Source organism: Gordonia sp. (in: high G+C Gram-positive bacteria) (genome assembly GCF_047606305.1).
In the GTDB taxonomy this organism is placed as follows: domain Bacteria; phylum Actinomycetota; class Actinomycetes; order Mycobacteriales; family Mycobacteriaceae; genus Gordonia.
Genome location: NZ_JASGER010000032.1, coordinates 1 through 45,810 on the forward strand (window position 1 = coordinate 1; position 45,810 = coordinate 45,810).

The window sequence follows — 45,810 nt, forward strand, 5'->3', positions numbered from 1 at the left end:
CTGGCGGGCGGTTCGGCGAAGGGCATCGGCCCGGCCACGGGCCGACGTCAGCCGCTCCTCGGCGGTGCGCAGGGCCAGGCGGGCCTCCACCTCGGCGGCGCGCGCGGCTGCCACCGCCTGGGCCGCCGCATCGCGGCGACCGTCGTCGACGACCGCCGCTTCCCCGTCGGCGGTCGGCTCCTCCCGTGCGACGCGCAGGCGTTCGGACAGGGCGGCGAGCTGCTCGACGGTCTCGGCGTGCCCGTCCTCGGCCTGCTGGCGCTGGCGGGTGAGCCGGTCGGCCTCGTCCTGCGCGGCGCGGATGTCCTGGCCGAGGCGGGCGAGCTGTTCGTAGGCGGCGCCGAGCGACGAGTCGGACTCGTGCAGGGCGGCCAGCGCCTCTTCGGCGGCCTCGCGGCGGTCGACCTGCTCGGTGAGCGCACCGGACAGTGCGGCGCCGAGCTCCTCGGCCGATCGGGTGGCGGTGGCGAGTTCGGCGGTGGCGGCGTCGATCGCCGACTGCACCTCCAGGCTCGAGGTCCGTCGTGCCGAACCGCCCTCGACGGCCGCCGCGGTGATGCGGTCACCGTCGGCGGTGACGACGGTCAGCTGCGGGTGCTCGTCGACGAGCCGACTGCCGACGGTCGCCGCGCCGGAGACGTCGGTGCTGAGCACGACGACGTTGTCGAGGAGGGTGTCTATGGCACCGCGGATCGACGACGGGCAGGTCACCACGGCGCGGGCCCAGCGGGCGCCGGACGGCAGCGAGACGCCACCCGGCTGCGGCAGTGCGCGCAGCCCGCCGACCAGTAGTGCCGCACGACCGCCGTCGCCGGACTTGAGCGCTTCGAGTGCGCGAGCCGCGGCGAGCGAGTCGACGGTGGCTATCGCGTCCACCGTCGGGCCGAGGGCGCCGGCGACGGCCGACTCGTAGCCGGCGTCGACGGTGAGCAGATCCGACACCGGGGCGAGCAACCCCTCGGCGGCCCGCTCCAGCAACCAGGCGCCGCCGTCGTTGCGCTCCAGGCCGACGGCCAGCGCCTCGATGCGCGCGGTCAGCGACGCGATCTTCTGTTCCGCCTCGCGCTCCTGTGCACGCAGTGCGTCCACCCGCTCGTCGGCCGCGGTCGCGGCGGCGGTGCAGCGCTCGTGGTGCTCGTCGAGCCCCTGCTCGGCGGACTCCAGCTCGGCGACCGACTTGGAGACGACGTCCATCTCCGCCTGTGCCTTCTCGGCGCGCTCGGCGGCGGCCTCGATGGCGGCCGACAGGCGGGCGGTCTCGGCGTCGACCGAGTCGGCCCGCGTGGTCAGGTTGGCGACCTCGCCCTCCAAGCGCGCCAGGCCCTCGCGCCGGTCGGCCACCGCGGCGATGGCGGCGGCATGCGCCCGCTCGACGGCGTTGGCATGCTCCTCGGCCTCGGTCAGCCGTGCCTTCACCTCATCGAGGGCGGCGCCGGCCTGCTCGACCCGAGCCGCGAGCTCTTGCTCCTCCTGCGCCGCCCGCGCGGCCTGTTCGTCGAGTTCATCGGGATCGGGGCCGGTGGCCATCGTGGTCGGGGTCGCGAGGTGTTTGCTGCGTTCCTGCGCGACGCGGATGGTCGCGTCCACACGCTCGGCCAGAGCCGAGAGGCGGAACCAGCCGTGACTCGCCGATTGCGCGGCCGGCTCGATGTCGGCCAGCCGGGTCTCGTGACCGGTCAGCTCGGCGGTCGCGGCGTCCAGGGCGGCGGAGACCTCGGCCTGCTGGCGTCGGATGGTGTCTTCCAGGGCGGATTGCTCGGCCATCTCGCCGCGGCGGTGGACCAGATCATCGGCGGCCAGGCGCAGTCGCGCGTCGCGCAAATCGGCCTGGACCGTCGCGGCCCGACGGGCGACCTCCGCCTGCCGGCCGAGCGGCTTGAGCTGCCGGCGCAACTCGCCGGTGAGGTCGGTGAGCCGGGACAGGTTCGCCTGCATCGAATCCAGCTTGCGGACAGCCTTCTCTTTGCGCTTGCGGTGTTTGAGGACGCCGGCGGCCTCCTCGATGAACGCGCGCCGGTCCTCGGGTTTGGACTCGAGGATGGCCGCCAACCGACCCTGGCCGACGATGACGTGCATTTCGCGACCGATCCCCGAGTCGCTCAGGAGTTCCTGCACGTCCATCAGGCGGCAGGACTCGCCGTTGATCTCGTACTCGCCGGCACCGTCGCGGAACATGCGCCGCGTGATCGACACCTCGGAGTAGTCGATCGGGAGGGCGCCGTCGGAGTTGTCGATGGTGAGTGTCACCTCGGCACGGCCCAGCGGCGGTCGGCCCGAGGTGCCGGCGAAGATGACGTCTTCCATCTTGCCGCCGCGCAGGGTCTTGGCTCCCTGCTCGCCCATCACCCACGAGAGCGCGTCGACGACGTTCGACTTCCCCGACCCGTTCGGCCCCACCACACAGGTGATGCCGGGCTCAAATCGCAGCGTCGTGGCCGACGCGAACGACTTGAACCCTTTGAGGGTCAGGGATTTGAGATGCACGACGGTACAGACTACCCACTCAACGCTCGACGAATCCGCGCAGATCACCACGCGGCGCCTCGAACCGCTCGACGACGGTGTCGACCCGTCCGGGCGTCTGGGGCCCGCGCAGGAATGCCAGCAGTTCCTCGGCGGCCGCGCGCGGCCCCTCGGCCACCACGTGGACGCGACCGTCGACGAGGTTCGCGGCGTAGCCGACCAATCCCAGCGCCAGGGCCCGCGACCGCGTGGCCCAGCGGAAGCCGACGCCCTGCACGTGTCCGTGGACGAAGGCGCTCAGTCGGGTATCGGCGGGCTCGACCATGTCAGTCGGTGTCGATGGCCAGGTTGACCGTGGTGCCGGCCTTGAGTGTCCGCCCGACGGTGCAGCTGCGGTCGATGGCCCGCTGGGCCACGACGAGCAGTCGCTGTGCGGCTTCGGCGTCCAGCTCGGAGATGTCGAGTTCGAGCACTTCGTCGAGCTGCGGGTAGGTCTCCGTCTCCCGATCGGCGGTGCCGGACACGCGCACCGTCGCGTCGTAGGCGTCGCCGAGGCGGCGGGCCAGGGTGACGTCGGAGGCCATGCCCGTGCAGGCGGCCAGCGCGATCTTCAGCAGCTCGCCCGGGGTGAAGACGCCCTCGACGTCCTCGGAGCCGATCTGCACGCTCGCGCCGCGCGAGCTGTGCCCGGTGTATCGCCGCGGGCCGGTCCGCTGTACCCAGAGTTCTGTCATGCCCCTATTCAACACGGCGAGTGCCGCCGGTCTTCCCGCCTGGTCGACGGCCCAGGGCCGCACGCCCGGCGGGACTCATCCGTCCCTGTGCCTCGAGTCGATCGGCGATCGCCTCGTTGCGCGCCGAGGTGGTTCCCCGGGTGCGGCGCGGCGTGAACTTCTGCAGGTAGGTGTCGTAGTCGCCGGCCCGGCGCGTGCTCTCACTCCAGCCGTAGGCGATCCCCGCCTCGAGCAGGTCGGCAAAGGTGATCGACGGACGGTCGACGCCCGACTTGGCCAGCACGACCCACAGGCCCGGATGGGTCTGATGGTGTTGGTCGAGCCAGCGCCACAACTCCCCCGCCGTGGCGAAGGACCGCCGCTCGAGTTCTGCCGTCATATCCCCATTGTCACCGGGGCCTCTGACACTGCGCGCGCTCTGGACGGGGAGTTCTCCCCATTGTCAACGAGAGAACCGGACCCTAGCGTCGTCATCGAAAACGACGAACGACGTTGGCAATCGCACCGAGGGGCAACGGGCGGCGACAACGCAGGGGAAACGGTGACGAAAACGGCTGCGGCGGGATGGTATTCGAGCCGCTCGGGAGAACCGGGCTGGTACTCGTGGTGGGACGGACATGCCTGGACCGGCGACCGGCGACAGGGTTGGTCAGAACAGGAACGCACCCGGGCGATGGCCGAGGCGGTGCAGCGCGAGATCGTGCGCGGGGCAAAGGTCCGCTGGATCACCCCCTACCTGGTCGAGGTCGACCATCGCCCCGATAGTGCGCGACGGAAGGAGACCTTTCTCCGGTGGCTGCCCGGGCTGGGGAATCTCTGGGGGTGGCTGCTCATTCGAAGCGTTCGAAGTAACGCGCGGTTCATGCTGTTCATCAACGAGGTGGGCGAGTTTGGCCGCTCGTCCTGACCGACCCGCTACCAAGCTGGCTCCGCCAGCCGTCTCGGCGGACGCTGACATGACGGACAGTAGAACGAGCTCCGGTTCATAAACGCCTCCCGGCGCATCGTCGAACCGCACCGCCGACAGGGGCGTCCCTCACGGCCGTAGGCGTTGAGTTCGCGGGCGAAGTAGCCCACCTACCACGGTTTCTAACGTTCATATCCGACATAGTCCGAGTATGACCGGGCAAAGATCGCCGATGACCACGCCCAGTTCGAAGCCCGAGAGGCTGATCTCGACCGGCGCGACCAGTAGACCGCGCCGCAGCCGCAGAGCTACGACAACGGACGGCCACGATGCGCGAGGCGTTCGCGGACTGGGCGCTGGGAAGCACGCGAAGCACGCGCGCCTGGGTCAGGGTCAGCCGGCCGGGAGGCATGAGGCCTGGCGAGACCGTACGACCGCCGCGCAGACGAAGCTCACCATGTCGCAGATCCACGAAGCCGCTGTGCACGCGCCTCAGCTCGACCGAGGTCACGGCTCCGGAGAGTGAGCAGCTCCAGCACTGTCGGGGGTGCTAGATAACCTGGAATAGACTTCACAAGTTGAACACGCCTAGCTCTATTCAGGAGGAAGAGCATTGCCCAAGTGGCTCTTTATTACGTCGCTAATCGCGCTGCCGCTCCTTTTCGGCGCGATTCACCCGATCCTGTTCCTTCTCGCTCTCGCTGGGGTGCTGATCGCGAACCCGATCATCTGGAAGTACCGGAAGAACAAGTACTTCAACAGTGAGGAGTTCCAACGGCTCCGCGCTCAGATCGCATCGGTCGTCGCCGAGCACAACGAGGTCGTGAACTACGTAGCGGAGATTCGCGGCCAGGGTGCATTCGAGCTGGGCGCGTCGTCGACCGGCCAGTACGCGCACCTCGCGAACTTCGAGAACACCTCGAACTGGAACTACCAGCGTGACCGCAATGTCGCCGAGTACGCGCCCCACGTTCATAACGCATCGCTTCAGGTCGTACGTAATGCGAGCATGGATCCGATCAAGTACTTGATGAAGTACTTCGGGATCAAAGCAAACCAGGAGACACTGGCCGACGTGCAGCGGGTGGCCGAGGACATTTCGCGGCTGGAGGAGGCCGTCGGCAATGTTCAGCGCCGCGAGGCCGAGATCGTCGCGATGATCAACCCGCCCGCGTTCATCCTCCAGCGGTACGCGGACGAGTTCTGGACCGTCGTTGGCGTGCATCTCTCGCCGATCACGGTGCCGTACCCGAAGTACAAATTCCAGTACGTCTCCGCCGGCGGCAACAGCGGACAGACCGTGAACATCGATCTGAACACCCCGACGCTCGACGCGCTCTCTGAGACGCTCGTTCAGAAGATCCGCTGGGCGAAGTCGGCTGCCGGTCAGCGTGCGCTAATGACCGCCAGGCTGCGCGGCTGGATCAAGGACCGCGACCACCACACCTGCCAGAACCCCGGTTGTGGCGTCTCGGTCGCGGTAGAGCCGAATCTGCTCCTCGAAGTCGATCACATCATCCCCGTCTCCAAAGGTGGCCTTAGCGAGCCCGAGAACCTCCAGACGCTGTGCTGGCGTTGCAACCGCGCCAAGGGTGCGAAGATGGCCGCCTAACATCTTGTCCACGCACACGAGCGCCTGATAGGAGGGGAACACCTCGACCATCAGGCGCCTGGCGTCGATGAACTCCGCTGACAACGCGGGCAAAAGTGACTGGAGCGATTCATGAACTGCTCGCGTGCAATCGGTGCTCCACACCGATTGCACGGCTCCCCAGCCCGGCCATAAACGTCAAGAGATCGGGAAAAATACCCAGACCCGCCGTTGACCATTGATATGGGCGTGCTGATCGACAGGAACCTCGACGATGGTCGGGGTCTATCGGTTGTGCTGAACTGCCAGCTCGCGACCGGTATCGGTCAGCACGTGCCCGCACTCGCACCGCAGGGCAGCCCGAACCTGCGCGCCGCAGTTGGCGTGGGTAACGGTGAGCGGCGGCCCGGCCGGCCCCGCGAGGTGCTTGTCGCCCCATTGCATGAGGGCGGTCAGGACCGGCTGCAGTTCGCGGCCGGCCAGGGTGAGCTGGTACTCGTGTCGCGTTCGTGAACCGGGCTCGCGGTACTCCACCTTCTCCAAGACGCCCGCCTCGGTGAGGCTGCACAACCGCGCGCCGAGAATGGCTCGCGATGCGCCAGTATTCTCCCGGATCGCGTCGAACCGCCGCACCCCTAGTGCAACTTCTCGAAGAACGAGCAGGGACCACTGCTCGCCTACCACCGCCAGCGCCGCTGCAACTGAGCATTCTCGTGCCATACGCACACGGTATCTGAGTTCAGATTCCGAATCCAGCATGTTAGCCTTCATCCATGACCAAAGCCCCAGCAAGACTCGATGTAACGCGGACCAAGACTGTTTCTTGGGCCGATCCGAAGGCGACGGCCACCCTCGGTCGCGACGTCTCCGGCCTGGAGTTCTTGACGCGGTGGACGCAGGGCGAACAGGCGAACCCGCCGATCGGTGAACTGATCGGCTTCCATTTGACGTCCGTCGAGGAGGGCGCCGTCGAATTCACCTGTGTGCCAGACGAATCGGTCTACAACCCAATCGGGATGGTGCATGGTGGACTGGCCTGCACGTTGCTCGACTCCGCTGCCGGATGTGCCGTTCACTCGACGCTGCCCGCCGGTGTCGGCTACAGCTCCATTGAGATCAAGGTCAGCTTCATGCGACCGATCCACGCAGATACCGGTCCGATCATCGCCCGCGGCTGGGTCACCAAGCCGGGCAAGCGAGTCTGTTTCGCTGACGCCGAGCTCCGCGACGCCGACGGCAAACTGCTCGCCACCGCGAGCAGCTCGTGCCTCGTCGCTCCGGTGTGAGCTTGGCCGGACGGGGACAGGAACCGCGGAAGTCAGTCGGTCTCGCCAAAGACTTGCTGCACTACACGCATCGCGGACAGCGCGGCGGGCGCACCGCAGTACCCGGCGGTCTGGATAATCGCCTCGACGATCTCGTCACGGGCGAGCCCGTTGGTAAGCGCTCCGCGGACGTGACCAACCAATTCTTCGTGAGCGCGTAGGGCGGTGAGCATGCCGAGGTTGAGTAGGCTTCGGTCGCGGCGACTGATACCCGGACGGTTCCACACGCCGTCCCACACGTGTTCGGTGATGTACCGCTGCAACTCCTCAGATGCCGTGCCCGTGGTTCGAGTGAGGGCACGGTCGACGAATTCGTCGCCCATCACCTGACGTCGGGTCGCCATCCCATTGCCGTAGGCGTTGTCGTCGGTCATGCGGACTCCGTATTCAACTGGATCGATGGCCCGTGACCGGGAACGATCGTGCAAGCAGGGTGGTTCTCGAGGAGTTTCGCGCTGTCGAGCGTTTGGGCTTCGTCGTGATTGAACACCGCCGGCAAGATTTGTGGCCCGGAACACCGACTGAGCGGGTGTCCGGTGACGAGGGCATCACCGGTGAACAGGACGCCCTCGTCCGGCAGAAGATACGCGGTGTGGCCGGTGGTGTGCCCGGGCGTCGGTATCGGTGTCAGTCCCGCCGGAAGGACGACGTCATCTGCGCTGACGACGGACGGAATCGTGATGTCCATGTGACCGCGAACGGCCATCAACGTTTGAGCAACCCATCGCCGACCTCGGGCGGTAGTTATTTGCCGGAGCATCTCCCTCGGCGTGATCTGCTGCAGGTACTCGCGCCGGGCGTGCGGTACCTCGGCCCCGCCCGTGTACACCGGCATCCCGATCTTCTCGACGAGAGTGGGGATCGCTCCGATGTGGTCGAGATGGGCGTGGGTAACGAGGACCGCGGATACTTCGTCGAGCGTATGTCCGACCTCGCGCACCGACTTCAGAACGTCGTCGGTGTCGCCGGGGTATCCAGCGTCGATGAGCGTCACACTGGAGCCGCTGCTGACCAGCGCCCAATTGACATTGGTTCCGGTCACCACGTGCACCGAGTCGGACACCTGGTTGATCTTCATACTTCGCCTCCGATGAGATGTTCAATGACCCCGACGCCGTCGATCTCCAGGCGCAGCGTCTCGCCCGGAGCGAGCCAGCGACCCAACTCCATCCCGGATCCACCGGGCAACGTCCCCGTCGAGAAGAGCTCTCCCGGGAAGAGTTGCTCTCCCTGCGAGCAGTGCGCGATCGCTTCGCCGAGCGAATAACGCATGCCCTGGGTTCCGGTCTCCGCGACGACCTTGCGGTCGATCGTGACGGTCGCCGTCAAGCGATCGAGATCGTCGGCCAGGTTCGGCCCGATGATTGCGGTCGACGACATCGATGTGGCGAAGTGCTTAGACCGCTGCGGGCCGAAACCGGACCGCATCTCGGCGAGCTGAACGTCCCTGGCGGAGAGATCGTTGATGACGACGACCGCTCCGATGGCTGCCGCGGCCTCGTCCGCCGAAGCGTCCCGCAAGGGTTGGGCCAAGACGACACCGAGCTCGAGTTCGAAGTCGAGGGCTGTGGTGTACGCCGGCGCGCACACCGGCCGACCGGACGGGATGATGGTGAGGGCGTTGGACATGTAGTAAATCGGCTGGCTGTACCACAACTCGTTTGGACGGAACTGCGGGAAGCTCTCGCCATTCGCCCGCTCGAAGGCGATGGCCTCCTGATAGACCTGAGGCATGAATCGTCGAACCATCCCCCGGGCGGCGTCGATCGCGTGCTTCTCGAACAGCATGAAGTCGCGAAAGGAAGCGGGGCACATGGGAAGCACTGCAGTACCGTCGGGCATGCTCGCGTAACGCTCCAGCTCAAAGTCGGGTCGGAACGGTGACTGCCAGTCGAGCTGCTCGGTTGCCTGCCAGCGCTCGCCAGCGCGGATCTGCGCGTCGATGCTCTGCCCGGCGCGGTTCAGCACTCGCCGTATTGTCTGTCGGGTCACGCGCGCACCGCGCGGTTCTCGTCGGCGGTGAGCAGGTGATCGCGGAGGAAGTCCTGCGCCAAACGCATCCATTCCTCTGCGTGCCCCATGGCGCAGTGGTCGTCATCGGCATACAGCACAAGCTGGCCGTAGGGCGCCCCGTTAGCGAGGTCGATCGAGTCCTGGGTGCTGACGAGTGTGTCGTCCGCCCCATTGATCGCGAGCAGCGGAATCTGAATCCGCGAGTAGTAGTCGCCGATCGACATCGCCATGAGCTTCAGCATCGTGCCCACCACGGTCTTTGCACCGACTGCGTTCTGGAGCGTCGAAACCATGATCTCCGGCAAGCCGACTGACGCGAGTGGCCCGAAGGTTCGGTTCGTCGGCGCACCGTTCGCGACGACTGCCGTCAATCGTCCGTCGACTGCCGCCATCCGGGCAGCCCAGTAGGCGCCGAAGCTGAGGCCGAGCATCCCGATGCGCTCGCCATCGACGCGAGGTTCGTCAGCCAGGTAGTCGATGACCTTCAAGTAGACGCGTTCGGCGGCCGGCGAAAGAGGTTCGCGATAGGCGTAGGTACCCGGCATCTCCATGACGAACATCGCCAAGCCTTCTGACCGGAACTTCAGCAGCGGCAGGGATACTTCTGCCAGTGTGCCTTCGAGCCCGTTGGTCACGAGGACGACCGGCGGCTTCGTCACGCCGTCCGGGATCATCAGGTAGCCGCGTGCTCGGTCGCCCTCGCCGAGCGGGATGTCTACCCGCTCGATCGTGACCCCCATCGCGGGTGCCAAGGCCAACTGCACGACTTCTCCGAGTTTGTGCGACCGCTCGTACGCGCGAAGCCGAAGCGGACTCCAGCCCGGCCATGCGGCGACGAATTCGTAGACCATCGCTTTGATCAGTCCGTCGAGCGCGATCGCCGCGTCCGTGTGGGCGGGATTCGCTCGGCAGAAGCGGTCGACAGCAGTCGGATCGGCCACGATCCCGCGCTCGGACAGAATCTCGCACGCGGGAGCAAGAAGCTCGCCCAGTGCATGCAGATCGACCTCGTGGTCTTCGAGAAGCTCACTCGTGCTGGGGCCGCCCAGTGCGTTGAGGGCAGCGTCTGCGGTCGCCACATGCCGATCGGCAAAGGCCTCCCAGTAGCGGGTCCACTGGCCGTCTTCGAATGATCGGCAACCCTCAAGCTGTTCGCGGAACTCGTCGTACTCGATACCGCCGAGATGCGTGAACCGGTCCGCAGACAGTTCTGGGAGGAACTGCACCGGTCCGTGCTTGCGTGTCGCCCTTTCCGTCGTGTGAGTGAGGGCGCGAGCGCTCACCATGAGGCGTTGGGCGAGATCAGACATGGACATTTGGTGGTTCTCCAAGCGGTGAATATTGCGGAAGTCTCTGCTTTTAGCGAGCGTAGCGACCCTCTTTCGCAAAAGCAATGATTTCTGCATTAGCATTGTCGATATGACCCATGCCGAGACGACACAGCGCCCCGGGGGGCGTTCCGCCCGGGTGCGCGAGGCCGTCCATCAGGCGGTGCTGGACGTGGTGATCGACGAAGGTGTGGACAAGGTGGGCATTCCAGAGATCAGCCGACGCGCCGGTGTCCGTAATAGTTCGATCTATCGACGCTGGGGAACCCGAGAGAACCTACTGATCGACGCCCTTCTCAGCGCCAGCGAACGCGAACTCCCGGTGCCCGACACGGGATCCCTCCACGGAGACCTGAGCACGTTCGCAAGCAACCTGATCGCGTACCTGGACACTCCACTGGGCGACGGGCTCGCCCGAACACTCGCATCGATCTCGGACTCAGAAGAGACCCGCTCGGCGCGGGAGGCGTTCTGGACCGGCCGACTCCAGGCGGTCCTACCGATGATCACACGAGCGATCGAACGCGGCGAGCTGCCTCCCGACACCGACGGGCGCACCCTGATCGAACTGGTCATCGCGCCGATCCACTTCCGACACCTGCTCACCAGGGAACACGTAGACCACGCGTTTGCTAGCAGTCTCGCGGCCACAGCCATTCAGGCAGTCCGAACCGCGCCCTCGGTCTCACCGCCGAGGTGACCGACGGCGCGGACGCTGACATGACGGACAGTAGAACGAGCTCCGGTTCATGAACGCTTCCCGGCGCATCGTCGAACCGCACCGCCGACAGGGACGTCCCTCACGGCCGTAGGCGTTGAGTTCGCGGGCGAAGTAGCCGGACTCGCCGTTGACGTTGACGTACAACTCGTCGAACGAGGTTCCCCCGACCGCCAGGGCCGCGTCCATCACGTCGCGGACATGCCCGAGGAGTTCCACCAGCTTCACCGTCGAGATCGAATCGGTGAGGCGCGTCCCGCGCAGACGGGCGCGCCACAGCGCCTCGTCGGCGTAGATGTTGCCGATGCCCGAGATCAGCGACTGGTCCAGCAGCGCCCGCTTGACCTCGGTGTGCTTGCGGCGCATCGCGGCCACGACCGCGCGCGCGTCGTAGGCGTCGTCGTAGGGATCGGGGGCGATGTGGGCGACGACCGACGGCACCGTCCGACCCGGGGCGAAGGGATCTGGCACCAGGTCGTCGACCTGCCATCCACCGAAGGTGCGCTGGTCGACGAACCAGAACTCACGGTCGCCCTGGCGGGTGCGGATGCGCAGGTGCTTGGTCTGGCCCTGATCGCCGTCGTCGACGATCCGCAGCTGCCCACTCATCCCCAGGTGGATGACGAGAGCCTGGTCGACGACCCCGTCGGCGTCGGCCAGGTCGAGCCACAGGTATTTGCCGCGTCGGCGCGCGGCGACGGGAGTGGTGCCGCGCAGCCGCCCGACCAGCTCGGCGCCGCCGCCGGCCTGCCGCCGCACGGCCCGGTCGTGGAGCACGTCGACGTCGGTGAACGCACGACCCACGACGTGCTTCTGGACGCCGAGGCGCACCGTCTCGACCTCGGGGAGCTCGGGCACGCTAGGTCCCGTTCGCGCCGGCGCGCCCGTCGAGCGTGCGCCAGGCCTCCTGGGCGGCCACCTGCTCGGCCTCTTTCTTCGACCGACCGACGCCGGTACCCAGTTCCTCACCGCCGACGACGGCCGTCGCGGTGAACTCCTTGTCGTGGTCGGGGCCGGTCGAGCTGATCAGGTACGACGGCGGGCCCAGCGACCGGGCCGCCGACAGCTCTTGCAGGGAGGTCTTCCAGTCCAGGCCCGCGCCCTTGCTGCCCGAATCGGCGACGGCATCGCTGAAGAGCCGCAGGATCACCTGTTTGGCGGGTTCGAAGCCGTGCTGCAGGTACACCGCGCCGAGCAGCGCCTCGGTGCCGTCCGCGAGGATGCTGTCCTTGTCGCGTCCGCCGGTCATCTCCTCACCGCGGCCCAGGTACAGGTGCCGGCCGAGGCCGCCTTCGCCGAGGGTGCGGGCCAATCGGGCCAACGCCTGTCCACTGACGACGCTGGCCCGGATCTTGGCCAGTTCCCCCTCGGGGCGGTCGGGGTAGTCGCGGTAGAGCTTCTCGGTGATGACGATGCCCAGGATTGAGTCGCCGAGGAATTCCAGGCGCTCGTTCGTCGGCAGTCCGCCGTTCTCGTAGGCGTAGGAGCGGTGCGTGAGGGCCAGCGTCAGCAGGTCGTCGTCGATGGTGGTGCCGAGCGCGGCGAGCAGCGCCTGCGGGTCGCGGTCAGCCATTGCCCTCGTCGCGCATCGCCTCGAGTTTGCCGGTCAGGCCCGCCCAGCGCGGATCGATCTTCTGGTGGGAGTGGCCGGGCTCGGCGACGGCCAGCACGACGCCGCAGTCGGCACACAGACCCGGGCAGTCCTCGCGGCACAGCGGTGACATCGGCAGCTCCAGGCCGACGGCGTCGATCAACGCCTGCTCGAGGTCGATCCGGTCGTCCTCGATGCGATAGACCTCTTCGTCGGAGGTCGTCTTCTCGGTCTCGCTGTCCGGGTACGCGAACAGCTCGGTGAGGAAGACGGTGACGGTGCCTTCGATCGGTTCGAGACAGCGGGCACACTGCCCCTTCGTCTCGCCGCACGCGGTACCGGTCACGAGGACACCTTCGGACACGGCCTCCAGCCGGAGGTCGAGGTCCATCTCGGTGCCCGCCTCGATCGCGATCATCTCGGTGCCGATCCGGATCGGGCTGACCACGGTGCGGTGCACCTCGGCCATGCTGCCCGGCCGACGCCCCAGCGATCGGACGTCTAATACGAACGGTGCGTCAACTGCTTGGGCCACACCGCAACGATACGCCCTACCGGGTGCTCAGCCCGCCAGCGACGAGGCGTGATCCTCGTCCACCGCGCGCGGGTATTCCACGTAGTCGTGGGTGCCGGCGCCGGCGCGGAGCTGCTGGCGACCCCGACCGACCGAGCGGAGCGTCCCGGTGAGGACCTCCTCGAAGTCGGCGAGCTTCTTGTCGACGTAGATGTCGCAGTCACCGCGCAGACGGTCGGCCTCGGCGTGGGCGGCATCGATGATCCGCTGGGCCTCGGACTTGGCGGCGGCGACGACCTCGTCGTCGGCGACGAGGCGCTGCTGCTCGGCGATGCCGTCGGCGACCGAGCGCTCGTAGTGCGCGTTGGCGTTCTCGATGATGCGCTGGGCCTCCGAGCGGGCGCGGCCGGTCATCGACTCGTGCTCGCGGGCGGCGCTGGCGGCGAGGCGGTGTGCCTCCTCGGTGGCGTCCTCGAGCATCGTGCGACTGTGGTTCGACGCGTCCTCGGCCATGCGGTCGGCCGCCGCGCGCGCCTCGGCGACGAGACGGTCGGCCTCTGCCTGCGCCGCCGCCACCATCGCCTCGGCGTCGGTCTTGGCCTGGGCCAGCGTCGCGTCGGCGTTCTGCCGCGCGGTGCCCACGAGTGCGTCGCGCTGGTCGAGCACGTCCTGCGCGTCGTCCAGCTCGCCCGGGATGGAGTCTTTGATGTCGTCGAGGAGTTCGAGGACGTCGCCGCGCGGGACCATGCAGCCCGCCGTCATCGGCACGGCGCGCGCCTCTTCGACGATGGCGACCAGTTCATCGAGGGCTTCGAATACTCGGTACACAGCTACACCTCAGTCTCGGTAATGGGTTATGTGACCATTGTGCCGAATGTTACTGGTGTGATTAGGGAGGTGTTTGGGGTCGGCGTGTCGCCGGGGCGTCCGACCTAGACGGTCATCTCCCCGTCGATCTTCGCCCGGACCGCGCGGTGGACCTCCGGCGGCAGGAACGGCGAGACGTCGCCGCCGAGCTTGGCGACCTCCTTGACCAAGGAACTCGACACGTGCGCGTAGCGCGGATCGGTCCACAGGAAGAAGGTCTCGACGTCGGCGAGTTCGCGGTTCATCTGGGCCATCGGCACCTCGTATTCGAAGTCGCTGCTCGACCGCAGCCCCTTGACCATCGTGGTGACGCCCTCGTTGCGCATGTAGTCCACCAGGAGACCGCGCCACCGGTCGACCCGCACGTTGGGCAGATCCGCGCACGTGGCGGCGATCAGCTTGATGCGCTCGTCGACCGAGAACATGCCCTGCTTGTTCGGGTTGACCACGACGGTGACGATGACCTCGTCGAAGCGGGCGGCCGCGCGCTCGACGACGAAGTGGTGGCCGAGGGTGAACGGGTCGAAGGACCCGGGGCACAGTGCGATGGTCATGGGCGCGAATCTACCGTGTCGACGCCGCCGGCACCGCAGACGTGCAGGGCCAGTTCGCCGTACATGGAATCGGCCCAGCTGAACCAGTCCCGCGTAAAGCGTCGGTCGTCGTCGACGTGGAAGCTCTCGTGGACGCGGCCGGTGCCCGCGGTGGTGCGGGCAACCGTGCGCAGCAGTGCGAGCGACTCGTCGACGTCGGGGGTCGTCAGTCCCGCCACCGACAGGGCGATCGGCCAGACGAACCCGGGCGGCGTGTGCGGGCTGCCGGGACCGGCGGCCAGCGACCCGGCGTAGAAGTAGGGGTTGCCCTCCGACAGGACGAAATCCCGGGTGCGGCGGTAGTGCGGATCCGTGGGGGCCACCCCTGCCACCAGCGGCAACGACAGCAGGCTCGGCATGTTGGCGTCGTCGGCGAGGAGCACGTTGCCGAGTCCGTCGACCTCGTAGGCCCATACCTCGCCGTGATCGGGGTGGTCGACGACGGCGTGCTCGGCGACCGCGGCCCGCAGCCCGGCGGCGAGGTCGCGCGCCCGTGCGGCGAGTCCGTTGTCGCTCAGGCGCGGGGCGATCAGGTCCAGCGTGTGGGCGGCCATCAGGTTCGCCGGGACGAGGTAGCCGTGGACGCACGCGTCGTCGGACGGCCGGAATCCCGACCAGGTCATCCCGGTGACGGCGACCGGAGCGCCGAGCCCGTCGCGGGAGAGGGTGTCCTGCGGCGCCGTGTCCGGGCGCACGAACCGGTAGGTCGAGTCCTCCTCGTGGTCGAGCTCGACGGTCAACGTGTCGATCGCGGCGGCCGCGGCACGCGCGAAGGCGTCGTCGAAGTGCCCGGTGCGACCGGTCGCCCGGGCCAGCTGGTCGGCGAGCTGGAACGGGAAGCACAGCGAGTCGATCTCGTACTTGCGCTCCCAGAGCCACGGGTCATCGCCCAGGTCGCGAGGCTCGTGGCAGTTGCCGTTGCCCGCGGCGTTGAACGCGTTGGCGTACGGGTCGTGTCCGAGGTAGGCGAACTGTCGGGCGACGACCCCGGCGATCATCTCGGCCAACGCCTCCAGCCGCGATCCGTCGTCGGTGGCCAGCAGTCGCAGGTAGGGCCGCATCTGGGTGGCCGAGTCGCGCAGCCACATCGCCGGGATGTCGCCGGTGATGACGAACACCGATCCGTCGCCGAACCGGTGCAGGGTGCGCGCCAACGTCCGCCGCATTCCCGCCGCGAACAGCGCCGCGCAGTCGGCGTCGGCGACGTCGGCCACGCGGTCCGTCCACTCCCGCAGAATCGGCGGCGGCAGCAGTTCGTCGGGATCGGGCCGGGTACCGGGCACCGTCGGATCGATGATCACGACCGCTCCGCCCACTGGACGCGGGTGTCGCCGTAGACCTTCTCCAGCACCGGTGTCAGCCCGTCGGGCCAGCGCGTCGGCGCCGCGCGCTTGCCCCGCTCGAGGACCAGGTACCCATCGCCGAGCACGGGGGCGACCTGGCCGAGGATCTCGGCGAGGTCGTCGTCGGGAAGGCCGTAGGGCGGGTCGCAGAAGATCATGTCGAACCGCTCGGATCCCACGGTGCGCAGGTAGCCGGCGACGTCGGAGCGGACCACACGCGCGCGCCCCGCCGCGCCGCACGTCGCGATGTTGGCGCGCAGGCCCTCGACCGCCGCCCGATCGGCGTCGACGAAGGCGGCCGACGCGGCGCCGCGCGAGAGCGCCTCCAATCCCAGGGCCCCGGTGCCGGCGAACAGGTCCAGCACGGTCATGCCGTCGAGGTCGACGCGGGCCTCGAGCGCGGCGAAAAGCGCCTCGCGCACCCGATCGGAGGTCGGGCGCGTGGCGTCGGAGGCGACGACGAGCCGGCGCCCGCCCAAGTCCCCGGCGATGATCCGCGGCATCAGCGCAGCCCCGGCACTAGCGCAGGGCCAGGTCGTCGGCGTGGACGATCGGTCCGCGCAGGTCCGCGGGCAGGTCCGAGCTGGAGAGCCCGAGCATCCGCGACACCTCGTCGGAGTCGTATCCGGCCACGCCGCGGGCGCACAGCTCGCCGCGCTGGTCGACGAGTTCGATGACGTCGCCCGCCGAGAACGCACCGCTCATCTCGACGACGCCGGCGGCCAGCAGGGAACGCCGGCGGCGCACCGCGGCCACGGCGCCGTCGTCGAGGACGAGTCGGCCGTGTGCGTCGGCGGCGTGGCGCAGCCAGAACCGCCGTGCCGACATCCGCTCGGCGCGCGGGGCGAAGACCGTTCCCACCGACGCGTCGCGCAACGCGACGCCGGCGTCGTCGGCGGCCGCCAGCAACACCGGCACTCCCCCGTCGGCAGCCAGGCGCGCGGCGGTCAGCTTCGACGCCATGCCCCCGGTGCCCAGCGTGCCGCCGGCACCGGCGATGACGCCGTCCAGGTCGCCCGCGCCGGCGACCTCCGGGATGAAACGTGCGGGATTCTCCGACGAGGCCTTGCGCGGGTCGCCGTCGTACAGACCGTCGATGTCCGACAGCAGCACCAGTGCCTCGGCACCGGCGAGGTGGGCCACCAGGGCGGCGAGGCGGTCGTTGTCGCCGAACCGGATCTCGTCGGTCGCCACCGCGTCGTTCTCGTTGACCACGGCCACCGCTCCCAGGGCGCGCAGGCGGTCGAGCGTGCGCTGGGCGTTCGCGTGGTGCGATCGGCGCGAGATGTCGTGCGCGGTCAGCAAGACCTGGCCGACGACCCGGTCGAACCGCGCGAACGACGTGCCCCAGGCGTGGGCCAGCGCGAGTTGGCCGACGCTGGCCGCCGCTTGCTTGGTCGCCAGGTCGGCGGGGCGCTTGCGCAGGCCGAGCGGGGCGATGCCCGCTCCGATGGCCCCCGACGACACGACGATGACGTCGGTGCCGGCGCGCATCCGCTCTTCCAGTGCCTCGGCGAGCTTGTCCAGCCGGGCGGTGTCCAGGCCCTCGTCCAGGTCGGTGATCGCGGCCGATCCGATCTTGACGACGATGCTGCGCGCCCCGGCGATCGTGTCGCGGGTCGGCGACGACAGGGCCGGCGCGGTGCTCACGGCGAGTCCTCCCCGTCGTCCTCGCCGGTGTCCTGGGCCGCGACGTGGTCCCACTCCTCGTGGTGTTCGCGGCGCAGCTTGCGGGCGGCCTTGCGCTCGGCGGCGCCGATTCGGTCGGTGCGGTCGAGGCGGATGTCGGTGCCGCGGCCGGTGATCGGCACGTCGTCGCCGCTGGGCGTCGTCGGCTCCCAATCGAAGGTCACATCGCCGACGGTGACCGGGGCGCCCGGCTCGGCACCGAGTCGGTTGAGCTCGTCCTCGACGCCGAGGCGGTTCAACCGGTCGGCGAGGTAGCCGACGGCCTCGTCGTTGTCGAACTGCGTCTGCCGGATCCACCGCTCGGGGCGGTCGCCGCGCACGATGAACCCGCCCTCGATCGCCGGATCGGGCTCGACGGTGAACTCGGCCGCATCGACGGCCTTGGGCCGGATGACGGTGCGCCGCGCCTCTTCCTTCGGGTGGGCCTCGCGGTACTCGCGGACCATCTTGGCCAGGGCGAAGGCGAGCTCGCGGAGCCCCTCGTGGGTGACCGCGGAAACCCGGAACACCGGCCAGCCGAACGCCGCCAGGTCTGCCTCGACGATGTCGGCCAGGTCGGCGGCCTCCGGGATGTCGACCTTGTTCAAGATGATGATCCGGGGTCGCTGCGCCAGGTCGCCCAGGCCGTGGTCGGCGTCCAGCGCGGGCTGGTAGGCGGCCAGCTCGGCCTCGAGCGCCTCGATGTCGGAGACGGGGTCGCGCTCGTTCTCCAGGGTCGCGCAATCCACGACGTGGGCCAGAAGTGCGCACCGCTCGATGTGCCGCAGGAAGTCCAGGCCCAACCCGCGCCCCTCCGACGCGCCCGGGATGAGTCCGGGGACATCGGCGATGGTGAAGGAGTCGATCGCACTCGACCGCTCACCGGCGCGACCGGGCGCCGTCTGCACGACGCCGAGGTTCGGCGCGAGCGTGGTGAACGGGTAGTCGGCGATCTTCGGCTTGGCCGCCGACAACACCGAGACCAGCGAGGACTTTCCCGCCGAGGGGAAGCCGACCAACCCGACGTCGGCGACGGACTTGAGCTCGAGGACGAGGTCGCGCTCCTGTCCCGGCTCGCCGAGGAGGGCGAACCCGGGCGCCTTGCGCGCCTTGGAGGCGAGTGCCGCGTTGCCCAGACCGCCGCGACCGCCCTGCGCGGCGATGAAGGTCGTGCCCTCGCCGACCATGTCGGCGAGGATCCGACCGCGCGAATCGAGGATCACCGTGCCGTCGGGCACGGCCAATTCCAAGTCGTCGCCGTTGGCACCGTTGCGGTTGTCGCCCTGTCCGGGCTTGCCGTTGCCGCCGTGCGCATGGGGGCGGAAGTGGAAGTCGAGCAGCGTGTGGACCTGCGGGTCGACGACGAGGCGCACGTCTCCCCCGCGCCCGCCGTTGCCACCGTCGGGCCCGCCGAGTGGCTTGAACTTCTCACGGTGCACCGACGAGCACCCGTGGCCGCCGTTGCCGGCGGTCACGTGGATCGTCACGCGATCGATGAAGCGCGACATCGGTGCCTCCTAGGGCCGGAGAAAATGCGACAGGGCGGGCTGAGGGATCTCGGTGATCCCCGCCCGCCCTGTCACCAGAGCTTATGCGCCGCGGATCAGGCCGAGGCCGTATCCGGGACGATGTTGACGGTCTTGCGACCGCGCTTGGTGCCGAACTCCACCGCACCGGCCGCGAGGGCGAACAGGGTGTCGTCGCCACCGCGGCCGACGTTGACGCCCGGGTGGAAGTGGGTGCCGCGCTGGCGGACCAGGATCTCGCCGGCGTTGACCTTCTGGCCGCCGAAGCGCTTCACGCCGAGGCGCTGCGCGTTGGAATCACGACCGTTGCGCGAGCTGGACGCGCCCTTCTTGTGTGCCATTGTCTGTCGTCCTCCTGCGAAGTCTTACTTGATGCCGGTGACCTTGAGGACCGTCAGCTGCTGACGGTGCCCCTGGCGCTTGTGGTAGCCGGTCTTGTTCTTGAACTTGTGGATACGGATCTTCGGGCCCTTGACGTGCTCGACGACCTCGGCGTTCACCGCCACCTTGGCCAACTTGTCGGCCTCGGTGGTCAGCTTGGCGCCGTCGACGACGAGGGCGACCGGGAGCTTCACGGTGCTGCCGGGCTCGCCGTCGAGCTTCTCGACCTTCACCACGTCGCCTTCGGCGACCTTGTACTGCTTACCGCCGGTCTTGACGATCGCGTACGTAGCCATCGGGTTTTCCCTCAATCTTCGTTGTCACAAATAAAATGCCTGCCCGCGTTGCGCTGCAGGTAGGCGACTTTCCAAGGTTACGGGAGCGCCTCGTCGCGGGTCAAACCGACGCAGCGCCCCCGTGGCGTGAGCACGCTCACGCCTCGGGCTGCGGAGCCCCCGCCCGACGGGTCGCGGCACGGCGGCGCGGTCGGCGCACGACCGCCACCGCCTCCTCCTCCGACGTCCCACCGGTCGGGCCGGCCGTGGTCTTGGTCATGGTGGGCGCGTCATCGTGCTCGTCGGGCCCGATCACGATCGTGGTCCCCGACCCCGTCGACACCGGGGCGCGACGCACGCGTCGGTGACGCGGCTTCGATTCGGGCGTCGCCTCGGGCTCGGGTGCCGCCTCGACGGCCGCGATCGGCTCGGAGTCGATCGCCTCCGCCTCAGATTCGACGTCGGTCTCGACCGGCTCTTCGACCGCGATCTCCGGCACTGCCTCGACCTCGACGACCTCGACGGCGGTCACCGTGTCGGTCTCGACCGTCTCGATCTCGTCGTTCTCGTGGATGTGCGCGTGCATCGCCCGGAACAGCGGGTGCTCCTGGGCGGGTGCCTTGGGCTCGGCGGCCGGCTCGGACTCCGACTTGCCCTTCTTGCGGCGCGATCGCTTCGACCCGCCGCCCTGGCCGCCCTCGTCGGACGGGCGCACCTCGACCGGGTCGGCGTGCACGATGAGGCCGCGGCCCGAGCAGTGCGTGCAGGTGGTGGAGAACGCCTCCAGCAGCCCGGTGCCCAGGCGCTTGCGCGTCATCTGGACCAGGCCGAGGGAGGTCACCTCGGACACCTGGTGGCGCGTGCGGTCACGGGCCAGTGCCTCGGTGAGTCGACGCAGGACGAGGTCCCGGTTGGACTCGAGCACCATGTCGATGAAGTCGACGACGATCATGCCGCCGAGGTCGCGCAGCCGCATCTGGCGCACGATCTCCTCGGCCGCCTCGAGGTTGTTCCGGGTGACCGTCTCCTCGAGGTTGCCGCCGGAACCGGTGAACTTGCCGGTGTTGACGTCGATGACCGTCATCGCCTCGGTGTGCTCGATGATCAGCGTTCCGCCCGAGGGCAGCCAGACCTTGCGGTCGAGCGCCTTGGCCAGCTGCTCGTCGATGCGGTGCACGACGAAGGAATCGGGGGCATCGGGACCGGCCTTCTCGAACTGCTCGACGCGGTCCATCAGGTCGGGGGCCACATCGCTGATGTAGCGCTCGACCAGGCTCCAGGCGGTTGGACCCTCGACGACGAGCTTCTTGAAGTCCTCGTTGAACAGGTCGCGCACCACACGGACCAGCAGGTCGGGCTCCTCGTACAGCGCCTTGGGCGACACCGACTTGTTCTTGCCGGACTTCGCGGGCTTCGTCGCGGCCTCGGCGTCGGCCTCGATCTTCTTCCACTGTGCCTCGAGACGCTGGACGTCGGCCTCCAGGTCCTCGGCACTGATGCCCTCGGAGGCGGTGCGGATGATCACGCCGGCACCCTCGGGCACGATCTTGCCCAGGATGGACTTGAGGCGCTTGCGCTCGACGTCGGGCAGTTTGCGACTGATCCCGGTCGACGACCCACCGGGCACGTAGACCAGGTAGCGGCCGGCCAGCGAGACCTGCGTGGTGAGGCGGGCGCCCTTGTGCCCGACCGGGTCCTTGGAGACCTGGACCAGGACGTTGTCGCCGGGCTTGAGGGCCTGCTCGATCTTGCGCGAACCACCGTCGAGGCCGGCGGCCTCCCAGTTGACCTCTCCGGCGTAGAGCACACCGTTGCGGCCGCGACCGATGTCGACGAAGGCGGCCTCCATACCCGGCAGCACGTTCTGCACGCGGCCCAGGTAGATGTTGCCGACCATCGACGTCGAGTTCGCCGTGGTCACGAAGTGCTCGACGAGGACACCGTCCTCGAGCACGGCGACCTGCGTGTAGTCCTCGTGGTCCTTGTCCGCCTTGGCGTGGACCTTCTCGCGGACCACCATGACGCGGTCGACGGCCTCGCGGCGCGCCAGGAACTCCGACTCGCTGAGAATCGGCGGGCGCCGGCGACCCGCGTCGCGCCCGTCGCGACGGCGCTGGCGCTTGGCCTCGAGCCGCGTGGAGCCGGAGATGCCCTGCACCTCGTCGCGCGACCGCTTGCTGCGCGGTTCGCGCTCGTGGACCACGGTGTTCGGCGGATCGTCCGACGAGGCGTCCTCGCCGCCCTCGCCACCGCCCTTGCGACGCCGACGCCGCCGACGGCGCTTGGTGCTCGAGCCGACGCCCTCTTCGTCATCGCCGTTGTCGTCGTCCGTCTCGGTGTCCTCGGCGCCGTCCTGCGACTTGCCGCCGTCGGCGTCGTCGTCGGACTTCTTCTTCGCGGCCGTCTTCTTGGCCGCGGTCTTCTTGGCGGCCGGCTTCTCGTCGGTCTCGGCGGCGGCCTTGTCCTCGACGCTCGCCTCGTCGTCGCCATCGGCGCTGCCCTCGGCGGCGGCGTCACCGCGACCGCGGCCACGGCCACGGCGTCCGCGGCGGCGGCGACGGGCCCGATTCGGCTGGTCCTCGTCGTCGCCCTCGGCTCCGCCGGCCGCGTCGTCGACGTCCTCGGCCTCGCTCGCGCCGGACTCGGTCGCGGTGACCGGCTCCGGGGTCTGCGGCGGCAGGAACAGCGGGTTTCCGGCCTCGACCGGCGCGGTGTCGGCGATGGGTGCGTCAGTCGCCGCCGCGGCCGCGGAGAACAGACTGTCGTCAGCGGGCGCGGAGGCGGGTTCGACCGTTTCGGCGGCGGGGAGGCCACCAGCGCGCGCGAGCACCTGCTCGGCGGTCTCGCGGTCGACGGTCGCAGAAGCGCTGCGCACCTGCGACCCCAGCGCCTCGAGGTGGTCGAGCACCTCTCGGCTGGTCGCCCCCAGCAGTTTCGCCAGGGCGTGGACGCGCATCTTGTCGGGAAGGTTTGTTGCCGGGGTCGACGCGTTCGCGTCGGCCGGCGACCCGTTCTCGGTCACGTATTCTCCTTGCACCCCCGGGCGCGTCGAATTCGGGCGCGGCCACTCGGGGGCTCATGCGGTATGCGGTTGTGGGTCGCGCCGCGAGACGGCGGCGACCGCGTGGCTGGTCTTCCGGTGCGGATCGGCGTTCGACCGGGAACACCCGGTCAGAACGTGCGAAACGCTCCTGGTCGGTGAGCGTGGTCCACGAACCTCGACGCCGCGGCGGACATCTCCGGGGAGAAGTCCGGTGCCGTGGGGAGGGCCTGCTCGCGAAGGTCTCGCGGGCGGTGAACCGTCACCGTGTGCTGCGGTGCCGAGACGTGTGTGTCGGTCGCAACACATCCAGTATCCCACATCGCCGCGGGATAGGGAGAATCCCCGCGTCGACGGCGGGGCGCGGGCGGGTCAGGCCTGGGCGAGAGCGGGGAACCAGAGCGCGATCTCGCGGGCCGCGGACTCCGGCGAGTCCGAGCCGTGCACCAGGTTGTTCTGGGTCTCCAAGGCGAAGTCGCCGCGGATGGTGCCCGGGGTCGCCTTCTCCACCGGGTCGGTGCCACCGGCGATCTGCCGCCACGCCGCAATCGCGCGCGGCCCTTCGACGACGGCCGCGACCAGCGGGCCGGAGGTGATGAAGTCGAGCAGGTCGCCGTAGAACGGCTTGCCCTCGTGCTCGGCGTAGTGGCCGGCGGCCACCTCGCGATCGGCGGTCCGCAGGTCGAGGGCGACGAGGCTCAGCCCCTTGCCCTCGATGCGTCGGACGATTTCACCGACGAGGCCGCGGGCCACGCCGTCGGGCTTGATCAGTACCAGGGTGCGTTCGGTCACGCGACGATAGTAGCGGCCGCATCTCGGGGTTTTGTCCCCGGGCGGGCTTTGTCCACAACCTCTCCCCGATCGCTTCGCGGCGGGTTTCCCGACTCTTGTGGCGGGCGTAACCTTGCCCCATGGCCGAGATCACGAACACCGAGTACGAGCGGAAGTTCAACCAGATCGATGGGGACATCCATGCGATCTACGAGATCCTCACCGGTCACGGCAAGAAGCTCGACGAGCACACCCGGATTCTCGATGACCACACCGCCCGACTGACCGCAATCGAGTCCAAGGTCGACGGTCTCGACACCAAGGTCGACCGTCTCCAGGGCAAGGTCGATCAGATGGAGACCAGGGTCGCCGGGATGGACGAGAAGCTCGATCTGGTGGTGGACCGTCTCGGCTAGTCCCCGACGGGTTCCTGACCGGGCAGCTGACCTTTCTCCTCGCGCTGCTCGACGTCGCGCTTGATGTATATGACGTAGGCCCAGACGCACGCGAAGATCAGGCCGATCGCGGCGATCGACCAGTGGATGAGTCCGCCCGCGATCGTCACCAGAGTGAGTCCGCAGTTGAGCGCGAGGGCCCACGGCTTCTTCTGCACGCCGCACGCGAGGACCAGCGCCACGATGAGCACGCACAGGTAGGCAATCGAGAAGCCGGTCAGGCCCTTGCCGATCTTCGCGACGACCGGGAACGCCAGACCCACGACGATCGCCTGCAGAATCAGCAGCCCGCTCATGACGCCGCGCAGACCCTTCCAGGGATCGGCGGCGGGGGCGGTGAATCCTGGGTGCTCTTCGATCATGCGGGTTCCTTTCCGAACAGTGACCGAGCCGCTCCAGCGGTGACCACCGAGCCGGTGATGACGACGCCGGTTCCCGAGAGCGACCCACCCTCGTTCTCCTCGGCGAGCGCGATGGCCTGTTCGACGGCGTCGGGGAGGAAGGGTTCGACGACGATGCGGTCCTCGCCGAAGATCGGTTCGGCCGCGTCGGCGAGGGCGGCGGTGTCCAACGCCCGCGGCGAACCGTTGTTGGTCAACACGATCTTGTCCAGGACCGGTTCGAGCGCCTCGAGCAGTCCGACGACGTCTTTGTCGCCGAGGACCGAGACGACGCCGATCAGCCGCTGGAAGTCGAACTCCTCGGTCAGCGCCTGAGCGAGTGCTTGGGCGCCGTGCGGGTTGTGCGCGGCGTCCAAGTACACCGTCGGCGCGCTGCGCACGCGTTCGAGGCGGCCGGGGTTGGTGACCGACGCGAATCCCGCCCGCACCGCGTCGACGTCGAGCTGACGGTCGGCTCCCGCGCCGAAGAACGCCTCGACCGCGGCCAGTGCGAGCGAGGCGTTGGCGGCCTGGTGCGCACCGTGCAGCGGGAGGAAGATCTCCGGGTACACGCCGCCGAGTCCCTGGAGCTCGAGCAGCTGGCCGCCGACGGCGGTCCGCGATTGCAGGACGGTGAACTCCGAATCCTGCCGGGCGACGACGGTGCCCGCCTCGACGGTGGCGCGCAGCAGCACCTCGGCCACCTCGGGGGTCTGCGGCGCGAGGATCGTCACCGGGTCGATGGGGACGAGGGCCTCGGGATCGGCGCCCTTGATGATCCCCGCCTTCTCCCCCGCGATCGCCGTGAGACTGTCGCCCAGGTAGTCGGCGTGGTCCATCGCGATGGGCGTGATCACCGCCACCTGCGAGGAGATGACGTTCGTGGCATCCCAGCGACCGCCCATCCCGGTCTCGACGACGGCGACGTCGACCGGCGCCTCGGCGAAGGCCGCGTAGGCCATCGCCGTCAGTACCTCGAACTTGCTCATCCGCGGCCCGCCCGCCTGCGTCGACGAGTCGTCGACCATCGTGATGAACGGCTCGAGCTCTCGATAGGCGTCGATGTAGGCGCGCGGGGTGATCGGCGCGTTGTCGATGGAGATGCGCTCGGTGGCCAGCTGCAGGTGCGGGCTGGTGATGCGGCCGGTCCGGCGGTGCAACGCGCTCAGCAGCGCGTCGATCATCCGCGTCACCGACGTCTTGCCGTTGGTGCCGGCGATGTGGATCGACGGATAGTTGTCCTGCGGTGAGCCGAGCAGGTCGAGCAGCGCGGTGATGCGCGTCAGCGACGGCTCGATCTTGGTCTCGGGCCAGCGCGTGTCGAGCTCGGCCTCGACCTCGGCGAGTTCGGCCAGATCGGCCGGGTCCACCGGTCGGCGGACCTCATCGGCGTCCGGGCCGCTCACGCGCCGCCCAATGCCGCCAGCTTGGCGCCCAGCCGCGCGATCTCCTCGCGCGCGATCTCCTGGCGGGCGCGGATCTTCTCCACGACGTGGTCGGGTGCCTTCGACAGGAACTGCTCGTTGCCGAGTTTGGCCGTGGTCGTGGCCATCTCCTTCTCGGCGACGGCCAGATCCTTGGCCACGCGACGCTTCTCGGCCTCGACGTCGACGGTCCCCGAGGTGTCCAGGTCGACGAGCACGGTCGCCGAGCTCAACCGCACCTCGATGGACGCCGTCGCGGTGAAGTCGTCCGCCGGCGGGTCGAGCCGGGCGAGCGCGTCCAGGTAGTGGCGCTCGTCGGCCAGACCGGCCTCGTCGAGTCCCGTCAGCTTGGCGGCGACGCGCTGACCGGGGCGCAACCCCTGATCACTGCGGAAGCGGCGCACCTCGGTGATCAGCTTCTGCAGGTCGTCGATGCGGGTGGCGGCCTGCTCGTCGCGCGGGCCCGTGGAACCGTCCTGCTCCCCCGACGGCGCGGGCCACTGCGCGACCACGACCGACTCGCCGCCGGTCAGCGCCTTCCACAGGGTCTCGGTCACGAACGGCATCACCGGCGAAAGGGCACGCAGGAGCGGATCGAGCACCTCGCCCAACACGCGCGCCGTCGACGCCTTGAGCGCATCGTCGGCGAGCTGCACCTTGGCCAGCTCGAGATACCAGTCGCAGACCTCGTCCCACGCAAAGTGGTACAGCGCCTCGCAGGCCTTGGAGAACTCGAAGGACTCGAAGCCGGCGTCGACGTCGGCGAGCACCTCGTCGAGACGGCCGAGGATCCACCGGTCGGCGTCGGTGAGGTCCTCCCGCGGGGGCAAGTCGCCCGCGCAGGTCGCATCGTTCATCAGCGCGAACTTGGTGGCGTTGAACAGCTTGGTGGCGAAGTTGCGCGAGCTCTGGGCGTGGTCCTCGCCGACGGAGATGTCACTGCCCGGATTGGCGCCACGGGCCAGGGTGAAGCGCAGGGCATCGGCGCCGAAGCGTTTCACCCAGTCCAGCGGGTCGATGCCGTTGCCGCGCGACTTGCTCATCTTGCGGCCGTGCTCGTCGCGCACCAGCCCGTGCAGGAACAGGTCGGCGAACGGCACCGCGGCGTCGCGCTGATGCAGCCCGGCGATGTCCTTGGCGCCGACGTACGTGCCGAACATCATCATGCGGGCGACCCAGAAGAACAGGATGTCGTAGCCGGTGACCAGCACCGACGTCGGATAGAACTTGCGCAGGTCGTCGGTGTCGTCGGGCCAGCCCATCGTCGAGAACGGCCACAGACCCGAGGAGAACCAGGTGTCCAGGACGTCGGTCTCCTGGGTGTAGCCGGCGGGCGGCTCCTCCCCGGGCGCGGGACAGACGACCTCGCCGCCGGGTCCGTACCAGATCGGGATGCGGTGGCCCCACCACAGCTGGCGCGAGATGCACCAGTCGTGCATGTCGTCGACCCAGCCGAACCAGCGCGGTTCCATCGACTCGGGGTGGATCGTGGTCTCCCCGTCGCGCACGGCGTCGCCGGCGCGCTTGGCCAGGGACTCGACGGCCACCCACCACTGCATGGACAGGCGCGGCTCGATCGGTTCGCCGGTGCGCTCGGAGTGCCCGACGCTGTGCTGGTACGGCCGGATTTCCTTGACGATGCGCCCCTGCTCTCGCAGCGCCTCGCACACCGCCTTGCGCGCCTCGAAGCGGTCCAGTCCGTCGAACTGCGTGCCGGTGTCGACGATGCGGGCCTGCTCGTCGAGGATCGTCGGCATCGGAAGGTCGTGGCGCTGGCCGATGGCGAAGTCGTTGGGGTCGTGCGCGGGGGTGATCTTGACCGCGCCGGAGCCGAATTCGGGGTCGACGTAGTCGTCGGCGATCACCGGGATCCGCCGATCGAGGAAGGGGTGCTCGAGCTCGGTGCCGACCAGCGCCGCATAGCGCTCGTCGTCGGGGTGCACGGCGATCGCGGTGTCGCCGAGCATCGTCTCCAGACGCGTCGTCGCCACAACGATGTGCGGCTCGTCGTCGTTGAGCGAGCCGTAACGGAAGGAGACGAGCTCACCGTCGACGTCCTCGTACTTCACCTCGATGTCGCTGACCGCGGTCTGCAGGGTCGGCGACCAGTTGACGAGGCGCTCGGCCTGATAGATCAGGCCGTCGTCGAAGAGTTGTTTGAAGATGGTGTGGACGGCGCGCGAGAGGCCCTCGTCCATGGTGAAGCGCTCGCGCGACCAGTCGACGCTGTCGCCGAGCCGGCGCATCTGGTCGGCGATGCTGCCGGAGATGTTCTCCTTCTCCTCCCACACCCGCTCGATGAACGCATCGCGGCCGAGGTCGTCGCGGGTCTTGCCCTCCTCGGCGAGCTTGCGCTCGACCATTGTCTGCATGGCGATCGCCGCGTGGTCCATCCCGGGCAGCCACAGCACCTCGTAGCCCTGCATGCGGCGGCGCCGGCTCAACGCGTCCATCAGGACGTGTTCGTAGGCGTGACCCATGTGCAGCGACCCGTTGACGTTGGGCGGCGGGATGACGATGGAGAACGGCGGCTTGTCGCTCGACGCGTCGGCGGTGAAGTACCCGGCATCCACCCATCCCCGGTACAGCTCCTGCTCGTGATCGGCGGGGTTCCAGGCAGCGGGCAGCGCGCTCGACGCATCGGGGGTAGTCACGGTGTCAATTCTAGGGATCTCGAAGCTGCCGTCTCGCAAGGGGTGGACCCCACATGATTGCGCCAATCCCGCATTGATCAATGCGGGATTGGCGCAATGGTGCAGGACTAGGCGGTCTTGTCGCGCGGCTCGGCGCGGTGCTTCTTGCGCGGAACGATCGTCGGCAGGACGTTGTCGCGGACCGTGTCGCCGGTGACGACGACCTTCTCCACGTCGTCGCGGCTCGGGATGTCGTACATGACCGGCAGCAGGACTTCCTCCATGATCGCGCGCAGGCCACGGGCGCCGGTCCCCCGGTGGATGGCCTGATCGGCGATCGCCTCGAGGGCGTCGCCGGAGAACTCCAGCTCGACGTTGTCCATCTCGAACAGCTTGGTGTACTGCTTGACCAGCGCGTTCTTCGGCTCGGCGAGGATGTTGACCAACGATTGCTTGTCCAGGTTCGTCACCGAGGCGACGATCGGCAGGCGGCCGATGAACTCCGGGATGAGACCGAACTTGATCAGGTCCTCGGGCATGACCTCGGCGAAGTGATCGGTGGTGTCGACCTCGTCCTTGGTGCTGACCTCGTTGCCGAAGCCGATGCCCCGCTTGCCGACGCGGTCGGAGACGATCTTCTCCAGGCCCGCGAAGGCGCCCGCCACGATGAACAGCACGTTCGTCGTATCGATCTGGATGAACTCCTGGTGCGGGTGCTTGCGACCGCCCTGCGGCGGCACCGACGCCTGCGTGCCCTCGAGGATTTTCAGCAGCGCCTGCTGCACGCCCTCGCCGGACACGTCGCGGGTGATCGACGGGTTCTCGCTCTTGCGGGCGATCTTGTCGACCTCGTCGATGTAGATGATGCCGGTCTCGGCGCGCTTCACGTCGTAGTCGGCCGCCTGGATCAGCTTCAGCAGGATGTTCTCGACGTCCTCGCCGACGTAGCCGGCCTCGGTGAGTGCCGTGGCGTCGGCGATCGCGAAGGGGACGTTGAGCATCTTGGCCAGCGTCTGCGCCAAATAGGTCTTGCCGCAGCCGGTGGGGCCCAGCATCAGGATGTTCGACTTGGCCAGCTCAACGGTCTCGCCGGTCTTGGCGTCCTTCTTCTCGCCGGCCTGAATGCGCTTGTAGTGGTTGTAGACGGCGACGGCCAGTGTGCGCTTGGCGTTGTCCTGGCCGATGACGTAGTTGTCCAGGAAGTCGCGGATCTCGATCGGCTTGGGCAGCTCGTCGAGCTTGACGTCACTGTTCTCGGCGAGCTCTTCCTCGATGATCTCGTTGCACAGGTCGATGCACTCGTCGCAGATGTACACGCCGGGACCGGCGATGAGCTTCTTGACCTGCTTTTGACTCTTCCCGCAGAACGAGCACTTCAGCAGGTCGCCACCGTCTCCGATTCGCGCCATGGTCCCTTACCCACTTCCCTGCTGTTCGTGTGCGCAACGAATGCGCGTCCGCGGGTGACCGTGCTGGTCACCACCGGTATACCGACGGTACCCGCCCAATGCTCGGACTTCGAGCTACTTAGGGCGAATGTCGCCGGGTTTCTGACGACTACTTCTTCAGCGACTTCTTGCGGTAGCCGAAGACCTCGTCGATGATCCCGTACTCCTTGGCCTGCTCGGCGGTGAGGATGTTGTCGCGATCGGTGTCCTCGCGGATCTTCTCGGGGGTCTGGCCGGTGTGGCCGGCGAGGATCTCGTCGAGGCGCTGGCGGATGCGCTCGATCTCGGCCGCCTGGATCTCCAGGTCGGAGACCTGGCCCTGGAAGGCGCCACCGGTGCGCGGCTGGTGGATCAGGATGGTCGCGTTCGGCAGCGCGGCGCGCTTGCCGGGGGTGCCTCCGGCCAACAGGATCGCCGCGGCCGAGGCCGCCTCGCCGAGGCAGACGGTCATGATGTCGCAGTGCACGTACTGCATCGTGTCGTAGATGGCGAGCATGTCGGGCACGCTGCCGCCGGGCGAGTTGATGTACATGGTGATGTCGCGGTCGGGGTCCTGGCTCTCCAGGACCAGCAGCTGCGCCATTACGTCGTTGGCGACGGTCTGGTCGATCGGCGTGCCGACGAAAACGATGCGCTCCTCGAACAGCTTGGCGTACGGATCGTACTGGCGGTGACCGGTCGGGGTCTGCTCGATGAAACTCGGCAGGATGTACCGGGCCTGCACGTCGCGCAGGGCCTCCGCGGACGGGGCCACCCCGCTCATCGAACCGGCGGTGGGGTTCACGTTGCTCATGAATGCTCTTTCGAAGTCAGTGGTGGCGGTTGGCTAGAGGGAGGTGACGACGTGGTCGACGAGGCCGTATTTCTTCGCCTCGTCGGCACGGAACCACTTGTCGCGGTCGGCGTCGGCCTCGATCTTCGCCAGCGGCTGGCCGGTGTGCTCGGAGTTGAGCTTGTTCATCTCTTTCTTGGTGAGCGCGAACTGCTCGGCCTGGATGGCGATGTCGGCCGCGGTGCCGCCGATGCCCGCCGACGGCTGGTGCATCATGATCCGGGCGTGCGGCAGCGCGTACCGCTTGCCCTTGGTGCCGGCGGTGAGCAGGAACTGCCCCATCGACGCGGCCATGCCCATCGCGTAGGTGGAGATGTCGCACGGCGAGAGCTGCATCGTGTCGAAGATCGCCATGCCCGCGCTGACCGAGCCGCCCGGCGAGTTGATGTAGAACTGGATGTCCTTGTCCGGGGCCTCGGCGGTGAGCAGCAGGATCTGCGCGCACAACCGGTTGGCGACGTCGTCGTCGACCTGGGTGCCGAGGAAGATGATGCGCTCGCGCAACAGCCGCTCGTACACCGAGTCGTTCAACGTCAGGCCGGCGACGCCCGAGGACATCGCGGTGTGGAGAGGGGAAGTGCTCACAGTTCCTACCTTCGGGATCTATCGCGCGGTGGTTCGATCACGCTCTCGTGCTTGCCACCGACACTAACCAATCCCACTGCCCAACCCATCCCAATAACACGCCGATTCGCTCACAGCTAAACGTCGCCCGCGGCATGAAACGACGAAGCGCCGGGGTCGAACCGACTGGCGGCTCGTGCCCCGGCGCTGCGCCGTGGTGTCGGGGTCAGGCGTCGTCGCCCTCGTCCTCACCCTCCTGCGGCGGGGTGAAGAACTCGGTGACGTCGACCTTCTTGCCCTTGTCGTCGGTCACCTTGACGTTGGTGACGATGGACGACAGCGCCTTGTTGCGACGGGCATCGGCGTAGAGCGCGCCGATCTGGCCCGACTGCTGCAGCTGGTTGACGAAGTCCTGCGGTGCCATGCCGTAGCGCTGCGAGAGGAAGATGATCTGCTGGGTCAGCTCTTCCTGGCTGACCTCGGTCTTCTCCTCGTCGGCGATCGCGTCGAGCAGCAGCTGGGCGCGAACAGAGCGCTCGGCGCCCTCGCGGGCCTCCTTCTCGAAGTCCTCGCGCGTGGTGCCCTGGGCCTCCAGGAGACGCTCGAACATGGCCTCGTCGTTGCCGATGCTCTGCATCATCTGGGCGATCTGGCCGTCGACCTCTTCCTGCACGACGCCCTCGGGCACCGGGAAATCGGTCTTGTCGATGAGCTCCTCGAGCACCTGGTCGCGGACCGCGTTGGCCTGCTCCATCTTCAGCGACTGGCCGACCTGCTCGCCGACGGCCGCGCGCAGCTCGTCCATCGTGTCGAACTCGCTGGCCATCTGGGCGAACTCGTCGTCGAGCTCGGGCAGCTCGCGCTCCTTGACCGAGCCGACCTTGACGGTGACGTTGGCGTCGGAGTCGGCGAACTCACCGGCGACCAGTTTGGTGGAGAAGTCGGCCTGCTCGCCGGCCTTGAGGCCCTGGACGGCTTCGTCGAGGCCGTCGATCAGCTGGCCCGAGCCGACCTCGTGGGTCAGACCCTCGGTGGTGGCGTCGGGGACGGGCTTGCCGTCGACGGTGGCCTCCAGGTCCAGGGTCACGTGGTCGCCGTCCTTGGCGCCTCGCTCGACGGCCTTAAGGGTGCCGAAACGCTCGCGCAGACCCTCGAGCTGCTCGTCGACCGCCTCATCACCCTCCTTGACGGAGTCGACCTTGACGGCCAGCTTCGAGTAGTCGGGCAGCTTGATCTCCGGGCGGATGTCGACCTCGGCGGTGAACTTCACCGGCTGACCGTCGACGATCTCGGCGACGTCGATCTCCGGGTTGCTGATGACCTTGAGGTCGGCTTCCTCGACGGCCTCGGAGTACTTGACCGGGATGACGTCGTTGACGACCTGGGCGAGGACGGCGTCGCGGCCGACGCGGGCCTCGATCAGCTTCGCCGGCGCCTTGCCCGGGCGGAAGCCGGGGATGCGCACCTGCTGGGCGAGAGCGGCGTATGCGCCCTCGAACTCGGATGAGAGCTCCTCGAAGGGGATCTCGACGTTCAACTTCACCCGGGTCGGGGTCAACTGCTCCACGCTGCTCTTCACGCGCGTTCTCTCCTTATATATCTAGGTTCCGTGTGTCGGGATGACAGGATTTGAACCTGCGACCCTCCGCTCCCAAAGCGGATGCGCTACCAAGCTGCGCCACATCCCGTGGGCTCGCTGCAGAGCGGGTGACGGGAATCGAACCCGCGTAGCTAGTTTGGAAGACTAGGGCTCTACCATTGAGCTACACCCGCGTGCAGGCGGCGATCCGGGGTCGCCGGAAGCGCCGCATGCGATGACCGACTGTACATCGCTGCGCACTGGTCGCCGAAATCGGGGCGCCGCGCTTCGGCGACACGCGGACGGGTCGTCGAGTGGAAAATGTCACAGGGGCCATAACCGCAGGCCTCACGTCGTTTCGCCCGGGTCTCCCTGTGTATCGCCTGTAAGGACGGCCATCGCTGTGGCCTTACTGAAACGTTTATGCGACCATTGACGATGATCAAACCGAGCGGACACCGCTCCGCACGGTTATCACCAGGGTTGCCCTGCAACCCATCGGTGGCAAATTCGCCCCAACGAATGTGAAGGAACCTCAAGAGAATGCTTAGCACCACCAAGCATGCTCGGCACGGCGCTGCCAAGAGCCTGCTCGCCGCGGTCGCCGGCGCAGTGGCCATGGCCGCCGCCATCCCCGCGCAGGCCCAGGCCGCTCCGGTCACGATCATCCCGGGCCTCCCCCCGGTCGAGATCCCCGGCTTCAAGCCGCCGAAGCAGCTGCAGCCGCCGAAGCCGAAGCCGCAGGTCCAGCCGAAGGCCGACAATGGTGTGCCCATCCCCCCGGCGCCGCCGCAGCCGCCGGTCGCCAGCCGCACCGGCTGGGTGGGTCTGTCCGACGACCACCAGCACTTCATCTTCTGGTACCGCAACGGCGTGTTCGTGCGCTCGATGCCGACCTCGATGGGCACCAACAAGCACCCCACGCCGAACGGCACCTACTACATCAAGGACCGCAAGCGGTCGATGTGGATGGACTCGTCGACCTACGGCGTGCCGGTGAAGTCGCCGGAGGGCTACCGCACCTTCGTCGAGTACGCCGTCCGCATGGACTGGAACGGCATCTTCATCCACGGCGCCCCGTGGTCAGTGGCCCAGCAGGGTCGCTCCAACGCGAGCCACGGCTGCCTGAACGTCAGCATGCCGAACGCCAAGTGGGTCTTCGACACCATCCCGCGCAGCACCCCGGTGATCGTGCGCGGCACGGTCGGCGGCGGTAACTGGCGCACCCCGCGCGACTGATTTCAGTCCGCACAGCGCGTAGAAGCCCGGTGAGCCGGATCCTCCTCGGAGGGTCCGGCTCACTGCTTTTCGGGGACCGACGGGGCCCGCCGGCGCGTCTCGTATTGTGTTGAGGGGCGCCGAACCCCGGTGCCGCCTGATCGGAGGACCCATGGCGATGGAACCCGGCGACGTCTTCGCGGGCTACCGGATCATCGAGGTCCTCGGATCCGGCGGGATGGGCACGGTGTACCGCGTCTCGCACCCACGCCTGCAGCGCGACGAGGCGCTGAAGACGGTCAAGCCGGCGTCGGGCATCGGCGACACCGATGAGCGCTTCCGCCGCGAGGCGCGCGCCGCGGCCGGTCTGACCCACCCGGGAATCGTCACCATCCACGAGTTCGACGTCACCGACGACACCCCCTGGTACACGATGGAGTACCTCGACGGTGAGGACCTGGCCAAGGTCGCCGGGCGGCTCCCCGCGCACGAAGTCGCCGAGATCATCGGCCGGGTGGGCCCGGCACTGGACTACGCCCACTCCCGCGAGGTGATCCACCGCGACGTCAAGCCGGCGAACATCATCCTCACCCGCAAGGCCGACGGCACGCTGGACCGGGTGGTGCTGGTCGACTTCGGCATCGTCAAGGATGTCGCCGCCCCGACCCAGCTGACCCAGCCGTTCACGCCTCTGGGATCACCTCCGTACATGGCACCCGAAGTCATCCGCGCCGAACCGGCCACCGCCGCCTCCGACCAGTACGCCCTGGCGGTCTCGGCCTTCCAGGCCCTCACCGGCCACACCCCCTACACGGGTTCCACCGGCGAACTCCTGGCGGCGCACACCACCGAGCCGCCACCGTCGATCACCCGGCACCGCCCCGACCTCGCCGCCGCCGACCCCGTCCTGGCGAAGGCTCTGTCCAAGGACCCGGCCCAGCGCTACGGGTCGTGCGGCGAGTTCGCCGACGCCCTCGGCTATGCGCTCGCCGGCGGCTCGCAGGAAACACTGATCCCGGCCATCGCGGATCGCACCACCGCGCCACTCGCCGAGCGGGCACCCAAGACCCGCCGCAAGCTCTTGTACGCCGCGCTTGCCGCGCTGGTGTTCATCGCCGCCGGCACGACCGGCGGCATCCTCTGGCACCACTCGCAGCAGCACAAGATCCAGCGCGCCGACTGGCACTTGCCCAATCCGCCGGGGGTCGCGCAAGGGTCGTGGACCTCGATCTCGACGGCGTCGGAGTACGGTCTCCGCACGAAGGGGGTCACCGTGTGCGGCATCGCTGCCAAGCGTCTGTACTGCTGGGGAACCGACAACTCACGGGCGCAACTCGGTAACGGTCGAACGGGTGGACCCACGACAACTGGACTGGTCGCCGGGCAGAAGAAGGATACAGAGATACACGCACTGTCGGTGGGCGCCGACTACTCCTGCGCGATTGTCGGCCCAAAGCGCAAGGTCTCCTGCTGGGGCACCGGTCCGCTCAACCTTCCTGACAAGGAGAAGAAGGACAATCAGGGCCCGGTCGAGGGGGCCGTCAGCATCAGCACGTCTCCATACCGTGCCTGCGCCGTTGTCAATACGGGAGAGACACAGTGCTGGGAAGACGCCGGGCGAACGGTGTCGACCTTCGGTGACACATATCCCGTACTCGGTCGCGCAACAACCATGAATGGGTTCCCTCGCGCGACCGGTGTAGCGACGTCCTCGCAAGCCACGTGCGTTGTCAGCGAAGGGTCGGGAACCGTTGCATGCTTAGGACTTACCACCACCGGCGCGCCAATCGAGGACCGAAACAGTCATGGTGTTCTCTCGAATCAGATCGCGGGCCCGAACGATGTGAAAAGTCTTGCGCCCGCCGAAATGGGATCCACCTGGTGTGCCACAACGTCAACATCGGTGTACTGCTGGGGCCACGGACTCTACGGCCTGATCGGCAACGGACTGAGTTCGTTGGGCCCATTCAGCCCGACCAAAGTCGACGCGTTGTCCAACCCCACGTCCATATCCGGCGCAATGGGGTACTACTGCGCCACCGCTGATGGATCAGCGTATTGCTGGGGCAGCGACGCATCGGACTCCGGCCGACTTGGACTGCCAGCCGGACAGTACTACGTCCCAACAAAGCTTCCGGGCCTGTCAAAGGTCACATCCATCACGACCGGCCTCAACTTCGCCTGCGCCATCGCCGACGGTGAGCGCTACTGCTGGGGAGAACCCCCCAAGGCCTAGAAAGTCAGTTTCCGTGGGCCAGCGGGAACGTATCCGCGACAGAGGCTGCGAGCTCGATGAACGCAGTCCGCGTCTTCTTTGCCATCAACTCAAGATCTATCTCGGCGCCTTCAGCCAGGTGGCGGTCGTACGGGATGGTGTGGACCGCACGAGTCTTACCGAGGAAGTGTTGAGTCATCGCGTCGGTGTCGATCGGCACACCGCCAGGCTTAGCTGAAGAAACGACAACAACGGACTGAGCGGCGAGTTCCCCGTAGCCGTGGTGATGCAACCAATCCAGAGTTGCCGATGCGCTTTGCGCGCCGTCGAGCGCTGGCGACGTTACCAGCACGATCCCGTGTGCGAGGTCGAGCACGCCCTTCATCGCCGAATGCATGAGCCCGGTGCCACAGTCGGTCAGAATGATGTTGTAGTGGTTGCGCAGGATCTTGACGACCGCACGATAGTCCTCATCGCTGAACGCCTCGGACACAGCCGGATCGCGTTCGGACGCGAGGATCTCAAGGCGGCTGCCCGCCTGCGAAGTATGCGAGCGCACGTCTGCATATCGAGCGACATTGGGATCCTTCAGCAGATCGCGAACAGTGGAATCGGTCTGCTTGCGGGACCTCGTGCCGAGTGTTCCCAGGTCGGGGTTGGCATCGACGGCAATCACGCGATCACCGCGCAGCGAGGCATACGTCGCACCGAGACCGATCGTCGTCGTTGTCTTGCCGACACCCCCCTTGAGAGAGAGGACAGCGAGACGGAAGTCTCCCCGGATTGGCTGGCGCACGCGCTCGATCAGCGCGTTGAGGCGCAGCTGCTCCTTGCTCTCACCCGGATTTACCCGACCACCTGTTGCGCTGAACACCGCACGCCGCCAACCGGTCTCAGGCGCCTTCTTCATCTGCTTGCTGAGCGCGATCTGGTCGAGCCCACCCTTGGGCTGGAACGGCGCGGGCGATGCGCTGCCCTGCTGGATGTACGGGTTACGCGTCGACGCTTGCTGCGCCGGGACCTGCTGGTACATCTGCGGCTGCGGCGGACCGGCCGGTGCCTGCGAGGCCGGTGCCTGTACGGCGGGAGCCTGGGCTTGATGAGTCGGCACCGGCCGAGCCGGCGCTTCGGGCTGACCCGCGGCGGCCTGATCGTCTGCGAAGTTCACCCAGCTTGGGTTCTCCGGCGTGAGGTTCTCCTCGGTCATCAAAGCTCCTTCCTAGCAGGACCCAGGCAGTCCTGCCAGACGGTAGTCGCGGAGGGACACTGTTTTAGTGCAACCCATCGTTACTTGGGCTTGTCCGCCTCGCTCATCCGGCAGCCGGACGATACGGTCAGACTCGCCGACAGCTCGGTGCCGAAACGGATCTCGACTCCATCGGTCGCGGTCAGCGCCACGTCGTGGTGGCCCTTGGCGTCAGCATATGTGAACATGTCAAGCGGTGCCCAGCCATACGACTCGGCCTGACTCCGGACGATGCTCAACGCCTGGGGCCACTTCTCATCCGGAATACCGGGACGCAGGATGGAGGTCACATAAGCAGTCTTCGCGCGCGAGCGAAACCCCTCCGTGCGGCAGGAGCCGGTCGTGACCTCATCGATCTCGAAGTCGGTCCCCGGCACGAGCTCGACGAGTTTCGCACCGATCTCACGCACGTGCCGCTCATATTCTCGTTGTGTCTCCTCCAGGGAAGGCTGTGTCTCGCGCAGCTTGACCTCGAAGCTCTCGGCTTCTCGTTCCGGCATCTCCCGGTCCGGCCCATCCCCCGGCCGCAGCGAAGCACACCCCGTAAAGACTATAGAAGCAGCCGCTAGCGCGACGCACAATAGACTCATACTCACAACCCTCCGGCCATCGGTTCGATCGGGAACAGTCTCCAAAGGACGTTCATGGGCTTGGGAATTGGCCACCTTCTACTCCAGCCTTTTCAGTCTCACGGGCGAACCCGTCGGTACCAGTCACGAACGTCGCGCCCCAAATCGACCACCCTTTCGCGAATCCGGTCCGGAATCGCCTGTTTCCCAGTGTAAGGAGTCACGCCATAAACGGGAGGCTTCCCTGCCAATACGCGGGCGAGGTTGTAGCCCGACATTCGCAGCTCGTTGTTGGCCCCTTTCCGTCCGTACTCTGAGTGACCGTATGCGCGTTCGCGAAACACGCGCCGATCACCGTCTGGTCCACCGGTCCATCCGTTCTGGGTCGAGAGCTCCGGGATCCCCATCTTGTACGGGTTCTTGCCCCACCCGTGGTGTTCGGCAAGCGAGGCCACGCCACGGTCGGCGATCAAGTCATCCTCGCCACGCATGACGAACACATGGCCCTTGGCAAGTCCGAGTTCATCGACGCTGTTGATCCCCAGACCGGGGCTTCCGTAGAAGACCGCGTTGTCAACGACCGCCGGATGCTCTCGCCGGAGTCGTTGCAATGCGAGCGAGGCAGTCAGCGAACCGTACGAGTGCCCGAACAGCGAGATGGAAGCATCGGGGTTGCGGCTACGAATCTTCTGAAGGTCAGCGTCTAACCGCTTGGCACCCTCTTCGGCAAGGTCACGGGTGCTCGCTTCGCGGATGGTCCTGACGATGCTTGGGCTCAAGGCAGGCGCAGTCGGCGTCTGGTATCCGATCCACGCGATGGTTGCGACAGTTCGCTTCCTCTCACCCGGCTTCAAATTGCTGTTCAGTTGTCGAAGTGTCTCTTTTCGAAGGTCCTCCGCCTCATCCGTCATATTGACCATCGCCGAGTTATCCCACCGCTTCTCGTCCTTGTTCCAGACTCGACGGACATGTGTGCCAACTCCCGGGACGGTCAGGGAGACCACATCGGATTTATCGGGATTGCCCATTGAGACCGCGGCCAACACCGGCTTGTTACCGTTCTCTTCGAACTTAAGCAACAGCGCACCGTCCCTGCCCGTCAGCGCATCCCGAACCCCATAGCGCTCGTCGAGCTTGAAGGTCACGACCTTCATTCCGGCGTCTTTGATTATCCCCGGTGGCAGGGCATCGACCCGCTTCTTCTCGTTCTCCCAATAGACGATCGAGTTATCGAGGTTCTGGCGGTTCTCCCGGTCGTCCAATTCGCTCGGCGTGAGCTGACGCTTCTCGATCTTGGGCTCCGGCCCAACCTCCGGTGCGCGGTCATGCGGACGCCGATCGTTGTCCTTGCTGTCGGGGGTCTCATTCGGCTCCTCGCCTTCCTCGCCCTCTCCGTCGACTCCCCCTCTGCCGCGGCCAGCATTCCCCGCGCCGGGCCCACCTGCACCGCCGACAGTCTCCACGTGGGCCCTGTTGCCAGCGCCGCGCGACGAACCGTCCCTGTCGTGGTTCCCCGACTCTTTGTCCGGCCCAGGCCGTTCGGCTGTCCGACCATCGGCTGCGCTCGACTCCGTGTCGGGTGGCGACGCCTCCTTACCTTCTTCGCGAGCGCTCTGTTGTTGCTTCTCGTCGTGCTCACCGTCAGCGCGCTTCGATGCGGGCGCGCCGATGACCTGCGGCGGAATCAGCTGCGGAATCCTTGAGGTGCCGTCTGAGGGCTGGTCGGTCGCTGGTGGCTGTGCAGTAGGTCGCGACGCGGTGGCGGCTTCCTCGGACGAGATGGTCTGGCCGCCATAGCTGGGCAAGGCGGACTGTGGCACCCGGCCCGCGTCGGCCGGGAGCGGTACGTGCGCAGTCCCCTCAGCCACCCAAGCCTCCTAAAGCAACAATTCAGGTCACTACAGTAACAAGACCGCTGCCGAAAGGTGAGAAGTTGCGCCACGCCGGGTCCCAGATTGACAGACACCTCCCCTGACCAGGTACTCTGCGTGATCGTGCTTAGCCCCAATCGTTATCTCGCGGTGCTCGCGGGTGTTCTTGCGTCAGCGATGGTCGTCGCAGGCTGTTCTTCGCGGATTGAGAAGGGTGAGAACAAAGCGCACGACATCCCGTCTACCCAGCTCAAACAGTGGTCTGAGTTGCACGCAGGCCCATATGAGATCCCCGAGCGCGCACTGCGCTCCTATGCGTATGCGGCGGCCGCGATGGGAAAGGCTCAGCCCGGCTGTGGGCTCGGATGGTCCACCCTCGCCGCCATCGGTGACATCTCGTCCGACCATGGCTCCGCCAGCTCCGGAATCATCACCGGCGAGGGAATTGTGGTTCCGGCACTGCGAAACTTGACCCAAGCCAACCCAGCACATGCAAAGCCTGCGGCCGACACCGACGCCGGCAAGTACGACGGCAACGAGACGATCGATGTGACCATGGGGCCGATGCAAATCCTGCCCAGCCGTTGGGAGCAGTTCGCAACAGACGCGGACAACGACGGTCGCGCCGATCCTGACAACTACGACGACGCAACACTCACAGCCGCCCGGTTCCTTTGCGCTGCTGGTGGCAACCTCCGAAATGGAGAGGGCTGGGCGAACGCCGTTTCTCAATTCAACCGCACCCCCGGATTCGTGGAGAAGGTCCACGCCAAGGCGATGACCTACGGCCGCTAGCGCCGTTCCATCGGAAGGACTGCTCACATTGTCTATGCCAGACCGTCGAACTCGGCGAGCACTACTCGGCTGCACCACGATTCTGGTAAGCGCAAGCCTCGCTGCAGGCTGCACCTCCACGGGATCGAAAACCCAAAAGCCGCCGAACCTCGACGGCCAACCTCAACTAACGGTGCCGAACGTCGCTCCAGTTGGCATGATTGTGCCCCCTGCGCCTGTTGTCCCAGTGCTGCCAGACGCGAAGCCGGACCCCAATCAGCAGGCCCCTGGAGGGAACCAGCCCTACTACCCGGACTACCCCGCCCCCGCGCCAGCTGCACCTGTGGGGCCCGCTCCTACTGGCCCTAATGACCTGTACCCCAAGCCTGAGGACGCTGGTGAGAAGCGCGGCAATGGCCAGCCCATCACACGCGGGGGCATCACCAACGCCTTCGTGGCCAAGATGACGGGTGCAAACTCCGCCGATCACACCGACACCAAGTGGGGCGTTGCCGGTACCGGCAACGCAGTGATGTGGGACAACGGCAACGGCCAAGTCATTACCGCCTTCGGCGACACCTTCGGACGGCCACGCCCCCGAGGTGAGGGCAGCGACCAGGCACCTTACGTCAATGGCGACGGCTTCAACGTTCCCATCTTCCCGAAGGAAATCCCGTTCCCCGCCCTGCCGTATCTGAACCTCACACAGGGGCGCAATCTTGGATCCGGATTCGCCGGTGACACCGGCACCACGGCCCCGTCCGGCTTTGACTGGCGGGTCAACACGCTCGCCTATTCGAGCACGCGGAATCTGCGACAGATGAGCTACAACAGCTTCCTTGTCGATCGCGCCAATCATGCGCGGGAAGTGATTAAGGCGCGCCGAGTCAACGGCTCAGAAATCACCACGATGCCGACGTCTGGCATTGCCGTTGGCGGACGTCAGTACATGACGTACAGCTCGGTGCGCCGGTACGGCCCGGCTCCCGGGTCGTGGACATCGAACTATTCCGGCATCGCATTCTCCGACGACAACGGCGCAACGTGGACGAAGTCCCGGAACGCGTTCTGGACCAATGGCGGCCCCGCCCGTAACTTCCAGATGCTCTCCCTGGCCCGACGCGGCAACATGGTCTACATGTTCGGCACCGAACAGGGACGTGTCGGCGGCGTCTACGTCGCGCGTGTACCGGCAGACCAACTGCTCAACCGCGCCAAGTATCAGTACTGGATGGGCACGAATTGGCAGAACGGCCTTGTCGGCGAACCGCGGCCAGTAGTCTCCGGCGGCATTGGCGAGGTGTCTGTCCAATTCAGTCCGTCGCTCAACCGCTGGTTGATGCTGTCCACCGACGTCTTCAACAACGGAATAGTCCTGCGCCAGGCCGCCAACCCAGCAGGGCCATGGACCCGCGCTCAGATCGTCGCCTCTGGCCAGAACTATCCGGCCATCTACGGCGCGAGCATCCACCCGTGGTCCAAGGGCAACGACCTGTACTTCACCATGTCGCAGTGGTCGAGCTACAACGTCTACCTCATGCACGCGACGGTCGTCCGGCAGGGTATTCCCGCGCCGGCACCGCTGGTCCCCGAAGTGCCACTGCCCGGTGGTGCCAGGATCCCGTTCGGCCCAGCTCCAGATGGCGGTCTTCAATTGCCGACCCTCAGGCTCCCCGACGCGATGGCCGGACCGCAGGGTCCGCCACGAGGCGGCGCGCCACGCGGTCCTGGCGGCTAGCCACAATGTCGATAAGAGCCCGGGCATCCTCTCGCGGATGCCCGGGCTCGTCCTATCTTCCATACACCGAGCAGGCAAGGGAGATCGCCGTCTCAGTGAGCTGGTAGTCACCGGCCGCCAAGTCGATTCCGCGTGCCGTGGTGGGCAGATTCCAACGTCCGTCAGGGTACAGCTCGATGCCTAGGGCGTGTGTCGGGACGCGAAGGTCGAACGGCAGTGACGTGCCCGCGGCGGGCGGCTGGTGGGCGTGGACGAACACCAGGTTTCCGGAACGCAGGAACGGCTGTAGCGGGTTGTCCGTGTGGAAGACCCAGTCCGGAAGGCGACGGGTTGACGTCACGGCGACGACCACGTCGGCGGCGGCCACGGCTGCAGGCATCAGAGTGGCTGCGACGGTACTCGGGACGTCCACCACGTAGCCGCGGAAGCGTCGCTTGAGTTGCCGGAGCGCCGCAGCCAATTCATCTGCGGATATCACGGGGCGAGCCTGGTTCGGGGCAATGGTCGCTACGGAGGTCACCGTCTCGAAGTCGACGAACCGGTCGACCGAGCGGCGCTCGCGCATCTCGGGTTGGCCTGCGAGGGCACCGAGGTCTCCTCCCGTGCTGGCACCGAGAAGAGAGCCGAGTGAGCGGTCACCGCTAGTGTCGACGCCGACGATCGTCTCGTGGGTGAGTCGATCCCCAACCAGTGCTACAAGCGCCGCAACAACGCTGGTCGGAGCACCCGCTTCCAACGGCACCACAGCGACCGAACGCTGCTGCCAATGCCGCGGGTCGACCCCCCGCTCGAATCTCGCCAGCTCCACCGCGTAGCGACTTGGCACGGGGAGCCACGTTGATAAGCTTGAGACCGGCATGTCATCAGAATAAGGGAGACGACGTGAAGCCCGACGACCACCGCGTGGTGATCCAGGCGCACGCACTGCGCCGCGAGGCGTCACTTCAGGCCTACATGCACGGCAGCGTCAAGCCGCGAGCCACCAATCGGATGGTCCGACTCTTGGTGATATCGCTAGTCATCGCGTGCGTGATTCTCGTCGGCATCTTCGTCGGGCAGTTCATTGTCACGATGATCAGCCAGATGCGACGATGACTGAACGACTCACACAGGTCGGATAAGGTACCAGTACGGGGAAGGCGCCAGTTTTGAGCGGCGACGAGGAGGGGTGGTTGACATGGCGGTGGTGATCGCTGATTCCGAGAGCATCGATCAGTTCGCCAACAACGTGAACCAGCTGGTCGAGGCTGCGTTCGCAGTGATCGAATGCCTCTCCGTCAGCGGCAATCACGGAACCCGCCAGGGGCTCACCGTCCAGGCGGCGGTCACCGAGTTCCAGGCCACACTCGGCCCCGAACTGACTAAGGCGCTGAGCGAGGTCGCCGACCATGCCTACTCGACCGCGGCGATTGCCGGGGCGGTCCGCCAGACCGAGGCCGAGATGACCGCGGTGATCGGCGCCTACATTGGCAAGGCCGAGACCACGCTCCTCGCCAGCGGTTCGAAGGTTTTGTAATGCCGGTACCGCCCCCCGAACCCTTCAACCCGAAGCTGTACGAGATCGAAGGCGACCCGGTCTCGGTCGGTGGCTCACACGCCGAGTGGACTTCAGCGGCCAACCACCTGTACCGCATGGCGGCCGATGTCGCTTCCAGCATCGCTGATCTCAAGTTCGAAGGCCCCGAGGCCGAGCTCTGGCGAGACAAGGGCCGCGCTCACATCGAGGCCATCAACGGTGCCGCACGCGGCATCCAGATGGCCGGTGACGGCCTCGGCCTTTGGGGCGAGGCCTTGGCCCGCGCCCAGGCGATGATGGCGCCCGTGCTGGCCGCCGCCCAGGTGGACTACGCGAACCTGGTGCGAGCGTTCCAGCGAGTCGTCGCCGCAGACATCGCAGAGGCCACCGCCCACGCCGCCCTCGTCGCGGCCCAAACCGAGCTACAGGCGGCAATGGCAGCGGCCGCTGCCACGAGCGGCATCGGAGCCGGCGCCGTTGCCGCTGCGAGCGCCCACGTCTCGCAGGCGACCACCGAATTGGCCCGGGCCACCGCCGAAGTCGCGGCCGCCCATCAGGACCACCAGGCAAGCCGAATGAAGTTCGACTCAACAAATGCCGAGGCGCACGGCATCCAGACGCAGCTCGGCGGGCAAGCCCACTCGGCGTCGACGCAGGTCAATTCCGGCACAAAGCAGGCCGATACCGTGCAGCAGTCGATGGCCGAAGCGCGAGCGGCGGCGCAGAGCGCTGCCGCAGGCGCGTCGACAGCCGCCGGCGCAATGTCGACGCCCGCACAAGCCGCACAGGCGTTCACCAACGGGTTCAAGGGCACCGACGGAGGCGCCGACGGGACGACAGATTCCAACGGTGGCGCGAGGTCGCAGACCACTCCGAACTCGACCGACGACAACGACCGGAGCGGCGGCGCACCGGTGGCGATGCCTGGTCTGCGCAGCGGGTCCCCGGACAAGGGCAAGGACAAGAAGAAGCGGGACGAGGATCCGGACGAGGACAAGCGCGACGACCAGAACGAGGATGCCGAAGCTGACGATCAGGACGGCGACGAGGACGAGACCGCCGCCGCGACGACCAACGGCACTGATCCCTCGGGGAACACCTCCGGCGGCGGTCAGAATACGGACGATCTCGGCAAGAAGCTGAGCGAGGCACCACGGCAGGCGATGACGGCGGCTACATCGTTGACGGGCGTGGCGACCGACCTGCTGCAGAGCGGGCTCGGGGGCGGCCAGAAGATCGCCGATCGCCAGGTGCCTCCCGTCGAGGGGGTGCCGGCGGCCGGCGACGTGCTGCGCAAATACCCCGGCGGCGCGCCCGAGTACATATATCAGCTCCCGCTACCCAACGGCGCGAGGGTGACGCTCAACGACGACGGCACCGCTTCCTTGATCGGCGATGACGGCAGGTCGCTCGGCCAGATCCCCGTTCCCACAGCCTTCGACGGCGCGGGCAATAAGGTCAAGACCTGGCTTGGGCTCAACAACCAAGACCAGCTCGTCCAGCATTTTGCCGAAGTACCCGGGATGCCGTACCCCATCGTCGCCGGCCCCCCTGTGGATCCGTCCAACGCGGGCCACCCGCTCGAGCAGGTGGCGAAGTCTGCGCAGTCCGTGTCGCAGGTGACCTCACAAGTCACCCAGGCTGCCCAGCAGGCCGTGCAGACCCCGCTCGGCGCCGCCCAGGCGGTGGCCGGTCTTGCC

44 protein-coding genes, 2 tRNA genes and 3 pseudogenes are annotated in these 45,810 nt (G+C 67.4%); 12 read left to right on the forward strand and 37 right to left on the reverse strand.

The genetic code is table 11. The features are described 5' to 3' along the window. The 4 genes from smc to QM634_RS04935 form a co-directional block, all read right to left on the reverse strand. A partial coding sequence (smc, locus tag QM634_RS04920) for a chromosome segregation protein SMC (RefSeq protein ID WP_415041660.1) occupies positions 1 to 2,484 on the reverse strand: 2,484 nt, incomplete at its 3' end. Between the two features lie 19 nt (positions 2,485 to 2,503). Further along, positions 2,504 to 2,788 (reverse strand): acylphosphatase, encoded by a 285-nt coding sequence (locus tag QM634_RS04925; protein WP_415041661.1) that lies wholly within the window; start codon positions 2,786 to 2,788, stop codon positions 2,504 to 2,506. Between the two features lies 1 nt (position 2,789). After that, the gene (locus QM634_RS04930) at positions 2,790 to 3,197 is read right to left on the reverse strand and encodes an OsmC family protein (protein WP_415041662.1); all 408 of its coding nucleotides are present in this window, start codon (positions 3,195 to 3,197) and stop codon (positions 2,790 to 2,792) included. Positions 3,198 to 3,201: 4 nt separating this feature from the next. After that, positions 3,202 to 3,576: a YdeI/OmpD-associated family protein gene (locus tag QM634_RS04935; RefSeq protein ID WP_415041663.1), complete on the reverse strand. Its 375-nt coding sequence runs from the start codon at positions 3,574 to 3,576 to the stop codon at positions 3,202 to 3,204. Between the two features lie 162 nt (positions 3,577 to 3,738). Between QM634_RS04935 and QM634_RS04940 the strand changes: the two genes are divergently transcribed. Further along, positions 3,739 to 4,104, forward strand: coding sequence for a hypothetical protein (locus tag QM634_RS04940; RefSeq protein WP_415041664.1), 366 nt, complete (start codon positions 3,739 to 3,741; stop codon positions 4,102 to 4,104). A gap of 8 nt (positions 4,105 to 4,112) precedes the next feature. On the opposite strand, the pseudogene QM634_RS04945 reads toward QM634_RS04940, so the two are convergent. After that, positions 4,113 to 4,271 (reverse strand): annotated as a pseudogene (locus QM634_RS04945) (zinc finger domain-containing protein); the annotation flags it as partial. Between the two features lie 446 nt (positions 4,272 to 4,717). Between QM634_RS04945 and QM634_RS04950 the strand changes: the two are divergent. Further along, positions 4,718 to 5,716: an HNH endonuclease gene (locus tag QM634_RS04950; RefSeq protein ID WP_415041665.1), complete on the forward strand. Its 999-nt coding sequence runs from the start codon at positions 4,718 to 4,720 to the stop codon at positions 5,714 to 5,716. A gap of 50 nt (positions 5,717 to 5,766) precedes the next feature. On the opposite strand, the pseudogene QM634_RS04955 reads toward QM634_RS04950, so the two are convergent. Continuing rightward, a pseudogene (locus QM634_RS04955) lies at positions 5,767 to 5,931 on the reverse strand (zinc finger domain-containing protein); the annotation flags it as partial. 49 nt (positions 5,932 to 5,980) lie between these two features. Next, positions 5,981 to 6,415, reverse strand: a complete 435-nt coding sequence (locus QM634_RS04960; RefSeq protein ID WP_415041666.1) for a winged helix-turn-helix transcriptional regulator — start codon at positions 6,413 to 6,415, stop codon at positions 5,981 to 5,983. Between the two features lie 53 nt (positions 6,416 to 6,468). Here QM634_RS04960 and QM634_RS04965 point away from each other — a divergent pair, with 53 nt between their 5' ends. Continuing rightward, positions 6,469 to 6,981 (forward strand): PaaI family thioesterase, encoded by a 513-nt coding sequence (locus tag QM634_RS04965; RefSeq protein WP_415041667.1) that lies wholly within the window; start codon positions 6,469 to 6,471, stop codon positions 6,979 to 6,981. A gap of 32 nt (positions 6,982 to 7,013) precedes the next feature. Here the strand turns inward: QM634_RS04965 and QM634_RS04970 are convergent, their stop codons facing one another. The 4 genes from QM634_RS04970 to QM634_RS04985 are packed head-to-tail and all read right to left on the reverse strand — an operon-like array spanning position 7,014 to position 10,343. Further along, entirely contained in the window at positions 7,014 to 7,394 is a 381-nt protein-coding gene (locus tag QM634_RS04970) for a carboxymuconolactone decarboxylase family protein (protein WP_415041668.1), read from the reverse strand. Next, positions 7,391 to 8,098 carry an MBL fold metallo-hydrolase gene (locus QM634_RS04975; RefSeq protein ID WP_415041669.1) on the reverse strand — a complete coding sequence of 236 codons (708 nt, stop codon included), beginning with the start codon at positions 8,096 to 8,098 and terminating at the stop codon, positions 7,391 to 7,393. The genes QM634_RS04970 and QM634_RS04975 overlap by 4 nt, the downstream gene beginning before the upstream one ends. Continuing rightward, a complete protein-coding gene (locus tag QM634_RS04980) occupies positions 8,095 to 8,988 on the reverse strand; it encodes a fumarylacetoacetate hydrolase family protein (RefSeq protein ID WP_415041670.1) in 894 nt (297 codons plus the stop codon). Before QM634_RS04980 ends, QM634_RS04975 begins: the two co-directional genes overlap by 4 nt. A gap of 20 nt (positions 8,989 to 9,008) precedes the next feature. After that, the gene (locus QM634_RS04985; protein WP_415041671.1) at positions 9,009 to 10,343 is read right to left on the reverse strand and encodes an alpha/beta hydrolase family protein; all 1,335 of its coding nucleotides are present in this window, start codon (positions 10,341 to 10,343) and stop codon (positions 9,009 to 9,011) included. 109 nt (positions 10,344 to 10,452) lie between these two features. Between QM634_RS04985 and QM634_RS04990 the strand changes: the two genes are divergently transcribed. Continuing rightward, the gene (locus tag QM634_RS04990; RefSeq protein WP_415041672.1) at positions 10,453 to 11,061 is read left to right on the forward strand and encodes a TetR/AcrR family transcriptional regulator C-terminal ligand-binding domain-containing protein; all 609 of its coding nucleotides are present in this window, start codon (positions 10,453 to 10,455) and stop codon (positions 11,059 to 11,061) included. Here the strand turns inward: QM634_RS04990 and mutM are convergent. From mutM to ndk, 13 genes are all read right to left on the reverse strand, one after another. Next, positions 11,047 to 11,937, reverse strand: a complete 891-nt coding sequence (gene mutM, locus QM634_RS04995) for a bifunctional DNA-formamidopyrimidine glycosylase/DNA-(apurinic or apyrimidinic site) lyase (protein ID WP_415041673.1) — start codon at positions 11,935 to 11,937, stop codon at positions 11,047 to 11,049. The genes QM634_RS04990 and mutM overlap by 15 nt on opposite strands. A gap of 1 nt (position 11,938) precedes the next feature. Beyond that, on the reverse strand, positions 11,939 to 12,652 hold the full coding sequence (gene rnc / locus QM634_RS05000; RefSeq protein ID WP_415041674.1) for a ribonuclease III: 714 nt from the start codon (positions 12,650 to 12,652) through the stop codon (positions 11,939 to 11,941). Further along, positions 12,645 to 13,205: a YceD family protein gene (locus tag QM634_RS05005; protein WP_415041675.1), complete on the reverse strand. Its 561-nt coding sequence runs from the start codon at positions 13,203 to 13,205 to the stop codon at positions 12,645 to 12,647. Before QM634_RS05005 ends, rnc begins: the two co-directional genes overlap by 8 nt. Before the next feature lie 27 nt (positions 13,206 to 13,232). Continuing rightward, positions 13,233 to 14,012: a DivIVA domain-containing protein gene (locus QM634_RS05010; RefSeq protein WP_415041676.1), complete on the reverse strand. Its 780-nt coding sequence runs from the start codon at positions 14,010 to 14,012 to the stop codon at positions 13,233 to 13,235. A gap of 104 nt (positions 14,013 to 14,116) precedes the next feature. Next, the gene (gene coaD / locus QM634_RS05015; RefSeq protein WP_415041677.1) at positions 14,117 to 14,605 is read right to left on the reverse strand and encodes a pantetheine-phosphate adenylyltransferase; all 489 of its coding nucleotides are present in this window, start codon (positions 14,603 to 14,605) and stop codon (positions 14,117 to 14,119) included. Then, positions 14,602 to 15,945: a glycoside hydrolase family 125 protein gene (locus QM634_RS05020; RefSeq protein ID WP_415041678.1), complete on the reverse strand. Its 1,344-nt coding sequence runs from the start codon at positions 15,943 to 15,945 to the stop codon at positions 14,602 to 14,604. The genes coaD and QM634_RS05020 overlap by 4 nt, the downstream gene beginning before the upstream one ends. Further along, the gene (rsmD, locus tag QM634_RS05025) at positions 15,942 to 16,490 is read right to left on the reverse strand and encodes a 16S rRNA (guanine(966)-N(2))-methyltransferase RsmD (protein WP_415041679.1); all 549 of its coding nucleotides are present in this window, start codon (positions 16,488 to 16,490) and stop codon (positions 15,942 to 15,944) included. The genes QM634_RS05020 and rsmD overlap by 4 nt, the downstream gene beginning before the upstream one ends. A 16-nt stretch (positions 16,491 to 16,506) precedes the next feature. Further along, positions 16,507 to 17,637, reverse strand: a complete 1,131-nt coding sequence (gene proB, locus QM634_RS05030; RefSeq protein WP_415041680.1) for a glutamate 5-kinase — start codon at positions 17,635 to 17,637, stop codon at positions 16,507 to 16,509. Continuing rightward, complete coding sequence (obgE, locus tag QM634_RS05035; RefSeq protein ID WP_415041681.1) at positions 17,634 to 19,163, reverse strand: GTPase ObgE; 1,530 nt, start codon at positions 19,161 to 19,163, stop codon at positions 17,634 to 17,636. Before obgE ends, proB begins: the two co-directional genes overlap by 4 nt. A 95-nt stretch (positions 19,164 to 19,258) precedes the next feature. Beyond that, positions 19,259 to 19,522: a 50S ribosomal protein L27 gene (rpmA, locus tag QM634_RS05040; protein ID WP_415041682.1), complete on the reverse strand. Its 264-nt coding sequence runs from the start codon at positions 19,520 to 19,522 to the stop codon at positions 19,259 to 19,261. A gap of 24 nt (positions 19,523 to 19,546) precedes the next feature. Then, positions 19,547 to 19,858, reverse strand: coding sequence for a 50S ribosomal protein L21 (rplU, locus tag QM634_RS05045; protein ID WP_415031103.1), 312 nt, complete (start codon positions 19,856 to 19,858; stop codon positions 19,547 to 19,549). Positions 19,859 to 19,994: 136 nt separating this feature from the next. Then, positions 19,995 to 22,859, reverse strand: coding sequence for a translation initiation factor IF-2 N-terminal domain-containing protein (locus QM634_RS05050; RefSeq protein WP_415041683.1), 2,865 nt, complete (start codon positions 22,857 to 22,859; stop codon positions 19,995 to 19,997). A 390-nt stretch (positions 22,860 to 23,249) separates the two neighbouring features. After that, a complete protein-coding gene (gene ndk, locus QM634_RS05055; RefSeq protein ID WP_415041684.1) occupies positions 23,250 to 23,669 on the reverse strand; it encodes a nucleoside-diphosphate kinase in 420 nt (139 codons plus the stop codon). Positions 23,670 to 23,788: 119 nt separating this feature from the next. Between ndk and QM634_RS05060 the strand changes: the two genes are divergently transcribed. Then, entirely contained in the window at positions 23,789 to 24,064 is a 276-nt protein-coding gene (locus QM634_RS05060; RefSeq protein WP_415041685.1) for a hypothetical protein, read from the forward strand. Here the strand turns inward: QM634_RS05060 and QM634_RS05065 are convergent. The 9 genes from QM634_RS05065 to QM634_RS05105 all read right to left on the reverse strand — a co-directional run bounded on the left by QM634_RS05065 (position 24,061) and on the right by QM634_RS05105 (position 33,157). Continuing rightward, on the reverse strand, positions 24,061 to 24,465 hold the full coding sequence (locus tag QM634_RS05065) for a DUF4233 domain-containing protein (protein ID WP_415041686.1): 405 nt from the start codon (positions 24,463 to 24,465) through the stop codon (positions 24,061 to 24,063). The genes QM634_RS05060 and QM634_RS05065 overlap by 4 nt on opposite strands. Beyond that, a complete protein-coding gene (folC, locus tag QM634_RS05070) occupies positions 24,462 to 25,889 on the reverse strand; it encodes a bifunctional tetrahydrofolate synthase/dihydrofolate synthase (RefSeq protein WP_415041687.1) in 1,428 nt (475 codons plus the stop codon). The genes QM634_RS05065 and folC overlap by 4 nt, the downstream gene beginning before the upstream one ends. Beyond that, the gene (locus QM634_RS05075; protein ID WP_415041688.1) at positions 25,886 to 28,561 is read right to left on the reverse strand and encodes a valine--tRNA ligase; all 2,676 of its coding nucleotides are present in this window, start codon (positions 28,559 to 28,561) and stop codon (positions 25,886 to 25,888) included. Before QM634_RS05075 ends, folC begins: the two co-directional genes overlap by 4 nt. Before the next feature lie 107 nt (positions 28,562 to 28,668). Next, the gene (gene clpX / locus QM634_RS05080; protein ID WP_415041689.1) at positions 28,669 to 29,949 is read right to left on the reverse strand and encodes an ATP-dependent Clp protease ATP-binding subunit ClpX; all 1,281 of its coding nucleotides are present in this window, start codon (positions 29,947 to 29,949) and stop codon (positions 28,669 to 28,671) included. A gap of 148 nt (positions 29,950 to 30,097) precedes the next feature. Next, a complete protein-coding gene (locus QM634_RS05085) occupies positions 30,098 to 30,781 on the reverse strand; it encodes an ATP-dependent Clp protease proteolytic subunit (RefSeq protein ID WP_415041690.1) in 684 nt (227 codons plus the stop codon). 33 nt (positions 30,782 to 30,814) lie between these two features. Continuing rightward, complete coding sequence (locus tag QM634_RS05090; protein WP_415041701.1) at positions 30,815 to 31,378, reverse strand: ATP-dependent Clp protease proteolytic subunit; 564 nt, start codon at positions 31,376 to 31,378, stop codon at positions 30,815 to 30,817. A 232-nt stretch (positions 31,379 to 31,610) separates the two neighbouring features. Then, complete coding sequence (gene tig, locus QM634_RS05095; protein WP_415041691.1) at positions 31,611 to 32,963, reverse strand: trigger factor; 1,353 nt, start codon at positions 32,961 to 32,963, stop codon at positions 31,611 to 31,613. Between the two features lie 35 nt (positions 32,964 to 32,998). Further along, positions 32,999 to 33,072 (reverse strand) — tRNA-Pro (locus QM634_RS05100). 14 nt (positions 33,073 to 33,086) lie between these two features. Further along, positions 33,087 to 33,157: transfer RNA gene (locus tag QM634_RS05105), tRNA-Gly, on the reverse strand. 349 nt (positions 33,158 to 33,506) lie between these two features. Here QM634_RS05105 and QM634_RS05110 point away from each other — a divergent pair. Together QM634_RS05110 and QM634_RS05115 are read left to right on the forward strand one after the other, a co-directional pair. Further along, entirely contained in the window at positions 33,507 to 34,202 is a 696-nt protein-coding gene (locus tag QM634_RS05110) for a L,D-transpeptidase (RefSeq protein WP_415041692.1), read from the forward strand. Positions 34,203 to 34,353: 151 nt separating this feature from the next. Further along, positions 34,354 to 36,417: a protein kinase domain-containing protein gene (locus QM634_RS05115; RefSeq protein WP_415041693.1), complete on the forward strand. Its 2,064-nt coding sequence runs from the start codon at positions 34,354 to 34,356 to the stop codon at positions 36,415 to 36,417. A gap of 4 nt (positions 36,418 to 36,421) precedes the next feature. Here the strand turns inward: QM634_RS05115 and QM634_RS05120 are convergent, their stop codons facing one another. The 3 genes from QM634_RS05120 to QM634_RS05130 all read right to left on the reverse strand — a co-directional run bounded on the left by QM634_RS05120 (position 36,422) and on the right by QM634_RS05130 (position 40,079). Next, complete coding sequence (locus QM634_RS05120; RefSeq protein WP_415041694.1) at positions 36,422 to 37,603, reverse strand: MinD/ParA family ATP-binding protein; 1,182 nt, start codon at positions 37,601 to 37,603, stop codon at positions 36,422 to 36,424. Positions 37,604 to 37,683: 80 nt separating this feature from the next. After that, positions 37,684 to 38,142 carry an LppA family lipoprotein gene (locus tag QM634_RS05125; RefSeq protein WP_415041695.1) on the reverse strand — a complete coding sequence of 153 codons (459 nt, stop codon included), beginning with the start codon at positions 38,140 to 38,142 and terminating at the stop codon, positions 37,684 to 37,686. Between the two features lie 188 nt (positions 38,143 to 38,330). After that, positions 38,331 to 40,079 (reverse strand): alpha/beta hydrolase, encoded by a 1,749-nt coding sequence (locus tag QM634_RS05130; RefSeq protein WP_415041696.1) that lies wholly within the window; start codon positions 40,077 to 40,079, stop codon positions 38,331 to 38,333. Positions 40,080 to 40,199: 120 nt separating this feature from the next. Between QM634_RS05130 and QM634_RS05135 the strand changes: the two genes are divergently transcribed. Next, positions 40,200 to 40,877, forward strand: coding sequence for a lytic murein transglycosylase (locus QM634_RS05135; protein WP_415041697.1), 678 nt, complete (start codon positions 40,200 to 40,202; stop codon positions 40,875 to 40,877). A gap of 442 nt (positions 40,878 to 41,319) precedes the next feature. Beyond that, the gene (locus tag QM634_RS05140; protein ID WP_415041702.1) at positions 41,320 to 42,594 is read left to right on the forward strand and encodes a DUF4185 domain-containing protein; all 1,275 of its coding nucleotides are present in this window, start codon (positions 41,320 to 41,322) and stop codon (positions 42,592 to 42,594) included. 52 nt (positions 42,595 to 42,646) lie between these two features. Here the strand turns inward: QM634_RS05140 and QM634_RS05145 are convergent, their stop codons facing one another. After that, positions 42,647 to 43,453: a hypothetical protein gene (locus tag QM634_RS05145; protein ID WP_415041698.1), complete on the reverse strand. Its 807-nt coding sequence runs from the start codon at positions 43,451 to 43,453 to the stop codon at positions 42,647 to 42,649. A gap of 23 nt (positions 43,454 to 43,476) precedes the next feature. Between QM634_RS05145 and QM634_RS05150 the strand changes: the two genes are divergently transcribed. From QM634_RS05150 to QM634_RS05160, 3 genes and pseudogenes are all read left to right on the forward strand, one after another. Continuing rightward, positions 43,477 to 43,689: a hypothetical protein gene (locus QM634_RS05150; protein ID WP_415041699.1), complete on the forward strand. Its 213-nt coding sequence runs from the start codon at positions 43,477 to 43,479 to the stop codon at positions 43,687 to 43,689. A gap of 82 nt (positions 43,690 to 43,771) precedes the next feature. After that, positions 43,772 to 44,110: a hypothetical protein gene (locus QM634_RS05155; RefSeq protein ID WP_415041700.1), complete on the forward strand. Its 339-nt coding sequence runs from the start codon at positions 43,772 to 43,774 to the stop codon at positions 44,108 to 44,110. Further along, a pseudogene (locus QM634_RS05160) lies at positions 44,110 to 45,810 on the forward strand (hypothetical protein); the annotation flags it as partial. The gene QM634_RS05155 and the pseudogene QM634_RS05160, both read left to right, overlap by 1 nt.

What these genes read in the sequence shown, in the direction of transcription:
- QM634_RS04925 (WP_415041661.1), bottom strand. Translation starts at nt 2,788, where the DNA reads ATGGTCGAGCCCGCCGATACCCGACTGAGCGCCTTCGTCCACGGACAC.
- QM634_RS04930 (WP_415041662.1), bottom strand. Translation starts at nt 3,197, where the DNA reads ATGACAGAACTCTGGGTACAGCGGACCGGCCCGCGGCGATACACCGGG.
- QM634_RS04935 (WP_415041663.1), bottom strand. Translation starts at nt 3,576, where the DNA reads ATGACGGCAGAACTCGAGCGGCGGTCCTTCGCCACGGCGGGGGAGTTG.
- QM634_RS04960 (WP_415041666.1), bottom strand. Translation starts at nt 6,415, where the DNA reads ATGGCACGAGAATGCTCAGTTGCAGCGGCGCTGGCGGTGGTAGGCGAG.
- QM634_RS04965 (WP_415041667.1), top strand. Translation starts at nt 6,469, where the DNA reads ATGACCAAAGCCCCAGCAAGACTCGATGTAACGCGGACCAAGACTGTT.
- QM634_RS04970 (WP_415041668.1), bottom strand. Translation starts at nt 7,394, where the DNA reads ATGACCGACGACAACGCCTACGGCAATGGGATGGCGACCCGACGTCAG.
- QM634_RS04975 (WP_415041669.1), bottom strand. Translation starts at nt 8,098, where the DNA reads ATGAAGATCAACCAGGTGTCCGACTCGGTGCACGTGGTGACCGGAACC.
- QM634_RS04985 (WP_415041671.1), bottom strand. Translation starts at nt 10,343, where the DNA reads ATGTCTGATCTCGCCCAACGCCTCATGGTGAGCGCTCGCGCCCTCACT.
- QM634_RS04990 (WP_415041672.1), top strand. Translation starts at nt 10,453, where the DNA reads ATGACCCATGCCGAGACGACACAGCGCCCCGGGGGGCGTTCCGCCCGG.
- rnc (WP_415041674.1), bottom strand. Translation starts at nt 12,652, where the DNA reads ATGGCTGACCGCGACCCGCAGGCGCTGCTCGCCGCGCTCGGCACCACC.
- coaD (WP_415041677.1), bottom strand. Translation starts at nt 14,605, where the DNA reads ATGACCATCGCACTGTGCCCCGGGTCCTTCGACCCGTTCACCCTCGGC.
- rsmD (WP_415041679.1), bottom strand. Translation starts at nt 16,490, where the DNA reads ATGCCGCGGATCATCGCCGGGGACTTGGGCGGGCGCCGGCTCGTCGTC.
- obgE (WP_415041681.1), bottom strand. Translation starts at nt 19,163, where the DNA reads ATGTCGCGCTTCATCGATCGCGTGACGATCCACGTGACCGCCGGCAAC.
- rpmA (WP_415041682.1), bottom strand. Translation starts at nt 19,522, where the DNA reads ATGGCACACAAGAAGGGCGCGTCCAGCTCGCGCAACGGTCGTGATTCC.
- rplU (WP_415031103.1), bottom strand. Translation starts at nt 19,858, where the DNA reads ATGGCTACGTACGCGATCGTCAAGACCGGCGGTAAGCAGTACAAGGTC.
- QM634_RS05060 (WP_415041685.1), top strand. Translation starts at nt 23,789, where the DNA reads ATGGCCGAGATCACGAACACCGAGTACGAGCGGAAGTTCAACCAGATC.
- QM634_RS05065 (WP_415041686.1), bottom strand. Translation starts at nt 24,465, where the DNA reads ATGATCGAAGAGCACCCAGGATTCACCGCCCCCGCCGCCGATCCCTGG.
- clpX (WP_415041689.1), bottom strand. Translation starts at nt 29,949, where the DNA reads ATGGCGCGAATCGGAGACGGTGGCGACCTGCTGAAGTGCTCGTTCTGC.
- QM634_RS05085 (WP_415041690.1), bottom strand. Translation starts at nt 30,781, where the DNA reads ATGAGCAACGTGAACCCCACCGCCGGTTCGATGAGCGGGGTGGCCCCG.
- QM634_RS05090 (WP_415041701.1), bottom strand. Translation starts at nt 31,378, where the DNA reads ATGTCCTCGGGCGTCGCCGGCCTGACGTTGAACGACTCGGTGTACGAG.
- QM634_RS05110 (WP_415041692.1), top strand. Translation starts at nt 33,507, where the DNA reads ATGCTTAGCACCACCAAGCATGCTCGGCACGGCGCTGCCAAGAGCCTG.
- QM634_RS05115 (WP_415041693.1), top strand. Translation starts at nt 34,354, where the DNA reads ATGGCGATGGAACCCGGCGACGTCTTCGCGGGCTACCGGATCATCGAG.
- QM634_RS05120 (WP_415041694.1), bottom strand. Translation starts at nt 37,603, where the DNA reads ATGACCGAGGAGAACCTCACGCCGGAGAACCCAAGCTGGGTGAACTTC.
- QM634_RS05125 (WP_415041695.1), bottom strand. Translation starts at nt 38,142, where the DNA reads ATGCCGGAACGAGAAGCCGAGAGCTTCGAGGTCAAGCTGCGCGAGACA.
- QM634_RS05140 (WP_415041702.1), top strand. Translation starts at nt 41,320, where the DNA reads ATGACGGGTGCAAACTCCGCCGATCACACCGACACCAAGTGGGGCGTT.
- QM634_RS05145 (WP_415041698.1), bottom strand. Translation starts at nt 43,453, where the DNA reads ATGCCGGTCTCAAGCTTATCAACGTGGCTCCCCGTGCCAAGTCGCTAC.
- QM634_RS05155 (WP_415041700.1), top strand. Translation starts at nt 43,772, where the DNA reads ATGGCGGTGGTGATCGCTGATTCCGAGAGCATCGATCAGTTCGCCAAC.